Below are 55803 nucleotides of genomic sequence, written 5' to 3' on the forward strand. Positions count from 1 at the left end.
TGAAGTTGATCTGTGGAAGGACCACTTCGTATCGAGGTTCTGCGTCTTCTCTTCGTACCGGACCTGATCTGGCGCGTCTCACGCCTTCCCGGCATCCCAGGCGGCTACTGACTGCTACCACCCGCTTGCACGGAATGGCTCAGTGGCCCTGTCGACTCGTGCTGCCGAGGGCCTTGCGGACGCGGGACGTGAGGCGTTCGCGTCGCTGGTGCGTCTCGTTCGTCGCAAGGCGAAGGACCACCGTGGCCTGCAGACCTCGCTCGCCATCGAGCCCACTTCCACGACAGGTGACGACCGGGCCGTCGCGCTCCGACGCGCGCTGGTCGACGCGGTGGCCCGGGACCCGCACTTTGATCAAGAGTTACGCCGGCGCTGGGACATTTACCATCAGGCAACTTTGAGGGCTGACGCGGTGACCAACAAAGTGTCAGGCCGTGTCACCGGACCAGTGGTGCAGGCGCGCGACATCTCCGGCGGAGTGAACCTGGCCCCGCCTCCGCAACGACACCACGAATGATGACTCCGGCAATCCGGTAGTTGTCGTCTGGGCCCGGCTACTCGGGCTTGCCGACGGCTCGTCAGAGCTGCTCCGCTGCGATCGGCCGGCGGCCGTCCGCCCCGTCCTTGAGGAATCGGAACCGCTCTTGGAGGTGGTGGCACAGCTCGATCATGAACCTCAACGGAAAAGGACAGGGGCGCCCGAGCCCACCGGGGTGCCGCCGCGGGTTCAATGCGAAGGGCACCCGTCCGGAGATTGGGTGCCCTTACTCGGCGGGTTGATTAGCCTCGATCGAAGTCTCCATCTTTGGCTCCCTCGATGAAAGCTGCCCATTCCTCGGGCGCGAACATCAACGCTGGCCCCGCGGTGTCCTTGCTGTCACGCAGCGCAACGGCGTGGGTGAGCTGGGCGACTTCCACGCAGTTGCCATTTGCGCCGCTACGGGTGCTCTTGTGCCACGTCGCACCACTCAGGTCTGAAGCGTTCACCTTTCCACCTCCTCACACTCAGTCTATGTCGATCAAGCCAGCGACGAGCTTCCGCGAATCGGCTACATTCAAGGCGGCCGCTCGGAGCTGGTCGAACATCTCGGTGTGCCTCCGGACGTCGGCCTCCTTCTCCAGATACAGCGCGCCAGCCATGTTCTCGATGTAGACGAGCTCTGGGTCGGCAGTGTCGGGGAAGTCCATCACGGCGAACGCGCCGTGCATACCCGGATGTGCGCCGACCTTGTAGGGCAGCACCTGGAACGTGATATGCGGCTGCCGGGCCATGTCCAGCAGGTGCCGTAGCTGCTCCGCCATCACCTCAGCGCCGCCAACTTCACGGTGGAGCACCGCTTCGTCAACGATGGCCCACAGCTTGAGCGGGTCATCCTTGGTGATGGATGCCTGCCTCTGCGCGCGGGTCTCAACGCGCTGTTGGACCTCCTCGTTCCTGGCGTATGGCAGGCTGGCCGTGACTACGGCGCGGGTGTAGCCCTCCGTTTGGAGCAAGCCCGGCACGAACAACGACTCGTAGTTGCGGACGCTTCGCGCCTCGCTCTCGAAACTGATGTATGTCGTGTACTCCTCGGGTAGCTCGGACTCGTACGCCTGCAACCACCCCAGTTGCGTCGCCTGCTTGGACAGTTCGACGAGCGCAGCGCGACGTGCGGGGTCAGTTACGCCATATTTGTCTAGCAATGTCAGGAGAGTGCGCCGCTGCGGCCGAGCCTTGGCCGTCTCGATGCGGTACAGCGTGGCGCTGTTGATGTTCGTCTGCCCAGCCGCATCCTCCCGCGTCAGGCCGGCAGTTTGACGAAGGCTGCGCAGCTCACTGGCCAGTCGGCGAAGCCGAACGGTTGGCGGCTGGCGACGTGTCGACAAGTCCATCCCCCTTGCTCCGCTCCCTCAAAGTTTGCCGGTCTTGCGAACGCACCACCAAGCCGGGGCAGGCGAACTCTACTCAGGCGAACGCAAGTCTTGCGTTCTCAAGGCATGCGAGTGCAGGATAGGCGAGGGCATGGCGCTGTCGGTGACTCCCCGGTAGCACCGGCCACTCGAACCGGGGCTGGTGGCCCGGATTGGCCATGTGCCGCGCGCCGATGAGAAGGGAGAGGCTGTCATGTTCCTCGCCGCAGCAGGGGCCGCGCAGGTCAGAACTTCTTTGCCGTCCGTCCAGCTTCAAGATCAGCTGACGTCGGCCGCGTCGTGCCAAACCGGCCTTCCGTGGAAGGTGGTCACCGGTGTTGATTGGCGCTGTGCTCGCTGAGTTGATGCTGCAACGACCGGCACATATTCCAGGGACGGACATACACAATGGCGTATCAACCGGGTCCGAATGATCTGTTGCGCAACGCCCGACGGTTGCGGCGGTCCCCATCCGGGTCGGGCCGGCCGATGTCGCGGCAAGAGCTGGCCGAGGCAGTTGCCGCCTATCTGTTCGAGCACGTCGGGCGCGTATCCGACATCAATGCGGGCTACATCGGCAAACTCGAACGTGGGGAGCATCGATGGCCCGCAGCGCACACCCGCACCGCGTTCCGTGCGGTGCTCGGGCGGGACACGGATGCCGAACTTGGTTTCTACATCATCCAGGGGCATGCCAGCGACGCGCCGACGGTCGAATCCGGCTCGGCGATGGCGGGCGTGGGCATCGCGCCGCCCGCCGCGCCAACGGCCGAGGCGCTTGCCGGATCTGCCGGGGTGGAAGCCGGCGCCGGATCGGCGGTGCAGGTGAACGTGAACGCGGAGGCGGGAACGGCGGTCACGGTGGTGTGCCAGGACGGCCCGGCGGGCTGGGTGGCGGTGTTGCTGCCCGGCGGGGTGCGGGTACTGGTTGATGCGTCTGCCATCGGCCAGGCGAACCTTGCACCGGGCGTGGTCGACTTCCCGGCGGTGCCGGTCGGCGCGCGGGTGTACTCCCTGTTGAACGGCGGGCGTGATGACGGCGGGCAGGGTGCGAGCGCGTGATCGCTGCGGCCGGGGAAGTGCAGTAGTCGATGAAGGTGTCCTGCTGTCGTACTCCGAGGCTGCGGTGGCAGGTGCCGGGGTGGGTCCGCCGGTGCGCGACGGGCCGACGGGCCCTCCCCATCCACGGTTCGAACTCGACGGTGAGAGGCAGGTCCTGGCATGCACGTCTTCTTTCGGCGTACCCGGCGTCGGCAGCGGTCGGTCCACCCGCCGGCGTACTACCGTTCGGCGACCTACCGCCTGCTCCGGCCGTGGCAGGTGCGCGAGCGGCGGTTCCGGCCGACCCGGCTCGGTCGGCGCGGGCTCGACCCGCAGGAGGTGCGGGAGTTCCTGGACCGGGTCGCCGGTGACCTGGCCGCCGTCTACGACGCGCTCGCGCAGAGCCGCCAGGAGACCGATCGGATCAAGAACGCGCTGCGCCGCTGGCAGTCCGAGCAGACCCATGCCCGCATGGAGCGGGGCGCGGGCCGGTGAGTGAGCGATGGGTGATCCACCTGCCGGTGGTGGTCAGCGACCTGGTCTCCGCGCAGCGGCTCGCCCGGGTGGTGGCGCACTGGACGCACGTCCTGCCGCAGATCGAACCCGGTGGCACCACCGTCTCGCCGGAGAACGAGCAGAACGTACGCCACTGGGCCTTCTGCGATCGGCAACTGCCCGGCGGTCAGCGGTGCCTGCTCCGGCCGGAGCATGACGGCGAGTGCTCCCGGCGGTTTCGGCTGCGGTGAGCAGGTACTCACCCAGCGTTGACGCGCTGCGGGTGGGCTGGGACGGGAGAGTCGCGCAACTTGACCGTGCAGCCGCCGTGCTCGGTGCATCGCCCCGATTCCTGGACGAGCCCTCATGGGCGCCGGGCCGGGCTTGGCACGTTCGCGGCTACGCGCCGGCGACGAGGGCGTACTCGTAGTTGCCGGCACCCACCGAACGGTCGAGGGTCCGGATGATGCGGCCGGCGTTGTCGTGCGGACCCTGGATGAACAGTGGTCGGCCGTCCCGGCCGAACGTGATGCGGCCGGGTGGCTGCCACGTCCCGAGGTGACCGACCGCCGAGTAGTAGTCCTGGTGCGGCTCGAAGCCGAGCCGCCGGGCGAAGTCGACGGCGCCGAAGACGAGGTTCCGGGCCAGGTCGATGGGGGCGCGCATCGGCGGATCGGGGTACGCGCCGAAGAACTCCGCGACGAAGTAGGGCATGTCGTACTGGTCCAGGGTGGTCGGCGGCACCGCGTTCTTCGCCCCGAGGCAGTAGGTGTCGACCAGGAAACCGGCCATGCTGATTCCCCGGGCATCCTGTCGCGCGACCATGACGCCGGTCAGGCCGTCGAAGTCGTTCCGCCGGGCGTCGGTGTCGATCCAGTCGGCGGGCCGGTCCTCGATGATCAGGCCGGTGCTCCACCCGGGATTGACCCAGCAACCGATGAGCGGCAGCTCCCCGAACCCGACGTGGTTCGGCCCGTTGACGGCGACGCCGCGGACCAGCGGACCGACTTCGGCTCGGCTGACGCCCAACTCCCGGGCGATCTGCTCCGAGGTCCGTCCGGCCGCGTGGAGCGCCTGCGCCCGGGACCTCAACTCTTCGGGGAACATCGGCCAATCCTGTTGTCGCGGATGATCGCTGTCAAACACGCTACCCGCGAGTGTTGGACCGGCCGGTCGGGGCGGGGTCAGCGGCGGTTGGGCGCCTGGCTGACCACGGTCGGTGAGAACTCGTTGGCCGCCTCGACCGCCCACTCCAGCGCGAAGTCGGCCTCCTCCTCCCAACCCGGCTCGCCCAGCGCGAAGTGCGACCGGCCGGGGCTGCAGCGGTATCCGGTGATCGCGGTCGAGCTCCGGTAGAGGCTGGTGTTGGCGGAGACCACCGACGGCGGTACGACGTGGTCGGCCCCGCCGGCCGTCAGCAGCAGCGGTGCCCGTTCGTCCCGCTTCTTGTTGATCTCCGCGGCCGATTCCGGGTTCAGGTTCGCGAACGCCATCTCGAACAGGACGCGACCGGCCCCGGGTACGGCGTACCGCTCCCAGGCCGCGTCCGACTCCTGCTGGCTCATCGTGTTGCCGAACGCGTACCGGAAGTCCTCGGCGGTGAACGGCACCGCGCGGTGCCGGTTGGCCGGGCTGTGCAGGATCGAGAACCCGGAGCGCAGGGTGCTCAGCGGCAGCCGCAGCACCCCCCGTACCGGGGCGGTGTGCACGCCGACCCCGGCGGCGCCGAGCTTCCGGTCGATCAGCAGCTGCGTGATCAGGCCGCCGACCGAGTGGCCCATGATGATCGGTGGCCGGGGCAGGCTCCGGATGATCGCCGCGTGGTGGTCGACGATGTCGGCGATCCGTTGTCCGGCGATCGGCGTCGGGTCCGCCCGTAGCTCCTCGACCTCCCGGTCCATCCCGGGCCAGGCCGGGGTGAGCACCCGGAAGCCGCGCGCCGCGTACCGGTCGGCCCATTTCTCCCAGCTGCGCGAGGTCATCCAGAGTCCATGGATCAGCACGATCGTGTCGACCCGTCCCGTCGGTACGCTCATGCCTGACCTCCCCGGTGCCGCGACCTCTGACGCGGCGTTGGTTACCCCGCCGGGTCGGGGTCACTCCCGGCGGGCACGTGTGCGGCGACGCCCTGGATCATCAGGTCGAGCCCGAAGTCGAAGCGGGTGTCGCCGTCGCCGGCCATCAGCTCCTCCAGGTGCTCCCTCAGGTGCGGGTAGCGCTCCGGTGGCAGGCTCCGGTAGTACCCTGCGAGCTGCGTCCGCATCCATGCCCACCAGCTCGCCGGGTCCTGCCCCGAGGCGCGCACCTTCTCCGCGTAGAGGGCGCCCTCGTAGGCGTCCCCGGCGATGTAGAGGAAGAGGCGGTCCAGGAACCAGGCCGCCTGCTGCGGCGGCACGCTGCCGGCGCGGAGGATGGCGAGCAGCCCGTCGGTGACCCGGAGCGCGTTCGGACCGGTGGGGATGGTGGCGAGCGAGGCGAGCGCCAACTCGGTGTGCGTGGCGTAGACCCGGTACGCCTGCCGGGCCACGTCGCGGACCTGTTCGGTCCAGCGTTCCGCGTCGGGCACCGGGACGGTGATCCCCGCGCTGGCCCGGTCCACGAGCAGTTCGAGCAGTTCCTCCCGGCCGGAGACGTGGGCGTAGAGGGAGGCCGGCCCGGTGCCCAGTTCCTGGGCCACCCGTCGCATGCTCAGCCCGCCCAGCCCCTCCCGGCTGATCACGGCGAGGGCGGCGTCGACCACGGCCTGCTGGCTCAGCGCCTGTCGGGGCGTCCGGCTGCGCGGCCGGGTACGCCAGGGCGGGGCGGGCTGTTCGCTCACGGACGACCTCCGGATCCAGGGACTCGAACATCGTACTTGTCGCGAACGCCGTTCGTTGATAGAACGGTGTTCGCCAACGAACAGTGTTCGAAGCCTTGGAGGACGTGATGACGACCGAACTCACCTCGCCGGCCCCGCCGGGCACGGTCGGCGCGGGCGAGCCGGCCACCGGCCACCGCTGGCGCTGGATCGCCCTGGCGGTGATCCTGGCCGCGGAGGTGATGGACCTGCTCGACGTGCTGGTCACCAACCTCGCCGGCCCGGCGATCCGGGCCGACCTCGGCGGCTCGCCCACCGTCATCCAGTGGATCGGCGCCGGCTACACCCTCGCGATGGCCGTCGGCCTGGTCACCGGTGGGCGCCTCGGCGACCTGTACGGACGGCGCCGGATGTTCCTGGTCGGGGTGCTCGGCTTCACCGCCGCCTCCGCCCTCTGCGCGCTCGCCGGCAGCCCGGGCACCCTGATCGCCGCCCGGGTCGCGCAGGGCCTGTTCGGGGCGCTGCTGCTCCCGCAGGGCCTCGGACTGATCAAGGAGATGTTCCCGCCGCAGCAGCTCGCCGCCGCCTTCGGCGCGTTCGGCCCGGTCATGGGGATCTCCGCGGTCGGCGGCCCGATCCTGGCCGGCTGGCTGATCGACGCCGACCTCGCCGGCACCGGCTGGCGGGCCATCTTCCTGATCAACGTCCCCCTCGGACTGCTCGCCGCCCTCGGCGCGGCGCGTTTCCTGCCCGAATCCCGCGCCACCCGCGCCAGCCGCCTCGACCTGCCCGGCGTCGCGCTGGTCTCGTCGGGCGCGGTGCTGCTGGTCTATCCGCTCGTGCAGGGGCGGGAGCACGACTGGCCGTTCTGGGCGTTCGCCATGCTGGCCGCCGCGATCGTGGTCTTCGCGGTCTTCGCCGGGTACGAGGTGCGCCGGCAGCGCTCCGGGCGGGACCCGCTGGTCGTGCCGGCGCTGTTCCGCCGCCGCGCGTTCACCGGCGGGCTCGTCACCGGCCTGGCCTTCTTCACGGCGCTGGCCGGCTTCTCGCTGGTGTTCAGCCTCTACCTCCAGCTCGGCCTGGGCTGGTCGCCACTGCGTACCGGCCTGGCCGGGGTGCCGCAGGCGCTCGGCATGGTGGTCGCCTTCGTGCTCGCCGGGGCGGGCCTGGCCCAGCGCCTCGGCCGGCGGCTCATCCACCTGGGACTCGTGGTGGTGCTCGCCGGGGTCACCGGGATGCTGCTCACCCTCAGCCTGGCCGGCGACCACGTCACCCCGTGGCGGATGGCCCCCGCGCTGCTGGCGGTCGGCTTCGGGATGGGCCTGGTGATGGCGCCGTTCTTCGACATCGTGCTCTCCGGGGTGCAGGACGGGGAGACCGGCTCGGCCTCCGGCACCCTGACCGCCGTCCAGCAACTCGGCGGGGCGCTCGGCGTCGCCCTGCTCGGCACGGTCTTCTTCGACGGGATCGGTCACGGAGTGTCGCACGCGGTGCGGGTCACCCTCGTGGCGGAGCTGGGGCTGCTGCTGGTCACCCTGGTCGGCGCGTTCCTGCTGCCCCGCCGGGCCCGCGACGGGCACTGACCACCCCGCCCGGGCGGCCGGTCGGCCGGCCCGGGCGGGCCTGACAAATGTCATGGTCCGAAGGTGACGCGCGCTCCCGGCAACCGGCCCCCGCGCACCGGAGCATCATTGTCATGACCGACACCGCACCGGCCGTCGAGCTGGCCGGACTCACCAAGACCTTCGGCCCGGTGACCGCCGTCGACGGGCTCAACCTTCGCGTCCAGCCGGGCGAGGTGGTGGCCTTCCTCGGCCCCAACGGCGCCGGCAAGACCACCACCGTGGACATGCTGCTCGGCCTGGCCCGCCCGGACGCCGGCACCGTCCGGCTCTTCGGCGGCACGCCGGCCGACGCCGTCCGGCTCGGCCGGGTCGCCGCCGTGATGCAGACCGGTGGCCTGCTCAAGGACCTCACCGTCGCCGAGACGGCACGGATGACCGCGCACTTCCACGGGCACACCCGGCCGGTGGCCGAGGTGCTGGACCGGGCCGGGATCGCCGACCTCGCCGACCGGCCGGTGGGCAAGTGCTCCGGCGGCCAGCAGCAGCGGCTGCGCTTCGCCCTGGCGCTGCTGCCGGACCCGGACCTGATGGTCCTCGACGAGCCCACCACCGGCATGGACGTCGAGGGGCGGCGGGACTTCTGGCAGGCGATCCGGACCGACGCACGGGCCGGGCGGACCATCATCTTCGCCACCCACTACCTCGACGAGGCCGACGCGTACGCGGACCGGATCGTGCTGGTCCGGCAGGGTCGGATCATCGCCGACGGCACCACCGCAGAGATCAAGAACCTGGCCGCCGGCCGGATCGTCCGGGCCACCCTCCCGGGCGCCGACCAGGCCGTCCTCGCCGCGCTGCCCGGCGTCCAGACGGTCGAGGTACGCGGCGACGCGGTGCTGGTGCGCACCCACGACTCGGACACGGTCGCCCGGCACCTGCTCACCCGCACCGCCGCCCGGGACATCGAGATCACCTCGCGCAACCTCGAGGACGCCTTCCTCGCCCTCACCACCGACACCCTCACCACCGACACCCTCGCCACCGACGCCCTGACCGCCGATTCCGCGCAGCCCATCGGAGCCTGAGATGACCGTCGCCGCCCCGTCCACCACCACCTCGCCGGCCCGGCCCGTCGACCGCCGTCCGCCCGCCCTGGGCGGGTTCTCCACCGCCGTGCTCGCCATCGAGATCCGCCGCGTGCTGCGCAACCGCCGTACGTTGATGTTCACGCTGGTCATGCCGGCGGTCTTCTTCCTGCTGTTCGGGCTGCCCCAGCGCGGCGAGGAACTGCCCAACGGCCGCCCGGTCACCGGCTGGATCATGATCAGCCTTGCTGTGTACGCGGCCATGGTCGCCACCACCAGCGCCGGCGCGGCGGTCGCCACCGAGCGGGCACTGGGCTGGAGCCGGCAGCTCCGGCTCACCCCGCTGCGCCCGGCCGCGTACGTGGCGATCAAGGTGGCCACCGCGATGGTGCTCGGCCTGGCCGGAGTGCTGGTCGAGTTCGCGGTCGGTGCCGCCGCCGGGGTACGCCTGCCGGCCGACGTCTGGTTGATCTCCGGCCTGGCCGCCTGGGCGGGGTCGCTGGTCTTCGCCGCCTTCGGGCTCTTCGTCGGCTACCTCGCCCCGGCCGAGAACGTCATGCAGTTCATGGGCCCGGTCCTGGCCATCCTGGCCATGTTCGGCGGGCTCTTCGTCCCGCTCGAGATGCTGCCGCACGCCTTCCAGGAGATCGCCAAGTTCACCCCGGTGTACGGCGTCGGCCAGCTCGCCCGGGCCCCGCTGACCGGCGACGGCGTGGACTGGGCGGCGGTGGGCAACCTGGTCGCCTGGACGGCGGTGTTCGGCCTCGGCGCGGCCCGGCTGTTCCGCCGCGACACCAGCCGCGTCTGACCCCTCGGGGCGGAGGCTAGCGTGTTCGTCGTGATCCTGCCGTCGGAACGCAGCCAGCCGAGGACCCACTGGCGGGTCACCGGCTGGCTGCTCTCCGCGGTCTGGCTCTTCTTCCTCAACATCCCGCTGCTCACCGCCCTGCACCAGCCCGAGGTGTGGCGACGGGTGGTGGGCGCGTCCACCCTGGTCGCCTTCGGCGTGAGCTACGTCTGCGTCTTCCAGTGGGCGCGGGCCCGCCTCCAGACGCACCGGAGCATCCCGCGAGGCAGATCCTGGGCGGCCCTGGCGCTGCTGCTCCTGCTCGGGCTCGCCGGCATCCCCGGCACCTCCGGAGAGTGGCTCACCACGCTCGTCTTCGTCGGGGCGGCGGCGGTGTTCCTGCTGCCGACCCGCGAGGCGGCGGTGGTGGTCCTCCTCACCGCGCTGACCCCGCCGGTCACCGCGGCCCTGGTGCCGGGCTGGGAGGCGGAGGGCACCGTGGTGTTCGCGGTCCTGCTCGCCTCGTTCGCCATGTTCGGGGTGACCCGGTTGTCCCAGCGCAACGCCGAACTCCAGGCCGCCCAGCAGGAGATCCGCCGGCTCGCGGTGGCCGAGGAACGGGCCCGCACCGCCCGCGATCTGCACGACATCCTCGGCCACTCGCTGACCGTGGTGGCGGTCAAGGCCGAGCTGGCCGGCCGGCTGCTGGAGCTGGACCCGGACCGGGCGGCCACCGAGATCGCCGACGTGGAGCGGCTGGCCCGGCAGGCCCTGGCCGACGTGCGGGGCACCGTCGGCGCGTACCGGGGGGTGAGCCTCGCGGCGGAGCTGGCCGGGGCCCGCTCGGCGCTGGCCGCCGCGGGCATCGCCGCCCAGCTGCCGGAGACGGTGCCGCAGCTCCCGGCCGAGGCGGACGAGCTGTTCGGCTGGACGGTACGCGAGGGGGTGACCAACGTGGTCCGGCACAGTGGTGCGCGGCGGTGCGAGATCCGGGTGGACGGCTCGGCCGTGGAGGTACACGACGACGGCCGGGGGCCGGTCGGGGAGCCCGGCGCGGCCGGGCACGGCCTGGTCGGGCTGCACGAGCGGGCACGGCGGCTGGACGCCACCGTCACCGTCGGCCGTCGCCCCGACGGGCGCGGCTTCCTGCTGCGCGTCGCCCTGCCGGCGGAAGCCTGATGGGCGGCGGAGTTCTGCCGGCCGGCCCGGTTCCGGTGGGCGGCCGGGCTCTGCTGAACGGCCGGGTCGCGGTGGGCGGCCGGGTTGCGGCAGGCGGCCCGGCTCTGTTGGGCGACGGGGCCTCGACGGGCGGCCGGGTCCGGGCGGGTGGCGGGCGGCGGAGCGGCCGGCCCGGAGGGCGGAGGACGCGGGGATGACCGAGCCGATCAGGCTGCTGCTCGCCGACGACCAGGCGCTGGTCCGGGGCGCACTGGCCGCGTTGCTGTCGCTGGAGCCGGACCTGACGGTCGTCGCCGAGGTGGGCCGGGGCGACGAGGTGGTGCCGGAGGCCCGACGCACCCGGCCCGACGTGGCCCTGCTCGACGTGGAGATGCCCGGCCTTGACGGAATCGCGGCGAGCGCCGCGCTGCGGGCGGCGGTGCCCGGCTGCCGGGTGCTGGTGGTGACCACCTTCGGCCGCCCCGGCTACCTGCGCCGGGCGATGGAGGCGGGCGCGAACGGGTTCGTCGTCAAGGACACCCCGGCCCGGCAGCTCGCCGACGCGGTCCGCCGGGTGCACGCCGGGCTGCGAGTGGTCGACCCGACCCTGGCCGCGGAGACCCTGGCCACCGGGGCGAGCCCGCTCACCGAACGGGAGACCGAGGTGCTGCGGACCGCGCGATCCGGCGGCACGGTGGCGGAGCTGGCCGCGATCCTGCACCTCTCCGAGGGGACGGTCCGTAACCACCTGTCCTCGGCGATCGGCAAGACCGGGGCCCGCAACCGGGCCGACGCGGTCCGCGTCGCCGAGGAGAACGGCTGGCTGCTCGGCCAGTGAGCCGGGTCAGGCCGACGCCGACGCCGGTGGGGTGGGGAGCTGGTCGACCACCACCACGCTGGTGCCCGGCGGCACCTCGGCGAGCAACTGGCGCTGGCCGCTGCGGGTCAGCCGGATGCAGCCGTTGGTGACGTTCTTGCCGAGCGGGTCGTCGGTGTACCAGCTGTGCAGTCCGATGTGCGCGCCGCGCAGGCCGGTCGGCACCGCGCCCGGGTCGTCGGGGATCGCGCCCAGGGCGAAGACGTCGACGCCGCCGTAGACCGACTCGGGTGGGGGAGTGCGGCCGAGGATGAAGGTGCGGCCGAGCGGGGTGGACTGGCCGGGCATGCCGAGGCTGACCTTCCAGGACCGTATCGCGCGGCCGTCCCGGTGCCAGGTGAGGCGGTGGGTCCGGCGCTCCACCACGATCTGGTCGGGCAAGGCGACCGTGCTCCAGCCGCCGGGCGGGAGCCAGGCGATCCGGCGGTTCGCCGAGGGCAGCAGCACGGCGGTCCAGCCGACCCGCCGGTCGACGATCGGCATGGTCAACGTGACGCCCCTGATGGTGGGGGCGAGGAAGGCCAGCGGCCGCCCGCCCGGCGCGTCGTACGCCGCGACTTTGCGGGTCGGCCTGAGGCCCGTGGTGAGCGGACGGGTGTCGCCCACGCCCGGGTCGGCGGGGAAGCCGCGCGGCGCCGGTTCGTACCTGACCACCGGCAGGTCGTCCGGGGCGGGCGCCGCGGTCGGCACGGACTCCTCCGGAGTCGGGCTCGCCGTCGGCGAGGCCGTGGCGGTGACGACGGGCGCGGCAGCCGGTGCCGGGGTGCCGGTCAGCGCCCGCCCGACCAGCAGCGCGGCCACCAGCAGCAGCGGTACGCCGAGCGCGGCGCCCAGCCGGCCGAGGGGCCACCGCGAGGGCGATCGGTCGAACAGCACAAAGCACTTTAACCGCTGGGGATCCCCGGATCGGTCGAGGTAGTTGATCAACTCCAGATGAGGCAAATGGGGGTCACAACGCCTACGGACACCACCACATGCCGCACCTGGAGCTGATCAAGTCGGTCAGCGGACCGGGGTGAGCCGGTCGGTGCCGAGCTTGTCGCGGAGCACCTCCGGCACCAGCACCGACCCGTCGGCCTGCTGGAACTGCTCCAGGATGGCCGGGAAGAGCCGGCTGGTCGCCAGCGCCGAACCGTTGAGCGTGTGTACGAAGCGGGTCTGCTTGCCGCCCGGCTCCCGGTAGCGGATGGCCGCCCGGCGGGCCTGGTAGTCGCCGGCCCAGGAGACCGACGAGACCTCCTTGTACTTGCCGGTGCTCGGCATCCAGACCTCGATGTCGAGGGTCTTCTTCATCGAGGCGCTGGAGTCGCCGGCCGCGAGCAGGCTGGTCTGGTAGTGCAGGCCCAGCCCCTCGACCAGGCGCTCCACGTGGGCGACCATCTCCGTCAGCGCGGTGTCCGCCTGCTCGGGCAGGGTGAACTGGAAGATCTCCACCTTGTTGAACTGGTGGCCCCGGACCGTGCCGCGCTCGTCGGAGTGCGAGCCGGCGGCCTCCCGCCGGTAGCACGGCGTGTAGGCGAACGCCTTCAGCGGCAGCTTCGCGGTCTCCAGGATCTCGTCCTGGAACGCCCCGAGGATCGCCGTCTCCGCGGTGGGCAGCAGGAACTGGCCGCGTGGGGCGGACTGCCGGTCCAGGTGGTAGACGTCGTCGTAGAACTTGGGGAACTGGCCGGCGGCGAAGCCGGCGCTGTCCAGCAGCAGGTGCGGCGGGAGGAGGAATTCGTACCCGGCCTGGATGTCCTGCTCGATCAGCCAGTTGAGCAGCGCCCACTCCAGCCGGGCGCCCATGCCGGTGTACATCCAGAAGCCGGAGCCGCCCAGCTTCACGCCGCGCTCGTGGTCGACCAGGCCGAGCGCGCGGCTCAGCTCCACGTGGTCCCGGACCTTCTCGATGGCCGGCGGCTCGCCGAAGGTCTTGACGACCCGGTTCGCCTCCTTGCCACCGGCGACGATGTCGTCGGCGGGCAGGTTCGGCAGCTCGCTCATCGTGGTGCGCAGGCGGGACTGCACCTCGTCCAGCTGGGACTCCAGCTCGGCGAGCTGCTTGCGCTCGGCCTCCGGCGCGGCCGGCTCCGGCGCGGTGCCGGATCGCTTGGCCTGCGCGTACGCGCGCGCCTCGGCCTTGCGGCGCTGCCGCTCGGCGTCGATCTCCATGATCAGGGCGCGACGTTCCTGGTCGAGCCGCTGGATCTCGTCCAGCGCCCGGTTGACCTCGGCGGGATCCAGACGCTTCGCCAGCGCGGTCGCCACCGCCTCGCGATCCTTCCGGATCAACTCCATGTCGAGCATGCTGCTCCGTACGCTCCGTCCAGGCAGTCAGGTGGGACCCCCAGATGTTACCGTCGCGGCCCGATCGGCCCGGCCCGGCCTGATGGACGCCCGAGCGCGCCGCGGTGACCGCGGGTCAGAGCCGGATCGGCATGAGGATGGAGAACGCGTCCGCGTCGTCGGGGCGGCGCACGGCCAGCGGGGTGATCGGGCCGTCCAGCTCCAGCACGAGCTGGCCACGGTCCCCGGCGTCCAGGGCCTCGAGCAGGTACTCCCGGTTCACCCCGACCCGCACCCCGTCCGGGTCGGCCGCCTCCTCCGGCTCGACGACGCGCAGCCCGCCCCGGTCGTCGAGGCCGAGCACGGTCACCTCGACGGGTGCCCCGGCGTATTCGCGGAGCAGCACCGGGACGTCATCGGCGGTGAGCGCGCCGCGCAGCGCCGCCACGTCGACCTGGATCCGGTACGCGGGCGCGCCCTCGACGTGGACGTGCAGCAGCCGGCGGTAGTCCGGGAAGTCGTACGGCAGCGTCGCGGCGGCCACCGCGTGGCCGGCGACCGAGACCTCCACCCGGTCCGGCGCGACGGTCAGGTGCGCCTCCGGGCTGATCCCCTCGCCGGGCTCCAGCAGGGCGCGAAACTCGTCCACCGCGCCCGCCGGCAGCAGCGCGCGGACCTCCGGGCCGTCGGCCTTCCCGACCGCCCGGGCCACGGCCAGCCGGTGCCGGTCGGTGGCGACCAGCCGTACGCCCTCCGAACCCGCCTCCAGCAGCACGGCGGAGAGCGCCGGCAGTTCCGGGTCGGCGCCGACCGCGAAGCGGACGGCGTCCACGGCGGCGGCCAGGTCGGCGCGGTCCAGCACCAGACGGGTGGTCATGGGGATCTCCTCGGGATCGATCAGGGCACGGATCCGGGAGAGTTCACGGCGGGCGTCGGCGAGGCCGTCCTCCAGCCGGCGCAGGTGTGCGTCCAGCAGCCGGTGGACCACCGCCGGCTCGTGCCGGTGCGCCAGTGCCTCGGCGATCCCGGCCAGCGGCATCCCGACCCGGCGCAGCCCGGCCACCAGCCGGGCCGGGGCGACCTGGTCGTCGGTGTACCAGCGGTAACCCGTGCCGGGGTCGACCCGCGCCGGCGCCAGCACGCCGGAGCGGTCGTAGAACCGCAGTGCGCTCACGGTCAGCCCGCTGGCCCGGGCCAGCTCGCCAATGCTGCGCAGTTCGCTCTCCACGACGCCGAATCCTCTGCCCTCAACCCGCTCAAGGGTCAACTCTGGCGGTTAACCGGGGACCTGGGCACTACCGGAGGCGTTAACAAGGGGCCCTTCCTTCACGCTCCAGCAGGCGGAAGGTGATACCGGCGCGGGTGAGGCGGTTCAGCAGGGCGTCGGCCATGGCGGTCACCGTGGTCACCTGACCGGCGCTGGGCGGCAGGTCGTCGAGGGCCAGGCAGAGGGCGGCCTCGGCGAGCATCTTGGCGGTCTCGTCGTATCCGGGGTCACCGCCGGCCACCTCGGTGACCACGATCCGGCCGCCGCCGGTGCCGACGAACCGGACCCGGAACCAGGACCTGGCCCGCCGCTCGGCGCTCGGCCCCTGCCCGGAGGCGAGCCGGCCGAGCAGCCAACGCCGGGTCGGCGGCAGCTTCACCAGCCCGAGCAGGCCGGCGAGCCCCACCCCGGCGGCCAGCACGGTCGGCAGCCGCTTCACCGCGGCGAAGTGCCGGTAGCGGAAGTCCGGGCCGTACTCGGGGCGGGCCGCCGCCGAACGGCGGACGATCTGCGGGTCGATGGTGGGCAGCGGCACCGCCCACCCGCCGGCCGCCCGCGTCCGGCCCACGTGTCCGGGCACCGCGCGGGCCCGGCGGCCCTCCGGCCGCGGCTCGACGGCCCGGCGCGCCTGCGCCGCCCGCCTCGTCCGGCCGCTCCGGGAGAACGCGAGGAGCGCCGAGTGGTACGTGCCGGCGGAGATACGACCGCCGGCCCGGACGTAGCCGTCCACGGTGACCGGACCGTCGGCGGGCAGCTCCTTGACGGTGAACCAGACGCCCAGGTCGTGCGGGACCGAGTCGAAGCCGCAGGCGTGCACCAGCCGCGCGCCGGTACGCACCGCCTCGGCGTGGTGCCGCACGTACATCAGGTCGACGAACTCCGGTTCGCCGCTGATGTCGACATAGTCGGTGCCGGCGGCGGCGCACGCCGCGACCACCGGCTCCCCGTGCTGGATGTACGGCCCGACGGTGGTGGCGACCACCCGGGCGCGTTCCGCGACGGCCCGTAGCGATGCCGGGTCGGTGACGTCGGCGGTCAACAGCGGCAGCTCGGCCAGCGTCGGGTCGATCCGGGTGAGTTCGTCCCGTACCCCGGCCAGCTTGCCCGGGTTCCGCCCGGCCAGCGCCCAGCGCAGCCCGTCCGGGGCGTGCCGGGCCAGGTACTCGGCGGTGAGGCCGCCGGTGAACCCGGTGGCGCCGAGCAGGACGAGGTCGTACGGGCGGTCGTCGCGCACCAGCCGAGTGTGCCACCCGACGGCGGCCGGATTCACGGGGAGAAGACCGCCCGTACGCAACCGTCGGCCCGGTCGCGGAACAGCGCGTAACCCTCCGGGCCCCGCTCCAACGGCAGGTGGTGGGTGGCCAGGTGCTCGGTACGCAGCTCGTCGCGGGCCATCCGCTCCAGCAGCATCGGGATCCAGCGCTGCCCGTGCTGTCGGGCGCTGCGCACGGTCAGCCCCTTGTTCATCACCGCGCCCAGCGGGAAGGTGTCGACGAAACCGGTCCACGTGCCGAGCACCACCACCGTGCCGCCCTTGCGGCAGGCATGCACCGCCTCGCGCACCGCCAGCGGCCGGTCCGCGCCGCCGCCGAACCGGCCGGCCAGCAGTCCCGGCGGCTCGGCCGCCATGCCGACCGCCTCCACGCACACGTCCGGGCCCCGGCCGCCGCTGCGTTCCCGCAGTTCGGCGGGGACGTCCACGGACCGGTAGTCGAGCGGCTCCGCGCCGACGTGCTGCTCGACCATCCGCAGCCGGTCGTCGTGGCCGTCGACGACGATCACCCGGTCGGCCCCGCGCAGCAGGGCGGCCCCGGCGGTGAGCTGGCCGACCGCGCCCGCCCCCCAGACCGCCACCACGTCACCCGGCGTCACCTCGCCCAGCTCGGTGCCCAGCCAGCCGGTCGGCGCGGCGTCCGAGGCGAACACCGCCCGGTCGTCGCTGACCTCGTCCGGCACGGTGAACGCGCCGACATCGGCGTACGGTACCCGCACGTACTCGGCGTGGCTGCCGGCGAAGCCGCCCAGCGGACCGGGGTGGCCGTAGCAGCCGGCGGTGGGTTGGCCCCACGCCGATTCGGCCGCCGCCGCTGCGGGGGTGCCGTTGTCGCAGCAGGCGAAGAGGCCCTGCCGGCAGAACCAGCAGGCCCCGCAGGCGATCCCCGCGCAGACCACCACCCGGTCGGCGACGCGGTGCCGCCGTACCTCGGGCCCGAGCTCGACCACCTCGCCGACGAACTCGTGTCCGAGCACGTCTCCGGCGGCCAGGTACGGGATCCGCCCGGCCAGCAGTGGCAGGTCCGCCCCGCAGGTGGCGCTCCGCCGGACCCGGACGATCATGTCCTGGGCGTTACGCAGCTCCGGGTCGGGGACCTGGCGTACCGCCAGCGCGTCGGTGCCCTCCCAGCACAGCGCCCTCACCCGGCCACCCCCGGTCGGTCCAGCCGGGAGCGGTCCGCACGCAGCACCTCCCCGGTCTCCGCGAGCTGCTGGGCTGCCCGTAACGCCTGCCGGATGAACCGGCCGGGATCGTCCCCGACCAGGTGGGCGGCGAGGCCGGGCAGCCGCAGCTCGCCGCCGAGCGGTCGGGCGGCCAGCTCGGTGCCGCGCCCGCCGGGTGCCGGGCGGGCGTACACCTCGATCGCACCGTCGAGCAGGCGCAGCGGCTCGGGCCACCGCCCATGCGGCAGCACCTCCGCGGGCCGGCCCGACACGGTCACCACCTGCCAGCGTCCGGGCCGCGGATCGGCACCGTCCGCGTGCGGCCAGCGCTCCCGCCGGCGTACGAGGGCGCGTGCCGCGCCGGCCACCCGTGCCATCCCTGCCACCGGCCCCTCCCGTCGTCCCGCCCCTGCGTCCCCTCCCTCACCGCACCCACCCTCCCCCCACCCCGGGTGACCACAGTTCCCCCGCAAGGGGTGAACCCCGCCCTGCCGGGTACCCCCCATCCCCCGCGAGGCCCGCCCGCCGATCCGGTTGATCAAGGAGTTTGCGTCTGAGTCGATCTCCGTTCAGACGCAAACTCCTTGATCAACGCCAGTAAGGGGGGCGGGGTGGGAGGGACGGGAGGGGGAGGGGGAGGGTGGATGGCGCGGGAGGGTGAGTGGGGGCGGGGTGGGGTGGTGCCGTTGTTGGGGTCGCGGTTGGCGCCGGCCGCCCTGCCCGAGCCGCTGCTGGTCCGGCCGCGACTGCTGGACCGGCTGGAGCAGGGCGTGGTCGGGCCGATCACCCTGGTCTGCGCACCGGCCGGCTGGGGCAAGACCACCCTGCTCGCCTCGTGGGTGGGGGCCGGCCGGGCCGAGCCGCCGCCCGCCTGGGTGGGAGTGGAGGAGGGCGACACCGGGGAGCGGCTCTGGTCGTACCTGGCGGCGGCGTTGCGGGCCGCCGCGCAGGGCGTACCGGGCGAGGGGCCCGAGCCGCCGGTGCCGGACAGCCCGCCCCGGCCCGACCAGCTCGAACTGCTCGCTGCGGCGCTGGCCACCCGGGAACGACCGGTCCGGCTGGTCCTGGACGACCTGCACCGGATCACCGATCCGGGCGCGCTGGCCGGGCTGGAGTTCCTGCTCCGCCACACCGACGGGCGGCTGCGGCTGGTGGCCGGCGTCCGGACCGATCCGCCGCTGTCCCTGCACCGGTGGCGGCTGGCCGGGGAGCTGACCGAGGTCGGCCCGGACGACCTGGCGTTCACCGACGACGAGGTGGCGGACCTGCTGGTCGCGCACGGGGTGCCGTTGCCCGCCACGGCGGTTCCCCGGCTGCGGGAGCGGACCGGTGGCTGGCCGGCCGGGCTGCGCTTCGCCGCGCTGGCGCTGCGCGCCCAGGCCGATCCGGCCCGTGCCGTCGACCGGTTCGGCGGCGACCAGCCGGACGTCGCCGCGTACCTGCGGGACGAGGTGCTCGGCCCGCTGGACCCGGCCGCCCGGGACGTGCTGCGGCGCAGCGCGGTCGCCGCCGCCGTCTGCGCCGACCTCGCCGACGCGGTGGCCGGACGGGCCGACGCCGGGCAGGTGCTGGCCGAACTGGCCCGCGCCGGTGGCTTCGTCCAGCACGACGGCGGTACCCCACCGTGGTACCGCTGCCACCCGCTGCTGGCCGACCTGCTCCACGACGAGCTGGACCGGCTCGCCCCCGATGAGCTGCGCGACCTGCACCTGCGGGCCGCCGGCTGGTACGCGGGCAACGACCGGCCGGCCGAGGCGCTGCGGCACGCGCTGGCCGGGGGCGAGTGGAACCGGGCCACCGAACTGCTGATCGCCCGGTGGCCGGAGCTGGCCCCGTACGAGCGGGAGGCGCCGGCCGGTCCACCGCCGCCCGAGCCGCCCGCCGCCGCCGTCCGGCGGGACCCCGAGCTGGCGTTGGCCTGTGCCGCTGAACGGGCGTACGGCGGGGACGTGGCGGGGGCCGAGCACCACCTGCGGCGTGCCGTCGAGCAGGGCCGCGACCTGCCCGCCCCGCGGCGGGACCGGTTCCGCCGGCTGGCCACCGCGCTGGAGCTGACCCTGGCCCGGCTCACCGGGGACCGTGCCGAGGTACGCCGTGCCGCCGCCCGGCTGGTCGCCACCCGTACCGTCGCCGGGCTGGGGGACGACCCGCGGACCGGGGCGGGGGAGGACGCCGACATCCGGGCGGTCGCCGGCACCGCGCTCGGCCTGGTGGCGCTCGCTGAGGGCGAACTGCCCGCCGCCGGGGAGCGGTTCGCCCAGGCGCGTGCCGCGGCCCGGGCGGCGGGGCGGCCGCGTACGGAACTGGTCGGCGCGAGCCGGTCGGCGCTGCTGGAGGCGGCCCGGGGCCGGTTGCGGGCGGCCGAAGGCACCGCGCGGGAGGCGCTGGCCACGCCGACCTGCCAGGGCTGGTCCTCCCGGCTGGACTGCGGTCACGCGTACCTGGCGCTGGCCCTGGTGGCGTGGCACCGGGACGATTCGGCGGAGGCGGTGGCGCACCTGGCCCTCGCCGGCCCCGCCACCGCGGAGCCGGCCGCGGCGGCGTTGGCCGCGCTCTGCCGGGCCGATCTGCTGGCCGAGGAGGGCGGGTCGGCCGCCGCCCTGCGGGCCCTCGCCGAGGCCCGGGAGCGGGCGCCGGGCCGGGAACTGGCCGCCTGGTTGACCGCCGCCGAGGCGCGGCTACGGGCGGGTGTCGGTGACGTCGACACCGCCCGCACGCTGCTCACCGACGCGCTGCCCGGGTTCGACACCGGGGGCGCGGAGGCGGCGGCGTTGGGGGTGGCGCTGGCCCGGGTGGAGCTACGCGCCGGAAATCCGCGGGCCGCCGGGCCGGCGCTGCCCGACTGGGCCACGCCCGGTGCGGAGTCCTGGCCGCTTCCGGTCCGGCTCGCCGCCGGCCTGCTCGACGCGGTCCTGGCCGCCGGCGGCGGCGATGAGCGGCGGGCCGGACGGGTCCTGGAGCAGGTGCTCGACCTGGCCGAGCCGGACGGCTACCGGCGCGTCTTCACCCACGCCGAGCCGGGGGTACGGGACCTGCTCGCCGCGCACCTGGACTCCGGCACGGCGCACTGGGCGACGGTGAGCGACCTGCTACGCGGGGCGGACGAGCGGCGGTCCGACGAGCCGGCCTACCGGCCGGGCCGGCCGGAGCGGACGCTGGACGAGCCGCTCACCGAACGGGAGCTGACGATCCTGCGCTACCTCCAGAGCATCCTGTCCAACGTGGAGATCGCCGGCGAACTGTCGCTGTCGGTCAACACGGTGAAGACCCACGTGCGCAACATCTACCGCAAGCTCGACGCGACCCGCCGGCGCGAGGCCGTCCAGCGCGCCCGCGAACTCCGCCTGATCTGAGGCAAGGAAGGGCCCCTGGTTGACGCCTGGCGTTGTACCGGGGGCCCTTCTAACCGGTCAGGCGTTCGCGGCGGCGTCGACGGCGGCCAGCAGGTCCGCCAGGTCGTAGCCGGCGTCGTGGCGGACGTCGTTGACGAACAGGGTCGGGGTGCCGGCCACCCCGCTGCGGATGCCGCCGACGAAGTCTCGCCGGATCCGGTCGGCGTTCGCCATCCCCGCCACCTCCGCGTTGACCTCGTCGGCGGGCAGCCCGAGCTGCTCGATGCCGAGCGACAGGTGCACCGGGTCCAGTTGGTCCTGGTGGTCGTAGAGCCAGTCGTGCATCTCCCAGAACCGGCCCCGCCGGCCGGCTGCCTCGGCCGCCTCCGCCGCGCTCTCCGCGTACGGGTGCACGTTGGCGATGGGGAAGTGCCGGTAGACCAGCCGTACGGTGTCGGCCCGCTGACGCAGCACCTCGGCCAGGTTCAGGTGGGCGGCTCCGCAGAAGTGGCACTGGAAGTCGGCGTACTCGACGATGGTGACCGGCGCGTCGACGGGGCCGCGGGCGTGGTCGAGGTCGGTCACCGGTACGCCCAGCCGCGCGGTGGTGACCTGCAACGGGGTCGACATCAAGCCCCCACGGTGACGTGGTTGTGCACCTCGCGGATGCCGGGGGCGGACCACACCACCCGCTCGATCTCCTCGCGTTCCGGTACGGAGTGGACCAGCCCCGCCAGCACCACCGTGTCGCCGTGCACCCGGACGCTGATGGCCTCCGCCTCGGTGGCGCCGTTGCGGGCGAGCGCGTCCACGATCCGCTCGGCCAGCTGGTGCCCGTCGGTGCGGGTGCCCGGTCGGACGGTGATCCCGTTGCTCACGCCGCGTACGCCGGTGAGCCGGCCGACGGCCCGCTCGGCGGCCCGGCGCTGGTACTCCCACTCGACCTCGCCGTGCAGGGTGACCCAGCCGTCGGAGACGGTCACGTCCAGCGTCTCGATCGGCACGAAGGCGTCCCATTCCAGGGCGCGGCTGGCCGCGGTGGCGATCTCCGGGTCGCTCTTCTCGGCGGAGGTGGCGATCCGGACGGCGAGGTCGTTGGCGACCGCCCGGACCCGGGACACCCGGTGCGCCGCCCGCTCGGCGGCCCACTTCTTGGCGTAGCTGTCCACCCAGCCGGTCAACGTCACCACGCCCTCGGAGACGGTGACCCCGATCTCGTTGGGGCGTACCCGGGGTTCCCAGGTCAGCTCGTCGAGGACGTCGGTCTGGATGTCCTGGTCGGTACGCGTGATCGTCGCGGTGGCCATCAGTGGCCTCCCTCCCGGGTCGGTTCGGGGCGTGGGCGCTCCGCCACCGGCACGGGCGCCGCCATCGGTCATCCTGTCCCGACCCCGGGTGACCTGCCCTCATCCGATCGGGGTGACTCGAATTAGTTGGGAGCGCTTCCTAATTCGCCGATCCAACGGTTAAGGTGAATGTCCCTCGGCTGCGGGAGCCCACACGCCGACGGGGAGCCAAGGGCAGCTCCCCGGTTCCACCTCCCTCGACGTCGCCAGCACGGTCGTCCCGACCGGCGCGCGTCGCTCCGGCAGCTCCAGGTCGTGGCGTGTCCGCGCCTCGACCTGGAGCCGCCGCCCCACGGGTAACCGAGAGGAACCGCCCATGCGCAGAAGTATCGCCGGCGCGATCGCGGCGGCCCTGGCCGCCACCGCGGCAGCCGTCGTCGTGCAGTTCGCCGCCACCCCCGCCACCCCGGCCGCCGCCGCGGCGGCCGATCCGTACAGCTGGAAGAACGTCCGGGTCGACGGTGGCGGCTTCGTCCCGGGCATCGTCTTCAACCCGACCGAGAAGAACCTGATCTACGCGCGCACCGACATCGGCGGGGCGTACCGCTGGGAGCAGCCGACCCAGTCGTGGACGCCGCTGCTGGACTGGGTCGGCGCCGACAAGTGGGGCTGGAACGGCGTGGTCAGCCTCGCCACCGACCCGGTGCAGACCAACCGGGTGTACGCCGCTGTCGGCATGTACACCAACAGTTGGGATCCGAACAACGGCGCGATCCTGCGCTCGACCGACAAGGGCGCCACCTGGCAGGCCACCGCGCTGCCGTTCAAGAACGGTGGCAACATGCCCGGCCGGGGCATGGGGGAGCGGCTCGCCGTCGACCCGAACAAGAACAGCGTCGTCTACTACGGCGCCGAGGGCGGCAACGGCCTGTGGCGCAGCACCGACTACGGGGTGACCTGGGCGAAGGTCGCCAACTTCCCGAACGTCGGCAACTACCGGGCCGACCCCAACGACAGCAGCGGCTACAACTCGCAGAACCAGGGCCTGACCTGGGTCAGCTTCGACAAGAGCACCGGTACGGCCGGCAACGCCACCCAGACCATCTACGTCGGCGTGGCGGACAAGCAGAACCCGGTCTACCGCACCACCAACGGCGGCACCACCTGGGAGCGGATCGCCGGCCAGCCCACCGGCTACCTCGCCCACAAGGGCGTGGTCGACCCGGTCGGCGGCTACCTCTACATCGCCACCAGCGACACCGGCGGCCCGTACGACGGCGGCAAGGGTGACGTGTGGAAGTTCAACCGGGCCACCGGCGCCTGGACGCAGATCAGCCCGATCCCGTCGTCCAGCAGCGACGACTACTTCGGCTACTCCGGCCTGACCATCGACCGGCAGAAGCCGAACACCCTCATGGTGGCCACCCAGGTCTCCTGGTGGCCGGACGCGATCTTCTGGCGCAGCACCGACGGCGGCGCGACCTGGTCGCGGATCTGGGACTGGGCCGGCTACCCGAGCCGTACCAAGAAGTACTCGATGGACATCAGCTCGGTGCCGTGGCTGAACTTCGGAGCCAACCCGCAACCGCCGGAGGAGACCCCGAAGCTGGGCTGGATGAACGAGTCGCTGGAGATCGACCCGTTCGACAGCAACCGGATGATGTACGGCACCGGGGCGACCATCTACGGCAGCACCGACCTGACCAAGTGGGACAGCGGTGGGCAGCTCACCATCAAGCCGATGGTCAAGGGCCTGGAGGAGACCGCCGTACTCGACCTGATCAGCCCGCCCTCCGGCGCCCCACTGATCAGCGGGCTGGGCGACATCGGCGGCTTCCGGCACACCGACCTGAACGCGGTGCCGGCCTCGATGTTCACCCAGCCGGTCTTCACCAGCACCACCAGCCTGGACTACGCCGAGACCAAGCCGGCGGTGATGGTCCGGGCGGGCAACTTCACCGCCTCGGACCGGCCCAACGACCGGCACGTCGCGTTCTCCACCGACGGCGGCGCGAACTGGTTCCAGGGCAGCGAGCCGGGCGGGATCAACAACGGCGGCACGGTGGCCGCCTCCGCCGACGGCAGCCAGTTCGTCTGGGCGCCGGGTGACTCCGGCCAGCAGGTGGTCCGCTCGGTCGGTTTCGGCAACTCGTGGACCGCGGCGACCGGCATCCCGGCCAACGCCACCGTCGAGTCCGACCGGGTCAACCCGAACAAGTTCTACGGAGTCAGCAACGGGAAGTTCTACGTCAGCACCAACGGCGGGGCCGGCTTCACCGCCAGCGCCGCCACCGGTCTGCCGACCACCGGCGTCAAGTTCAAGGCGCTGACCGGCACGGAGGGCGACATCTGGCTGGCCGGCGAGGGTGGGCTCTGGCACTCCACCAACTCGGGGACCAGCTTCACCAAGGTCACCGGCGTGAGCACCTCGATAAACGTCGGCTTCGGCAAGGCGGCACCCGGCCAGACGTACCCGGCGCTCTTCGTCATCGGCACTGTCGACGGCCAGCACGGCGTCTACCGCTCCGACAACTCCGGCGGAAGCTGGGTGCGGATCAACGACGACCAGCACCAGTACGGCAACGCCGGCGAGGCGCTGACCGGGGACCCACGCGTCTACGGCCGGGTCTACCTCGGCACCAACGGCCGGGGCATCCTGGTGGCGGACCGGCTCGGCGGCACCCCGCCGCCGACCACCGCTCCGCCGACGACCGCGCCGCCGACGACCGCGCCCCCGACCACCGCGCCTCCGACGACCGCGCCGCCGACCACCCGTCCGCCGACGAGCGCGCCGCCGAGCACCCCGCCACCGAGCACGCCGAATCCGGCCGGCGGCTGCGGAGCGACCTACCAGGTGACCAATTCGTGGGAGGGCGGCTTCCAGGCCGAGGTGACGGTCCGTAACAACATGGGCTCGGCGATCAACGGCTGGTCGGTGAGCTGGAACTTCGCCAACGGGCAGCAGCTCAGCCAGCTCTGGAGCGGCACGTACACCCAGAACGGCAGCCTCGTGGTGGTCCGGGACGCGGGCTACAACGGCCCGCTCGGCGTCGGCGGCACCACCACCTTCGGCTTCCTCGCCAGTTGGAGCGGGACGAACTCGGTGCCCGCGCTCACCTGCACCACCCGCTGACCTGTCCACGCGGTGGCCGTCCCGTCCTGGCGGGGCGGCCAGCCGCCGCGTTCAAGCCGGAAGCCGGGGCGCCGGGCGGTGGCATACCGGTGAGCAGCGTGGTCCTGCTGCTCACCGCCGGCAGCGGTGGTCCGGCTCTCCGGGTGGTGGTCGTCTCCGGGCCCAACCTGGCGCCTGAGAGCGCCGCCGAGCAGCGGTTGCGGGTCAGCCGTCCCGGTCAGTCCTCCGGGTCGGCCGGGGGTCCAGCGGGTCCGCGTCCAGGAACTCGATCTCCTCGACGCCGGGCACGCTGCTCCCGGCGGCCCGGGCGGCCGTACCGGCGGCCCAGCCCATCGCGGCGCCGACCAGTGCGGCGCTGACCAGCATCGCCCACGGCAGGCCCGGCCGGCGGCCGGCGAGCGCGTCGAAGGCGAGGATGGCTCGGCGGCGGGCCTCGCCGGCGGCGGAGCCGACCAGGTCGGTGGCGTCGTCGGCCAGACCCGACCCGTTGCGACGGGCGGAGCGGGCAACGCCGCGGACACCGTCCCCGGCGGAGCCGGCGGCGTCGCGCATGTGCCGCCACGCCTGGTCCGCGATCCGCTCGGGCCTGCCGCGGCGGTCCAGCAGGGTCGTTCCGAACATGGTGTTACCTCCTCGGGGCGGAGTCCGGCGGCCACTTCGGACTCCGGCGGGTCATCCGGCGGGTGACGTTTCACTCATCCGGGCAGTGCCCCGCCCGCGGTCGCCCCAAACCATCCCAGGTCAGGCGCGGTCGATGGGGCGGGACGGGACGAACGCGGGCGAACGCGCCGGGCCCGGGTGCGAGGCGGACGGGGCCCCGGGCGGCTACCCTGGGCGGCGAATCGGCCGGCCCTGGTCGGTCGTTGGACGAAGTGAACCCGTCGTCCGGAAGAAACAGGAACCGAAGGATCCGGATTGGGATGCCCAGGTGTGCCCAGTCCGCGAATTGCCCATCCCGAGGGGTGGCGACCGAGGCCATCGGAGGAATACTCTCGGTCGCGGCCCGCGTACTGATGAGGCGCCCGTACGGGCGAGTGGAGGTGCTCGCGTGAGCCTGTCGATCGTGCAGTCGATGTTGCCGGGTGGTGTTATCCAGATCGCGCCGCGAGGCGAGATCGACGTCGACACCGCGTACGAGGTGCGGGAAGCGATCGCCGAGGTGCTCGCGAAGGGCCGTCCGTCCCGGATCGAGCTGAACATGCGGCTGGTCACCTTCATCGACTCTGTCGGCATCAGCGCCATGGTGGCCGGTTTCCAGACCGCCGAGGTCAGCGGCGTGAAGCTGGTGGTCACCGAGCCGAGCCGGTTCGTGCACCGGCAACTCTGGGTCACCGGCCTGCTGGGTCTCTTCGGCGCACCCGAGCCGTACTTCGCCGGCAGCACCCCTCAGGTGCTGCCCGGCGCCTGAGCTGGCCGGGCTCCGTACCGCCCCGTTGCCAGCCGGCCCCGGTTACGGGACGATCATGCGGACGCCGACGGCAAGGGGGTACGGCGTGCTCAGCAGCGACACTTTCAGCTACACCGTGCAGGCCCGCTGTGCCCGGGCGGATGCGGTCGCCCTGCTCAGCGACCTGAGCCGTCAGGGTGAACTGCATCCGCTGATCGTCCGGGTCCGCCAACTGCCGCCCCGGCCCGGCGCGCTGGCCAGCTACGCGATCACCGACCGGCTGGAACTGGGGCCGCTGCACTTCCCGGTCACCTACCAGGCGGACGTGCTGGTCGCCACCGAGGACGAGGTGGTGACGGTGGCTCGCCAGCAGCCCGCCACTACGGTCCGTAACCACACCCGGCTCCGGGACGAGCCAGGTGGCGTGGTGCGCATCGACGTCGAGATCACCCTCTCCGCCCCGGCACCGCTGTTCGGGTACGCCTTCCGGCAGGCCCGGGCGGCCCATCTCGGCCTCGCCAGCCGGCTCGGCGCCACCCTGGAGGGGCAGGCGGGCTGACTCAGGGCCGGGCTGCCTGGGCGGGTGGGCGCAGCCGGCCCCACGGCTTGTAGGTGGACAGCACGGTCATGATGATCAACAGGGTGCTGGACACCGTCGGAGGGATGATCAGGTCCAGCCGGTCCCGGGTGGCGAGGTCCGCCCCCAGTTCGCCGAGCCGGCGCACCGTCGGGGCGAGCAGCAGGAACACCAACCCCAGCATCGCCGTGGTGATCGCGAACTTCACCAGCACCCAGCGCCAACGCAGCAGGCCCCATGGGGTGAGCAGCGCGCTGGCCAGCCCGATCAGCCAGACCAGCACGCTCAGCGGGGCGAAGAGCCAGGTGACCAGCAGGCCCGCGGCCGGGTAGACCACCTCGGGGTCGGCCCCGCGTAGTCCGGCCACGCCCAGGGCGAGCAGCACCAGGTCGGCGCCGAGCCAGCCGAGCGAGGTGACCAGGTGCAGGGTGAGCAGGGCCTTGCGTCCGGGGGGAGAGAGTCGGCTCATGCCCCCGATGCTCGGCCGTCGCCGGCCCGGTGTCGTGGGGCGCGCAGCGACATCCGGCGTACGTCGGTGGGCGTAGGTGGCCCGCCCGGCGGCGGGCCACCTAGCGGCTCAGTAGACCGAGAGGTGTACGTGGTTTGTGTGGTCGCTGGACGGATCGCCGTTGCCGCCGCTGTACGCCTTCCACCCGCTGCTGGGCAGCCAGATCTGCTTGAACCAGATCACGTAGAGCACGGCGAGCGGGTCGGCGTTGCGGATGAAGTACGCCGCCAGGTTGTTGCCGTACGTCTTGTCGCCGCCGCTGGCCACCCCGCCGAAGCCGTCTTTCTGTGCGGCGAAGTCGCAGGCCCGGCCCTTGGGGTGCTCGCCGGAGCCACTGGGCCGGTAGCAGGAGACGTACCGGGTGAACCCGGCCGCCTTGGCCTGCTGTAGCGCGTGCAGCATGCGCGGCGTGATGCAGCCGTCGGCCGGGGTCGGGTCGTTGACGCTGCACGACTCCGCGGGCCAGGAGCCGTCGGCGTTGCGCGGGGCCGGCGTGGCGTTGGCGCGGGACGTGCCCTGCACGCTGCCGCCGCTGGCGGTGGTGGTCGCGGCGGCCTTCTTGTTGGCCACCTCCAGCGCGTGTTCCGCCTGTTCCTTGCGCTTGGCCATCACCGTGACCTGCCGGCGCTGCTCCAGGATCTCACCGTTCAGCGCCGTCTGGGTACGGGTGGCCTGGTCCCGGGTGTCGATCAGGTCGCGCAGCACCCGGTCCTCGTGCGCGGCGACCTGTTGCAGTGTGGCGGCGCGGTCCATGAAGCCCTGTGGGCTGCTGCTGTCGAGCAGCGCCGCGGCGGTGCCGAGCCGCCCGGCCCGGTACGCGAACCCGGCGATCTCGCCGACCTTGGCGTCGCGTACGGCCAGCTCCGCGTTGATCGTCTTCAGTTCGGCGGTGAGCTGCTGCTGCCGTTTCACCGACTGGTTCAGCGCCGCCCGAGCGTCCAGCCAGCCCTTGCCGGCCGCGTCGAGTTGGGCGCGTAGCTCCGCGGTGCCGCCCTCGTCGTCGCCGGGCGCGGCGGCGAGCAGGCCGGTCGGGGCGGCCGAGGCGGGGTGGACCGGTGCGGTCGCGAGGCCGAGGGCGAGAGCCCCGACGAGCAGGGCCGCCAACCGGGTGACCGTCCGTCGTGCAGGTGGCATTCCAGGTGTCCTTCCGTCAACGCCGACCGGGTTAGCTGACGGGTTCGGGACGGAAGATCCCTACCGCTGACGCGGATGCACCCCAGGAAGATGGTTCCCCGGCTCGCCGAGCTGCGGCGATTAGGCGACAGCCGCCGTCGGCGACGCGCTGCGCCGCCGGTGGGGGCCGCGACCGAGCCTACCGGCCGGGCCCCTCCAGTCGAGGGTTAGGAATCGGATGAAAGCCGGCATGAATGCACAATAGCCACTTGGATTTAAGTTTGCCCTAATTACCACTCGACTGGTCCACACTCTCCGGCCGACGCCCCGGGCTCGATCTGCAACGTGGCGTGATCGATCCGGAAGTCGCCGTGCAGGGCGGCCCGGGCGGCGGCCAGCACCTCGCCGACCTCGGCGTCCGGGGCCGTGGTCAGGTGCGCCGACGCCACGTCCATCCCGGAGGTGAGGGTCCAGACGTGCAGGTCGTGGACCTCGGCGACGCCGGGCACCGCGGCCAGCCGGTCGCGCACGGCGGTCACCTGGAGGTGCTCCGGGGCGGCCTGCACCAGGATGCGGACCGCGGCCCGGCCGAGCCGCCAGGTCCGCGGCAGGATGAACAGCCCGATCGCGACGGCGACCAGCGGGTCGGCCCACCACCAGTCGGTGAACGTGATGACCAGCGCGGCGGCGATCACCCCGAGCGAGCCCAGCAGGTCGCCGAGCACCTCCAGGTAGGCCCCGCGCAGGTTGATGCTCTCCTGCGCGCCGGCCCGCAGCAGCGCGAACGCGGCGATGTTGGCGAGCAGGCCGAGCGACGCCACGGCCAGCATCGGCCCGGCGAGCACCTCCGGCGGCTCGCCGAACCGGCGTACCGCCTCGACGAGCACGTAGGCGGCGACCGCGCCGAGCAGGACCGCGTTGGCGAGCGCGGCCAGGACCTCCAGCCGGTAGAGCCCGAAGGTGCGCTGCGGATCGGTGTTGGCTCGCCGGGTGGCGGTGATCGCGGCGAGCGCCATGCCGATGCCGAGCACGTCGGTGAACATGTGCCCGGCGTCCGAGAGCAGGGCCAGCGAGCCGGTGGCGAACGCGGCCACCGCCTCGACCAGCATAAGGGCGGTGAGCAGCCCGAACGCGGCCCAGAGTCGACCCTGGTGGCGGTGTGCGGCGTTGGTGACCGCGCCGCTGTGGTCATGACCTGCGCCCACGCCCACACCCTTTCGTCCCGCGCCCCGCCCGGGCCCAATCTATGCTCACATCGCTATGTATGCAAGTGAAGGCTGAGGGGGGTGGGCCAGCTCAGGCGCCCGCCGCGAACGCGGGCTGTGGTCAGTCCACCGGGTCGAGGGTGGTGAGGCGCTGGGTGGCCCGGGACAGCGCCACGTAGAGCGTCCGCACGCCCGACCCGGGATCGGCCCGGATCTCGCTCGGCGCCACCAGCACCACCCCGTCGTACTCCATGCCCTTGGCCTGGAGGCTGGTCACCACCTGGAGCCGGCCGCCGCCCAGGTCGCCCAGCCAGCCGGCGACCTCGTCCCGGCGCGGCACCGGCGTGATCACGCCGACCGTGCCCTCGACCTCGGCCAGCAGCGCGTCGGCCGCCGCGACGGTCGCGGCGGGCAGTTCCGCGGCGGGCACGGTCCGCTCGATCGGGGGTACCCCGGTGGAGCGCACCGCAGTCGGCAGCGCCAGGTCCGGGTAGCGCCGGCGGATCTCCGTCGCCGCCACCGCGAAGATCTCGGCCGAGTTGCGGTAGTTGGTGGTCAGCTCGTACCGCTGCCGGCGCCGCCGACCCAGTGCCTGATCCCGGGCCCGGGTCAGCTCCTCCGGGTCGCCGGTCCAGGCGGTCTGCGCCGGGTCGCCCACCACCGTCCAGGAGGCCAGCCGGCCGCGCCGGCCGATCATCCGCCACTGCATGGGCGAGACGTCCTGTGCCTCGTCGACCACCACGTGGGCGTAGTCGCGGTAGTCCTCCGGCCGTTCCCGGGCGGCGGCCCGGGCCGCCCGCTGCCGGTCGGCGAACGTGCTCAGCTCGCGGACGCCCCCGGCGAGCTGGAACGGGTCGCGCTTCGGCCGCGCCCGCTGCACCGGCTTGCCGAGCAGCGCGTCCAGCTCGTCCAGCAGCGCGATGTCGGCGATGGTCAGCCCCTCCGCGTCCAGCGTCCGGTACGCCTCGGTCAGCAGCCGGATCTCGCCGGCCGCGAGCACGCCGCCCGCGTACCGGCGCAGCCGTTCGGGGCGGGCCAGCCAGCCGAGCACGTGCCGCGGGTGCAACCGGGGCCACCAGGCCTTGAGGAACTCCCGGAACTCCGGCCGGTCGATGATCTCGTCCTCGAACGCGGGCTGCTCCGGCAACCCGCCGATCCGCAGCCTGCGGGCCTGCGCGTACAGGGCGGCGAGGACGGCGTCGAAGCCGACCCGGCGTACCTCGTTGCGGCGCGCGCCGCGGGACAGCGCGCGGTCCCGGACCGCGTCCAGCTCGGCCCGGTCCAGCCGGAGCAGCTCGCCCCGGTAGAGCAGGCGTAGCTCGGTGGGGGAGTCCGGCACCGCGTCCCGGACGGCGCGCTCCAGCACCCGGCGCATCCGCAGCGACCCCTTCACCGCCGCCACCTCCGGCGGGTCGGTACGGGTAGCCGACATGCCCGGAAAGAGCGAGCCGAGCGAGTGCAGGGTGGCGGTCTCCTCGCCGAGCGAGGGCAGCACCGAGGCGATGTACTCGACGAACACGCCGGACGGGCCGACCACCAGGATGCCGCCGCCGGCGTACCGGGCCCGGTCGGAGTAGAGCAGGTACGCGGCCCGGTGCAGCGCCACCGCGGTCTTGCCGGTGCCCGGGCCGCCGGAGACGATCGTGACCCCCGAGCCGGGGGAGCGGATCGCCTCGTCCTGCTCCCGCTGGATGGTGGCGACGATGTCCCGCATGCCCCGTCCGGTCGCGCGGGACAGCGTGGCCAGCAGTGCGCCGTCGCCGACCACCGCGAGCTCCGGCGGCGCAGCCTCCGGGTCCAGCAGGTCGTCCTCGATCCGGGTGACCCGCTCCGCCGACGACTGGATGGTGCGCCGGCGTACCACACCCATCGGGTCGGCCGGGGTGGCCCGGTAGAACGCCGCGGCGGCGGGCGCCCGCCAGTCGACCACCAGCGTCTCGGCGTTCTCCCCGCGTACGCCGAGCCGGCCCACGTGCAGCACCTGGCCGGTACACAGGTCCAGCCGGCCGAAGACCAGCCCCTCGTGTTCGGCGTCCAGCACGTGCCGCCGCTGCGCGGCGTGGAACACCATCGCGTCCCGCTCCACCAGCGCGCCGAAGTTGCCGACCCGGGCCAGCCGGTAGCCCTCCCGCTCGGCCTCGGCGGCCGACCGGCGCAGCTCCGCCAGCCGGGCGTACACCCGGTCGAGATGTCGCTGTTCGACGGCGATCTCCCGTTCCAGGGTGGTTTTGTCGCTCAAGTCGGGGGCTCCTGTGATCATGCGGCGGGCACGGCGGGCTGAATGAGGGTACGGGCCGCCGTCGAGGCCGTGGCCTGCGGCCATGAGGGTGCACTCACACCGCCGGTGCCGGTTGCCCGTTATCCGGGTGTTTCCACCCCTCTGCCGGCTGTTTCGTTCAGCGTTACCGGAGGGGCCGGCCCGACCAGCCCGCCCGGGTCGGTGGGTCCGCTCACCGCCCGGACCAGCGGGTGGTCCGGCCCGACCAGCCGGTCGGTGGGCTCGGTGAGAACCCGGTGGAGCACCGCGGCGAGGGCCTGGTCCACCTCGTCCGGGCGCTCCATCATCAGCATGTGGCCGGCACCCGGGCAGACGGTCAGCTCGGTGGTGGGCAGCGCTGCCGCGATCGACCTCGCGCACGGCGGTGGGGTGAGCCGGTCCCGGTCGCCGACCAGCGCGGCGGAAGGCAGGTGACCGAGCGCGGCCAGGGTGTCCAGCCGGTGCTGGGCACCGATCGATGCGCGGAATCCGCCGATCGAACGGAGTGAGGCGTGCGCCACCGCCGAGGTGACCAGCCGGAGGTCGGCCGGGTCGCAACGGTCGCCGAAGAGCAGCCAGCGGATGCTCGGGCGTAGGGCGCGGAGCAGCGGGTGCGGCGGACACCACGATCCGCAGCGGGCCAGCACCCCGGCGCCGGTGGTCTCGGCGAGCCGGATCAACCGGGCGATCCGGGGCGAGAGCCCGTAGCTGGTGTGGGTGTGCCCCTCGGCGGTGGTCGACACGAATACCAGCCCGGCGATCCGGGCGGCGAAGTGCGCGGGGTGGCGGTGGGCATACTCCATCACGGTCATCCCGCCCATCGAGTGCCCGACCAGCACGACCCTGCCGCGCGGGACGAGCTCGTCCAGCATCGCGGCGAGGTCGTCGCCGAGCTGGGTCAGGGTGGCCGTACGCAGGTCCATGCAGCTGGACCGGCCGTGCCCGCGGGCGTCGTACGTCACCACCCGCACCCGGTCGGCGAACCGGGCCCGCAGCCCGGCGAGCTGGCGGTGCCAGCTACGCCCGTCCAGCGTCCAGCCGTGCAGCAGGACCGCCGTGACGTCGGCGTCGACCGGCCCGGACGCCACCACGTGCAGGCGTACGCCGTCGGGAAGCCGTACCTCCAGCTCCGTCGGCATCGGTCCACCTCCCCCGCGGCCTCTGTCCGTGCGCCGGGTAACCCGGCGGTGACGATCCGGCTATCCGTCAATCACAGCACGCCGACGGCCGAGGTGAAAGATTCCCGCATATGACGCCGCTGTCGAACGCCGTCCGGCCCGCCCCGCCCCGACCGGGCCTTGATCAACTCCATGAGCGGGATGTGGTGGTCACGTCGGCGGGCGGATATCGCCGCTTACGCGACACGGAGTGGATCAGCTGAGTCTTGGAGACGACGAACCGCCCGCCGGTGATCCGGCGGGCGGTTCGGGGTGACGCGGTGCGGGACTCAGCCCTCGAAGACACCGGCCTCGACGAGACGCTTCTCGGTGGCGTCCCAGCCGTGCTCCGGGTAGGCGGCCGCGAGGCCGTTGATCTCGGCGCGGACCTTGGCGGCGTGGCCGGCGGCGGCCAGCGTCCGGATCTCCTCGACGAAGGCCTCGGAGTCGGTGCGCAGGCGCTCGGTCTTGCCGTTGGTCAGGTTGCGCACGTAGGCGTGCTTGCCGCCGTTGAGCGGGATCAGGTACTTGAACTCGCCCAGCACGCTGAGGGCGCCACCCTGGCCAGCCTGGCCGGCCCGGACTGACGCGCGCGCGGTCTTAGAGGTGTTGCTCGCCACGGAAGTACTCCTTGCAGACGTACGGGAGGACTGAAACGTCCGGGGGCTGGTGCGGGTGACACCCGGCGTGGGTGTCGGCCCGCGAAGATTGTGCGGCGGCACAGAACCGCCCAGAGAACTGTACACGACCTCGACGCCTGGCTGGTCGTCGCGCCGTCACGGGGGTCAACGGGGTCAGCCACCCGGGTATTTCCCGACGGCCGGTAGCGGCGAATTTTCCGATTCGCTGGCGTACCATCCGTCACACCGGTCATCATGTGTTGCAGGTGCCACCGAAGGTGGACGAGGTCGTAGGGGAAGACGCACCTCGCTCTCCGGGAGGTCACCGTGCCAACGCGTGGCGTCGTATACGTCCACTCGACCCCGCTCGCCGTGTGCTCGCACGTCGAGTGGGCGATCGCGCGCGTCCTTGCCGCGCCGGTCAACCTGCACTGGACGGCCCAGCCCGTCGAGCCCACCGCACGGCGGTCCGAGTGCGGGTGGACCGGTCGCCCTGGGACGGGTGCCGAGCTGGCTGCTGCCCTCCGGCAGTGGCCCATGATCCGTTTCGAGGTCACCGAGGAGCCGAGTCCGGGCGTCGACGGCGAGCGGTTCATGTACGTCCCGGGGCGGGGCCTGTTCCAGGCCACCGTCGGCGCGGCCGGCGACATCCAGCTCGGCGAGGACCGGCTGCGCGACATCCTCGCGTCCGCCCGCGCCCCGGAAGCGCTCGCCCATGCCCTCGACAAGGCGCTCGGCACCGCCTGGGACGCCGAGTTGGAGCCCTACCGGTACGCCGGAGACGGCGCGCCCGTGACGCTGCTCACCCGAGTGGGCTGAACAAAGCTCACCTTGCCCCGACACGCGGAAAACTGGTGGGATGTTCCGCGTGTCGACCAACCCTCGGCGTACCTTCGTCGCGCTCTCCGCACTGACCGCGCTGCTCGTCTCCGGGTGTGCGAGCGAAGCCAGCCCGCCCCCGAGCCCCGCGAGCACCCCGAGTCCTGCGAGTCCCGCCACCGACCCGCCCGGCCGGGCCACGGCGCTGGTGCGGACGCTGGCCGACGAGGACCTCGTCGGCCAGGTGTTGATGCCGTACGCGTACGGCAGCTCGGCCACCAAGGTCTCGCCCGGGTCGGCCGCCGGCAACCAGAAGCTCGCCGGGGTCGACACGCCCGCCGAGATGGTGGCGAAGTACCGCCTCGGCGGGGTGATCCTGGTCGGGTTCAGCGCCGACGACCCCACCTCCAAGAACCAGGCCACCACCAACGTCGACAACCCAAAGCAGGTCCGCGAGCTGACCACCGGGCTGCGCGAGGCGGCCGGCCAGCTCGCCGCCGGCCCGGCGCCCTTCCTGATCGGTACCGACCAGGAGTACGGCGTGGTCACCCGGATCACCGACGGGGTGACCCTGCTGCCCAGCCCGCTCGCCGCCGGTGCGGCCGGTGACGCGGCGCTGACCGAGGCCGCCTGGCGGGCCGCCGGCGCCGAGCTGGCCGCGATGGGAATCAACATGGACTTCGCCCCGGTCGCCGACGTGCTGGCCACCCGCAGCACGGTGATCGGTTCCCGCTCCTTCGGCGCCGACCCGGAGCGGGCCTCGGCGCAGGTGGCCGGCGCGGTCCGGGGGTTGCAGGCCGAGGGGGTGGCGGCCAGTGTCAAGCACTTCCCCGGGCACGGCCTGAGTGCCGCCGACTCGCACAAGGATCTGCCGGTCGTCAGCCAGTCCCGCGCCGTGCTGGACAGCACCGCGTTCCCGCCGTTCAGCGCCGGGATCGACGCGGGCGCCATGGCGGTGATGTCCGCCCACCTCGACGTCACGGCGATCGACCCGGGCGTCCCGGCGACCTTCTCCCACAAGGTTCTCACCGACGTGCTCCGGGGCCAGCTCGGCTTCCAGGGCGTGGTGATCACCGACGGGATGAACATGGAGCCGGCCAAGCGCTGGTCGCCGGGGGAGGCAGCGGTCCGGGCGCTGAACGCCGGCAACGACCTCATCCTGATGACCCCGAACGTGAGCCAGGCGTACGACGGGCTGCTCGCCGCGCTCCGGGACGGGTCGCTGCCCCGGGCCCGCCTGGTCGAGGCGGCCACCCGGGTGCTGACCATGAAGTTCAAGCTGGCCGACCGCCCCACCCCCGACCTGTCGACGCTGGGCAGCGCCGAACACCGCACGGCGGCCGCCGACCTGGCCGCCGCCGCCGTCACCATGCTGCGGGGCAAGTGCGACGCCCCGGTGGCCGGGCCGGTCACGGTGACCTCCGCCGCCGGGCGCGCCACCGCCCGCGCCGCGCTGACCGAGGCGCTCACCGCCGCCGGGGTCGACGTGGTGCCGAGCGGTGGCCGGATCGTGCATCTCGTCGGGTACGGCGACGGCGCCGGCGACCTGCGGGACGACGCGGCCGTGACGGTGGCGATGGACACCCCGTACGTGCTGGCCGACGCGAAGTCGCCGACCCTGCTGGCCACCTACTCGTCCAGCCGGGCGTCGATGACCGCGCTGGCCGGCGTGCTCGCCGGAAAGGCCCTCCCGACCGGCCGTTCCCCGGTTCCGGTGACCGGCCTGCCGGCCACCGCCTGTGGCAGCTGACCCCCGACACGGCACCTGGAGGCGGCGACTTCCGGGAAGTTGCCGCCTCCAACCGCACTGAGGCAGCAACTTCCCCGAAGTCGCGCGGATCGGTCAGGCCAGCGGGAGCTGGCGGGCCAGGGCCGAGCCGCCGGCCTCGAACGCCACCAGCAGGGCGGTCGGCTTGCCGCCGGCGCCCGGCGGTCCGGGTGGGCGAGGGTCGGGCGAACAATTCCCGGACTCCACCCCGGTTGCGGCACATTGCGCTATCGGCCTGCGCGCTGCCCGACCTGATCCACTCCATGTGCGGCATGTGGTGGTCTCCGACTGCCGGGAGACCACCACATGCCGCATCTTGCGACCGGCAGCCGCGAAAATGGGCTGCGGGCGCCAGGCTGCCGCTGGCAGGGTGGCCGCACATGGGACAGCAGGCGCAGGGTTTCCGCTATGACGAGCGGGCCGACGGCTCCGTCGTGATCACGCACCACGGCCGGGTTGCCGGCACGCTGCGCGGCGGCCGCGCGGCGGAGTTCCTGGCCGAGGTCGAGGACGACCCGCAGCTGGTGATGGCCCGGTGGACCGGCAACTACCGGCGGGGCAACGAGCGCACCGCCCGCCAACACCCCCGCAACCGGGCCTGAGCCGCCGAGATCTTGGTAGGAAACGGCCCCTCAGGGAGCCAGTTCCTACCAAGATCCGTGGCGTCAGGGGCGCGTGAAGACGAGCGCCACGTTGTGGCCGCCGAAACCGAACGCGTTGTTCAGCGCGGCGGGGATCTCCATGTGACGTGCCTTGTGCGCGGCGACCTCCAGGGTGAGGCCGTCATCCGGGTCGTCGAGGTTGATCGTCGGTGGGACGACACCGTTGCGGATGGCCAGGATGGTGGCGATCGACTCCAGCGCCCCGGCCGCGCCGAGCAGGTGCCCGGTCATCGACTTGGTCGCCGACAGCACCGGGTGGTCGCCCAGCGCCGTCCGCAGGGACTCGATCTCCATCATGTCGCCGGTCGGCGTCGACGTCGCGTGCGTGTTGACGTGCACGATGTCGCGCTTCGCCAGGTCGGCGTCGACGATCGCCCTCGAGATCGCCCGGATCTGGCCCTCGCTGTGCGGCTGCACCATGTCGTACGCGTCGGAGGTGATGCCGGCGCCGGCCAGGCGCGCGTACACCCGGGCCCCGCGGGCGGCGGCGTGGTCGGCGCGCTCCAGGATCAGCACGCCCGCGCCCTCACCGAGCACGAAGCCGTCGCGGCCCTTGTCCCACGGGCGGGAGGCCTTCTCCGGCTCGTCGTTGCGGGTCGACATGGCCCGCATCGAGGCGAAGCCGGCGATCGGCAGCGGGTGGATGACCGCCTCGGTGCCGCCGGCCACCACCATGTCGGCCCGGCCGGAGCGGATGATGTCCAGCCCGAGCGCGATCGCCTCCGCGCCGGTCGCGCAGGCACTGGCCACCGAGTGCACCCCGGCCTTGGCACCCAGCTCCAGCCCGACCCACGCGGCCGGGCCGTTCGGCATCAGCATCGGCACGGTGTGCGGGGAGACCCGCCGCGGGCCGGACGCCTCCAGGATGTCGTCCTGGGCGAGCAGGGTGGTGGCCCCGCCGATGCCGGAGCCGATGCTGACCGCCAGCCGCTCCGGGTCCGGCCCGGCGTCGGCCAGCCCGGCGTCGGCCCAGGCCTGCTGGGCCGCGACGATGGCGATCGCCTGAGAACGGTCCAGCCGGCGCAGCTTGACCCGGTCCAGCACCGTGGCGGGCTCGACGGCGAGCTGGGCCGCGATCCGCACCGGCAGTTGCGCCGCCCACTCCTGGGTGAGCGGACCCACCCCGGAGCGGCCGGCGAGCATGGCGTCCCAGGTCGACGCGACGTCCCCGCCGAGCGGGGTCGTCGCGCCGAGCCCGGTGACGACGACGTCGGGGCGACTCATGATCAGGACTGCGCCTCGATGTAGCTGACGGCGTCCCCGACGGTCTTCAGGTTCTGCACCTCGTTGTCCGGGATCTTGACGCCGAACTTCTCCTCGGCCGCCACCACGACCTCCACCATGGAGAGCGAGTCGACGTCGAGGTCGTCGGTGAAGGACTTCCCCTCGGCCACGTCGTCCGGGTTCACCCCGGCAACCTCTTCGAGGATCTCGGCGAGGCCGGCGGTGATCTCGTCACGGGTCATTACGGTTGGTTCCTCTCATCGGGGGTTCACGACGGCCGGCGACGCCGGCCGTCACTCCTCGGCGCACTCGCGCCCGAGGGGGTCTTCAGGGGCAGCGGACGACCTGACCGGCGTAGGTCAGGCCACCGCCGAAGCCGAACAGCAGCACCGGAGCCCCGGTCGGGATCTCCCGCCGCTCGACCAGCTTGGACAGGGCGAGCGGGATGCTCGCCGCCGACGTGTTGCCGGACTCCACGATGTCCTTCGCGATGATCGCGTCGGGGATGCCCAGCCGCTTGACGATGCCGTCGATGATCCGCGCGTTGGCCTGGTGCGGCACGAACGCGGCCAGCTCGGCGGGGGTCACCCCGGCCTTCTCGCAGGCCTGCAGCGCGAGCGGCGCCAGCGCGGTGGTGGCCCAGCGGAAGACCGTCTGGCCCTCCTGCGCGACGTACGGGCGCCAGCCCTCGATGCGGACCGCGTCGCTCTTCTCCGGCACCGAGCCCCAGACCACCGGCCCGACCCCGGCCGGCTCGTCCGCGGCGGCGGCGGTGACCACCGCGGCTCCGGCTCCGTCGCCGAAGATGATGCAGGTCGAGCGGTCGGTCCAGTCGGTGAAGTCGGAGAGCTTCTCCGCGCCGATCACGATCGCGTTGCGGGACGCCCCGGCCCGGATCGCGTGGTCGACCGTGCCGAGGGCGTATGCGAAGCCCGAGCAGGCGGTGTTGACGTCGAACGCGCCCGGGGCGTTGATGCCCAGCTTGGCGGCGACCCGGCAGGCCACGTTCGGGCTGCGGTCGATCGACGTGCAGGTGGCGACCACCACGAGGTCGATGTCGGCGGCGGTGAGACCGGAGTTGGCCAGCGCCTTGCCGGCGGCGGCCGCGGCCATGTCGGCCACCGTCTCGTCGCCGGCGATCCGCCGGGTGGCGATGCCGACCCGGTCCCGGATCCACTCGTCGTTGGTGTCGACCAGCTGCGCGAGGTCGTCGTTGGTCACCACCCGGGAGGGCTGGTAGTGCCCCATCGCGATGATCCTGCTGCCGGTCATGCGTGCTCACCTTCCGTTCGCGACTGCTGGATGACCGGCTCGCGGCCGCTCGGGCCGCTGTGCCGGGCGATCAGGTCTCGCGCGGCGGGCAGGTCGTCGGGGGTCTTCAGGGTGACGATCTCGGGCATCCCCTCGCCCTTGAGCTCCCGTTTCACCAGCCCGGCCAGGGTGCCGGCCGGCGGCAGCTCGATCACGCCGGTCACGCCGAGGTCCGCCAGGGTACGCATGCACAGGTCCCAGCGGACCGGCGCGGTCACCTGGCGGACCAGCCGCTGGACCATCTCCCGCCCGTGGCTGACCGCCGAGCCGTCCCGGTTGGACAGGAGGATCCGGGCCGGGTCGGCCGGGATGATGCCGGCGGCGACGGCGGCGAGGGCATCCTCGGCCGGGGCCATGTACGGGGTGTGGAATGCGCCGGCCACCTGGAGCTGGGTGACCCGGGCCCGCGCCGGCGGCTCGGCCGCGAGCTTCTCCAGGCCGGCCACCGGACCGGCGGCGACGATCTGGCCGGCGCCGTTGCGGTTGGCCGGGTAAAGCCCGTGGGCCTCGATGGCGGCGAGCACCTCGTCCGGGTCGCCGCCGAGCACGGCGGCCATCCCGGTCGCCTCGAGCGCGCAGGCGGCGGCCATCTCCCGGCCGCGTACGCCGGCGAGGGTGACGGCCGCCTCGGCGGGGAACACCCCGGCCAGGGCGGCGGCGCCCAGCTCGCCCACGCTGTGGCCGGCGACCAGCGCGACGTCGTGCATCGGCAGGTGCTCGGCGGCGAGCAGCGCGGCCGCGACGAGCAGTGGCTGCGTGCGGGCGGTGTCCTTGATCTCGTCGGCGTCCGCCTCGGTGCCGAGGTGGACCAGGTCGACTCCGGCGAGCGCCGACCACCAGCGCAGGCGGGCCTCGGCATCCGGCAGGGCGAGCCAGGGGATCAGGAAGCCGGGTTTCTGGGAACCCTGTCCAGGTGAGAGTACGGCGAGCACGTCTACGACTCTGACGGATACTCGCGGGTCGCGCTGTAACGCATGGCACCAAGCCGTACTAGGAGCTTTGGAGGAACCCTACAAAAATCGGCGACGATCATCACCTGTCTGTGAGGTTTTTCGGACCCCTGTTGGCCATTGTCTGACTCGGGACGGGTGCGACGCCCGGGGCCACCGGGTCGAGCCGCCCCACGGTCAACGCCACCTGCAGCGCGAACGCGTCCCGGGGCACCAGCGGCGAGAAGCCGGTCACCTCGGCGACCCGCTTGAGCCGGTAGCGCACGGTGTTCGGGTGCACGTAGAGCGCTCGGGCGGCGCTCTCCAGCGTCCCACCGGCGGCGAAGAAGGCGTCCAGCGTCTCCAGCAGCTCGCCACCGGCGCGGGCCAGCAGCGCGTACACGTCGTGGCGCAGCCGGCGGCGGGCCTCGGCGTCGCCGGCCAGGGCCCGCTCCGGCAGCAGGTCGGCGGCGGGCACCGGGCGGGGCGCGGTCGGCCAGGCCGGCGCCGCGCGGAATCCGGCCAGCGCGGCCCGCGCCGAGTCCGTCGCCTCGTCCAGACTGGGTACGGCCGGACCGACCACCACCGGCCCGTCCCCGAACGCGGGAAGCAGCTTGTCGGTGGCCGTCAAGGGGTCGGCCGCCCCGCCCAGCACGATGACCAGCCGGTCGCCGTGCACGCCGCCGATCACCTCGACCCCGATCCGGCGGGCCTGCCGGTAGACGGTGTGCAGCACGGCGGCCACCTCACCGCCGGGAGAGCGGCCCACCGCCACCGCCACCGGCGGCGCGTCGGTCCAGCCCAGCGCCGCCGCCCGGCTGGCCAGCACGTCCGGCGAGTCGCCGCGCAGCAACGCGTCCACCAGCAACGCCTGGAGCCGGGCGTCCCACGAGCCGCGCGACTCGGCGGCGCGGGCGTACACCCGGGCGGCGGCGAAGGCGATCTCCCGGGAGAACCGCAGCACGGCCTCCCGCAACGGCTGCTCCTCGCCCTCGGCGGCCAGGTGCGCCACCTGCCCCTCGACCACCTCGATGGTCACCTTGATCAGCGCCACGGTCTGCTGGAGGCTGATCGAGCGGGCCAGGGCCTGCGGCGCGGCGGCGAAGACCTCGTCGGAGACCTCCTGGGTGCCGTCGGTCGCGCCGCCACCCTGGCGCAGCCACTGCACCAGCGACCGGACGCCGGCCTGGGCGACCAGCATGACCCAGGACCGTTGGTCCGCCGGCAGTTCCCGGAACCAGGGGAGGGACTCGTCCATCCGGGCCACGCTGGCGGTGGCCAGCGCGCCGGCCGCCCGTTCGATCCGGCGCAGCGTGGCCGACAGGTCGGTCCTGCCCGGTTCGCTCACCGCTTCAGCCTGACACGCCGTGACCAGGTACTCCACACCGAGGGGGTCGGGTGTGACGCGGAGCGGCGCAGCGGGGTGCGGCGCGCCGGGCACGATCGGTGAGAATGACGTCTCGTGACCGACACCCGCGACGCCCGTGCCGACCTCGCCCGCGACCTCGCCGCCACCTGCCGGCTCACCGGCCGGTTCGTGCTCCGCTCCGGCCGGATCGCCGACGAGTACTTCGACAAGTACCGGTTCGAGGCCGATCCGGTGCTGCTGGATCGGGTCGCGGCCGGCCTGGCCGAGCTGGTCCCGTCCGACACCCAGGTGCTGGCCGGCCTGGAACTGGGCGGCATCCCGGTGGTCACCGCGCTGGCCCGGCACGTCGGGCTGCCCTGCGCCTTCGTCCGCAAGACCGCCAAGGCGTACGGGACGGCCCGGCTGGCGGAGGGTGCGGACGTCGCCGGCCGGCGGGTGCTGGTGGTCGAGGACGTGGTGACCTCGGGCGGTCAGGTGGTGCTCTCCACCGGCCAGCTCCGCGAGCTGGGCGCGCGGGTCGATCACGCGCTCTGCGTGATCGACCGGGCGGAGGGCGGCGCGGCGGCGCTGGCGGCGCACGGGGTCACGTTGCGTGCCCTGGTCACCCGCGCCGACCTGGACGCCGCCCGCTAGCCGGGCCGCTCCGCGGGTCCGTTTCGTGGCCGGCCGACCGGTACGCGCTGGACACCCTGTCGGGCCCGGCCAGTACGGTGTCAGGTGGCACCGCCGGGACGACCGTCCGACGGGCCATGGCGAACGTGAGGAGACCGGGATGGCGCACGGCGAGGCCGAGCACGGCTGCGCCCAGGGCGAGCCCTGCCGGCCGGGCTACCACGAACAGTCGGCGTCCGCCAAGCATCCCCGCCGGACGGGGGTGACCCATCCGGTCGAGCCGACGGCCGGGCGGGCGCCCGAATTCGGCGACGACGACCCGCCCGCGCCCCGGCAGCGGGCCACCGAGCCGATGGTGCCGGCAGTGCCCGAGCCGGTCACCGACCAGGGCTGCCGCAGCGACCTGCCCGGCTGGGCGGGCGCGCACCGGCACGGCCCCGTCCGCCCCCGCAGCCGCACGGTCCGCCAGGAACGACCGCCACGCCGCTGGTGCTGACGCAGGGGCGTGGCCGGGGCAGGGTGGTGCCGCAGGCCCGTGGCCCGTCGCCGGCGCCCGGCCTCAGCGGGTACGCCGGCGGATCAGCAGCGCGATGCCGGCGAGCCCGGCGGTGATGACCACCATCACCCCGACGTTGAGCAGCAGCAGCCGCTGGAGTTCGTTCATCGTCGCGTCGAGGTCCTTGCCCGGGACCAGCGAGTCGTCCGGGATGACCCGTTTTCCGCCGCCGCCGACGCCGCCGCTGATCGTGTCGAACTGCCGCTCCAGCGGCGCGCCGACCGAGCGCAGCGCCTCGGACATGTTCAGTCGGCCGAAGAACCAGCCGGCCAGCACCTTGCTCCGGTCGGGCTGCTTCGCCGGCCGGTAGATCCGCGGCCCGCCCTTGGCGAGCGGGAAGAGGTCGTAGGTGTTCTTCGGGGCGTCTCCGGCCAGCACTACGACCGTGTACTTGGGACCGAGGTCCGCCGCCTGCGGGCCGCGCTGCTGGCCGGTGCGCCCCAGCCAGTCGACCTGGTCGAGGATCGCGTTCACCTCGCCCGGGTGGGTGTCGGCGCGCAGCCGCAGGGGTTCGTCCAGCTGGTCGCCGGTGATGTCCACTCCGGCCACCGGGGGCTTCGGCTTGGGCGCCGCGTGGGCCGCGGTCGGACCCGCCAGGGCCAGCGCGCAGACGGTCGCGATCGCTGTCCCGGCCGCGGCCACCAGCAGCCGCCTCACCTTCCGGACCATAGCCGCCTCCTCGCCCCGTTCGATGGCTGGCTCCCGCTGCAGTTCACGCTTGATCGGCCGATGGTGGTGGCCGCCCGGCGAAGACCGGTGCCCACTGAAAAGACTCCGTGGAATGTCGCTTGGTTGCAGCTGCTGGAAGAGTATTTGGAACTATTTGCGATCTGGGACCGACCAATGAAACGGCCGATGATCAGCGGCCGGATCGTACCTGGACGGAGGGGTTCATGGGGGGCAGGCTCGCTCGTGTGGCGCGTACCTGGTTGGTGGTCCTCGGCGTGGCGTTGGGTGGGGCGGTGTTGCCGGCCGGTCCGGCCGCCGCGCACAACTCGCTGACCGGCAGCGACCCGAAGGACGGGGCGCGCGTGGCGACGGCTCCGAAGCGGATCGAACTCCGCTTTCTCGCCACGCCGGCCCCCGGTGCGACCAAGATCACAGTCACCGGGCCGGATGACGCGACCGCCTCCGGCGGCGAGCCGACCTTCTCCGGCAAGCGGGTGAGCGTGGCGTTCACCCCCGGGCCGGCCGGCGAGTACACCGTCGCGTACCGGGTCGGCTCGACCGACGGCCACCAGGTCAGCGGGAAGATCACCTTCACCCTGACCACCGGCGCGGCCACCGCCACTCCCTCGGCCGACGCGTCGCCGACCATCGCGCCGCCCACCACCGGCGCGGCCGAGCCGACCACGGTGCCGGCCGACGCGACTTCGGCGGCGAGCCTCGAACCGGCCGCGTCGCGTTCCACGGACGGCGGCGGCGCCGGGCTGTGGTGGGCGTCCGGAGCGGTGGTCGTGCTCGGCGCGCTGGGCGGCGGGTGGCTGCTGCTCCGGCGCCGCTCCGCGCGCCGCGGCTGACCGGCGCGGCCCACCATGACACCCCGGACGCGAAGGGGCCCGCCGTCAGGCGGGCCCCTTTCGTCTGGCGTCCGGGATCAGACGAGGCGTACCCGGGCGGCGCGCAGCCGGGTCAGGGTGCGCTCGCGGCCGAGCACCTCGAGGGACTCGAAGAGCGGCAGGCCGACGGTCCGACCGGTCACCGCTACCCGGACCGGGGCCTGCGCCTTGCCCAGCTTCAGGCCGCGCTCTGCGCCGACCGCCTCCAGCGTGGACTTCAGCGACTCGGCGTCCCAGGACTCCAGCCCCTCGAACGCGGCGATCGCCGCGTCCAGCAGCTCGGCCGCGCCCTCCTTCATCGCCTTCGCCCAGGCCGCCTCGTCGATCAGCGGGTCGGCCAGGAAGAGGAAGTCGACGTTCGGCACGATCTCGCTGAGCACCGCGATCCGGGTCTGCGCCAGGGGTGCCACCGCGGCGAAGGCGGCGGGGTCGAACTCCTCCGGCTGCCACGGCGGCGGGGCGATGGTGCCGGTGCCGGTCAGCCACGGCTGGCACTCCGTGACGAAGTCCTCGACGGGCAGCGCCCGGATGTACTCGCCGTTGAACGCGCGCAGCTTCTTCTCGTCGAAGAACGCGGGGGAGGGGTTCACCTCCTCCAGCCGGAACTCGTCCTCGACCACCGACCAGGGCACGATCTCGCGGTCGCCGGACGGCGCCCAGCCGAGCAGCATCAGGTAGTTGCGCATCGCGTCGGCGAGGTAGCCCTCGTCGCGGTACGCCTCCAGGGCGACCTTGTCCCGCCGCTTGGACAGCTTCTGCCGCTTCTCGTTCACCACCACGGGCACGTGCGCCCAGACCGGCGGCTTGACCCCGAGCGCGTCCCAGAGCAGCTGCTGCTTCGGGGTGTTGGGCAGGTGCTCCTCGGCCCGGATCACGTGGGTGATCCCCATGGTCATGTCGTCGACCACGTTGGCGAGCAGGAACACCGGCGAACCGTCACCCCGGGCGATGACGAAGTCCTCGATCAGCTTGTTCTCGAAGGTCGGCTCGCCGCGGATCAGGTCGACCACCACGGTCTCGCCCTCGTCCGGGGTGCGGAAGCGCAGCGCCCGACCCTCACCCGGGGTCAGCCCCCGGTCCCGGCAGAAGCCGTCGTAGCCGGCGTACTGGGAGCCGGTCCGGGCCTGCACGGCCTCCCGGGTGCAGTCGCAGTAGTACGCCCGGCCGCCCTCGTGGAGCCGCTGGGCGGCGGCGCGGTGCTCGCCCGCGTACGACGACTGGAAGTGCGGGCCCTCGTAGCTGCCGCGGGCGATGCCGATCCAGTCCAGCGCCGACAGGATGCCCTCGGTCCACTCCGGCTTGTTGCGGGCCGCGTCGGTGTCCTCGATGCGGAGCACGAACACCCCGCCCTGCTGCTTGGCGTAGATCCAGTTCTGCAGGGCCGAGCGGGCACCGCCGACGTGGAACATACCGGTCGGGGAAGGGGCGAAGCGTACACGTACCGTCACGCCCCCAGCCTACGGCCGCCGGCAAGCCGGTAAGGAAGGGCCCCGTCTTGACGCCTGGTGGGGGTGAACGGCCCTGTCCTGACAGCTCAGGGTACCGATCTGATCTTCAGGACCAGGGCGCTGCCCAGGAGGGTGACGATCGCGGTGGCCGCGTACAGGGTGGGGTAGCCGCCCAGGTGGACCACGATCGGGGCGGAGAGCGCCGGGCCGAGCACCTGCGGCGCGGAGTTCGCGATGTTGATCACCCCTAGGTCCTTGGCCCGGTCGGTGGCGGCCGGCAGCACCTGGGTGATCAACGCGGCGTCCACCGCCAGGTAGACGCCGTAGCCGGCACCGAGCAGCAGCGCGGCGGCGACCGCCATCGGCCAGACCGGCGCCACCGCGAGCAGCAGCGCCGCCACCGCCATGATCAGCCCGGAGGCGATCACGAAGACCTTGCGCCGGCCGGACCGGTCCGACAGCCGCCCGGCCACCACCGCGGTGAGCATCATGCCCAGCGTGTAGAGCAGGATCAGCACCAGCAGCGCGCCCTCCGGGTCGGGCACCCGCACCCCGTCGGCGAGGAAGTACAGCAGGTAGAGCGTGCCGAGCGCGTTGCCGGTCTGCACCAGGAACCGGGTGAACCAGGCCCAGGCGAAGTCGGGGTGCCGGCACGGGCTGATCCACAGCGAGGCGAGCAGCCCGCCCAGCCGCAGCGCCGGCCGGTGCTCCCGGGGCAGCGGGTCGTCCCCGGTGAGGAGCGTGAACGGCAGCGACAGCAGCAGCACCGCGAGCGCGACCGCGGCGTATCCGGCGGCGTTGCCGCTGACCACGGCGGTGACCAGCACCGCCCCGACCACCAGGCCGAGCGCCTGCGGGATGCCCACCCAGCCGGAGACGCCGCCGCGCTGGGCGACCGGCACCCGGTCCGGGAGGGCGGCGGTGAGGCTGGCCAGCATCGCGTTGAAGCACATCTGGGCGGCGACCCAGCCGAGCGCCACCCCGGCGATGCTGTCCTGCCGGGCCAGCAGCACCAGGGCGAGCGCGCCGAGCACCGCGCCGGACGCGGTCCACACGTGCCGCCGGCCGAACTGCCGGCCGGCCAGCCGGAGCACGGTCCGGTCGGACAACGCCCCGGCGAGCGGGTTGGCCAGCACCGCGGCGAGCGCGCCGAGGCCGGTGACGACGGCGAGCATCGCCTCCTTGTGGCCGGGCGCGATCCGCGCCACCTGCTGGGGCAGCAGCACCTGGATCGGGGTGAAGAAGGCCATCCAGACGCCGAGGTTGGCCGCGAAGATCAGCGCGATCCAGCTCCGCCGCACCGGCACGGTCGGTTCGGCCAGCGCCGCCGGCAGGGCGGCCGCCGCCGGATCGAGCGCGGTCATCGCCGGATGACCCGGTCCCGGAACCAGGCGTACGACGACTTCGGGGTACGCCGCTGGGTGGCGTAGTCGACGTGTACCAGGCCGAACCGCTTGGTGAAGCCCTCCGCCCACTCCCAGTTGTCCAGCAGCGACCAGACGAAGTACCCGGTCACCTCGACCCCTTCGGCCATCGCCGCGCGGACCGCCCGGATGTGCCCGTCCAGGTACGCGATCCGCTCCGGGTCGTGCACCCGGCCGTCCGTGTCCGGCTCGTCGTCGTACGCGCAGCCGCTCTCGGTGACCTGGATCGGCGGCAGCGCGTCGCCGTACCTGTCGTGCAGCTGGAGCAGCAGGTCGCGCAGCCCGTCCGGGACCACCGGCCAGTCGAACGCGGTGCGCGGGTAGCCCGCCAGCGGCACCATCTCGAACGGCAGCGGGGACCCCTCCTCGGCGGCCCGGACGCCGGTCGGGTTGTAGTAGTTCACCCCGAGCACGTCGAGCGGGGCGGCGATCACGTCGAGGTCCCCGTCGCGGACCGCGGCCGTGTCGAGGCCGGGCAGCTCCGGGTAGCCGCGGCCGAGCAGCGGATCGGTGAAGAGCCGGTTGTGCAGCGCGTCGTACGCCGCCCCGGCGGCCCGGTCGGCGTCGCTGTCCCCGGCCAGCCGCACCGGGGAGTAGTTGTTCGCGATGGCCACCGGGCCGCTGCCACGGGCGCGCAGCGCGGCGACCGCGAGGCCGTGCCCGAGGAGTTGGTGGTGGGCCACCGGGAAGGCGTCGAAGAGCAGCATCCGGCCCGGGGCGTGCATGCCCATGCCGTGCCCGAGGCTCATGTGGATGAACGGCTCGTTGAGGGTGATCCAGAGCTTCACCCGGTCGCCGAGGCGCGCGGCGACCAGGTCGGCGTACTCGGCGAAGCGGTGCGCGGTGTCCCGGTCGAGCCAGCCGCCGGCGTCCTCGAGGGCCTGCGGCAGGTCCCAGTGGAAGAGCGTGGCGACCGGGTCGACGCCGTGCCCGAGCAGGTCGTCCACCAGCCGCTCGTAAAAGTCGAGTCCGGCGGGATTGGCCGGGCCGGCACCGGTGGGCTGGATCCGGGGCCAGGCGATCGAGAACCGGTACGCGGACACCTCGAGCCCGGCCAACAGCGCGACGTCCTCGGCGTACCGGTGGTAGTGGTCACAGGCCTCGTCGCCGGTGCTGCCGTCGGCGATCCGGCCGGGGGTGTGGGCGAAGGTGTCCCAGATGGACGGACCCCGGCCGTCGGCGGTGGTCGCTCCCTCGATCTGGTACGCGGAGGTGGACGCCCCCCACCGGAAGCCGGCGGGGAACTCGGGCATCGGCGCGGTCGTCATTCCGCCCTCCCAGAAGCGCGACGCGTGTTCGCGACTCTAGGGGTCCGTCGGGTGATGCGCCATAGGCCCGCCGCGGGCGGTGGCACAAGGGTTTTCGGCGTGTCTTTTCCGAACCCGTCCGAGTAAGTCCGAATTTGCGCATACAGTGCCGAATATCGCGGATGTGGTTTAAGTGGGAGAAAGACAGAATGATCCTCGTGGAACGCAGTGCGCACGTGATGGCGCCGGTGGAAGCGGTCTGGGACGTCGTACAGCGGGCCGAGCAGTTGCCGGCCTGGCTGGCGGGGGTCCGTGCGGCCGAGGTCCTCTCTGGAGAGGGGTTCGGCCGGCGACAACTGGTCCAGGCCGGGCGCGGCGCGGCGCACGAGGCCGAGGTGATCGCCTACCAGGAGCCGACCCTGATCGGGTGGCGTGAGCGGGCCAAGGGCGCCGGTGCCCGGGCCGAGGCGCGCACCGAGATCTACGTACAGCTGACTCCGGACGAGGAGGAAGGCGGGACGGTCGTGCGGCTCATCGTCGTACGGTGGCCCGCCGGGCCGGTCAAGGCCGCTCTGCTCCGGCTCGGCCTGCGGCGGGTCGGCGCCGATCTGGAGGACTCGCTGGCCCGGCTGACCGACCTGGCCGCCGTCGGCTGACCGAGCCGGTCCCGGGCGTCGCCCGCGATGGTGATGGTCCGGCGTTCCCGCCAGGAACGCCGGACCATCGTTCACTGAGCCGTCGGTCAGTCGGCCCGCGCCGGCCCGCGCAGCTCGGCGATCGTCTCTCGCAGCCACTCCTGCTCGGCCCGGCTGATCGCTCGGGCCATCACCAGCATGCCGCGCCGGAACCGATCCTCCTGCTCGGCCGCGCGTTGCGGCCGGTCGCCGGCGTAGAAGAAGCTGGCCGGCTGGTCGAGGAAGGCCAACCGCCGCTCCAGCACCGCCGCCTGCGCCGCCGGATCGGCCACCTGCTCAAGGAACGCCAGCAGGGTGAAGAACCGGTTCTGGTCGGTGATGTCGAGTTCGGCCGGCTCACGCAGCCGCCGTCGCAGCTCCGCCCGACCCGCCCCGGTGAGCGTGAGGGTGTGCCGGGGTGCGGCCGCCGCCCCCGGCTCCCGCTGCCGGCTCACCAGGCCGGCCCGCTCCAACCGGTTGATCGCCGGGTAGAGGCTGCCGTCGCTCACCGGCCGGGCGTACCCGGCGAGCTGCGAGATGCGGGTCTTCAACTCGTACCCGTGCAGCGGTCCCTCGCCAAGGAACCCCAGAATGGCCAACTCCAGCACCCCCACATTCTGCCTTGCCCTCCGTCCCAGTACCTCGATACGGTGTACCTCGATTCGAGGCATTGGGGGGCGCGTGCGCGTTGAGGGATCCGGTGGGACCGGGCTGAACGTGGTTGACTTCGGGGGCGAGGGACCCGGCGTGCTGCTGCTGCACGGGCTCACCGGGCGGGCAGCGAACTGGACCGAGACCGCCCGCTGGCTGACCCGCCACGGCCACGTGATCGGCTACGACGCCCGCGGACACGGCCACAGTGACAAGCCCGACGGCCCGTACGACCGGGCGGCGTACGTGGGCGACGCGGCCGCGGTGATCGAGGCGCTCGACCTGGCGCCGGCACTGGTGATCGGGCACTCGATGGGCGGGCTCACCGCCTGGCAGCTCGCCGGGCCCGGCCGGACCTGGTCCGAGGCGTGGTGATCGGCGACATGAACCCGGTGACCCCGCCCGACATGCTCGCCCGCTGGCGGCGTTGGTTGGCCGACTGGCCGGTGCCGTTCCCGACCCTGGCCGACGTACGCGACTACTTCGGCGCCGAGCGTCGCACCGAGGGGTAGTCCTTCGTGGAGGTGATGGCCGAGGGCCCGGACGGATGGCGCCCGCTCGCCCGCCCCCAGCACCTGCTCGCCGCCCTGGCGCACTGGGCGGACCGCGACCACCGGCCGCAGCTCGCCGGCGTGCGGTGCCCGGCGTTGGTGGTCGCCGGGGCGGAGAGCGACCAGTCCGTCGACCGGCAGCGGGAGATGGCCGACCTGTTGCCCGACGGCCGTTTCGCGCTGGTCCCCGACGCGGGGCACGTCCTGTACTACGACAACCCGGCCGGTTGGCGGGCCGCCGTCGAGCCCTTCGTCGCCGCCCTGACCCCGACCCCCGCAACCCCGTAGCAAACACCCCTGCCCCCGCCCCCGCCCCCGCCCCCGCCCCTGCCCTCGTCCCGCTCCGGCCCGGCCGATCATGGACTTGTGGTGCCTGTCTCGTCACTTTTATGCTTTTTGTCTACCGCCACGACTCCATGATCGGCCCCGGGTTGGGCGGAAGACGGCGAAGGGCCCGGCGCGGGTGCGCCGGGCCCTTCGTGCCGGGTGGGTCAGCTGTCGCCGCCGGTCTCGCCGACCGGGGCGGCGTTGACGTCCTCCAGCGCGTACTTCTTGGCGGCCTCGGCCGGCACGTGGGCCGGCACCGCGCCGCGGAGGGCGAGCTGGCGCAGCGTCGCGACGGTCACCGACTCGGCGTCCACGTGGAAGTGCCGGCGCAGCGCGTGCCGGGTGTCCGACATGCCGAACCCGTCGGTGCCGAGCGAGGTGTAGTCGCCGGGTACCCAGCGGGCGATCAGGTCCGGCACCGCGCGCATCCAGTCGCTGACCGCGACCTTCGGCCCGTCGGCGTCGGCCAGCTTCCGCTGCACGTACGGCACCCGCTGCTCGGCGCCCGGGTTGAGCAGGTTGTGCTCCTCGCACTCCACCGCGTCCCGGCGGAGCTCGGTCCAGGAGGTCACCGACCAGACGTCGGCGGACACGCCCCAGTCCTCGGCGAGCAACTGCTGCGCCTTGAGCGCCCACTGCATGCCCGTGCCGGAAGCCAGCACGTTCGCCTTCGGCGCGTCGCCGCCGACCTGCGGGGCGGGGGAGTAGCGGTAGATGCCCTTGAGGATGCCCTCGACGTCCACACCCTGCGGCTCGGCCGGCTGGAAGATCGGCTCGTTGTAGACGGTGAGGTAGTAGAAGACGTTCTCCTGCGCCTCGCCGTACATCCGGTGCAGGCCGTTCTCCATGATGTGCGCGATCTCGAACGCGAACGCCGGATCGTACGCGACCACCGCCGGGTTGGTGGCGGCGATCAGCATCGAGTGGCCGTCCTCGTGCTGGAGGCCCTCACCGTTGAGCGTGGTCCGGCCGGCGGTCGCGCCGAGCAGGAAGCCCCGCGCCATCTGGTCGGCGGCGGCCCACAGCCCGTCGGCGGTCCGCTGGAACCCGAACATCGAGTAGAAGATGTACATCGGGATCATCGGCTCGCCGTGGATGGCGTACGAGGTGCCGGCGGCGGTGAACGAGGCGACCGAGCCGGCCTCGTTGATCCCCTCGTGCAGGATCTGGCCGCCGGTGGCCTCCTTGTAGGACAGGAACAGGTCCCGGTCCACCGAGGTGTAGCGCTGGCCGTGCGGCGAGTAGATCTTCGCGGTCGGGAAGAGCGAGTCCATGCCGAAGGTACGGGCCTCGTCCGGGATGATCGGCACCCAGCGCTTGCCGAACTCCTTGTCCTTCATCACGTCCTTGAGCAGGCGGACGAAGGCCATGGTGGTGGCCACCTTCTGCTTGCCCGAGCCGCGCTTGACGTCGGAGAACCGCTCGGTGCCCGGGATCTGCAGCTTCTTGTGTTGCGTGCGCCGGGTCGGCAGGTAGCCGCCGAGCTGCCGGCGTCGCTCGTGCAGGTATTCGATCTCCTCGGACTTCTCCCCGGGGTGGAAGTACGGCGGGAGGTAAGGGTTGTCCTCCAGCTGCTTGTCCGGGATGTCCAGGTAGAGCCGGTCGCGGAAGAGCTTCAGGTCCTCCAGCGTCAGCTTCTTCATCTGGTGGGTGGCGTTGCGGGCCTCGAAGTGCGAGCCCAGCGTCCAGCCCTTGATGGTCTTGGCCAGGATCACCGTCGGCTGTCCGGTGTGCTCCATCGCCGCCTTGTAGGCCCCGTAGAGCTTGCGGTAGTCGTGGCCACCCCGCTTGAGGTTCCAGATCTCGTCGTCGCTGAGGTGCTCGACCATCTTGCGGGTGCGCGGGTCGCGGCCGAAGAAGTGCTCCCGGACGTACGCCCCGGACTCCGCCTTGTAGGTCTGGTAGTCGCCGTCGGGCGTGGTGTTCATCAGGTTCACCAGGGCGCCGTCGGTGTCGGCCGCGAGCAGCGGGTCCCACTCCCGGCCCCAGACCACCTTGATGACGTTCCAGCCGGCGCCCCGGAAGAACGCCTCCAGCTCCTGCATGACCTTGCCGTTGCCCCGGACCGGGCCGTCCAGCCGCTGCAGGTTGCAGTTGATCACGAAGGTGAGGTTGTCCAGCTCCTCGCGGGCGGCCACGCCGATCGCGCCGAGCGACTCGACCTCGTCCATCTCACCGTCGCCGAGGAACGCCCAGACGTGCTGCTGGGAGGTGTCCTTGATGCCCCGGTGGTGCAGGTAGCGGTTGAACCGGGCCTGGTAGACCGCGTTGATCGGCCCGAGGCCCATCGAGACGGTGGGGAACTCCCAGAAGTCCGGCATCAGCCGCGGGTGCGGGTAGGAGGGCAGCCCGCCGCCCGGGTGGGACAGCTCCTGCCGGAAGCCGTCGAGCTGGTCGGCGCTGAGCCGGCCCTCGACGAAGGCCCGCGCGTACATGCCGGGGGAGGCGTGACCCTGGTAGAAGATGTGGTCGCCGCCACCCGGGTGCTCCTTGCCCCGGAAGAAGTGGTTGAAGCCCACCTCGTAGAGGGACGCGGAGCTGGCGAAGGTGGAGATGTGACCGCCCACGCCGATCTCGGGGCGCTGCGCCCGGTGCACCAGCATCGCGGCGTTCCACCGGATGTACGCCCGGATCCGCCGCTCGATGTGCTCGTCACCCGGGAACCACGGCTCGCGCTCCGGCGGGATGGTGTTGATGTAGTCGGTGGTGGTCAGTGACGGCACCCCGACCTGGCGCTCGCGGGCCCGCTCCAGCAGGCGCAGCATGACGTAGCGGGCGCGCTTTGTCCCGCGTTCGTCGATGACACCGTCGAGCGACTCGACCCATTCGCTGGTCTCTTCAGGGTCGATGTCCGGAAGCTGGCTCGGCAGACCAGCGGTGATCACCGGGCGCTTGCGTTCCGTAGCCACAGGCGTTCCCTCGGTTCTGTGTGGGATAGGTCTCTAGCGCCATCCTGCCCCCTGATGAGGCTTTCCGTCACGCCTCCCTCCCCCAGACGCGACGCTGAACACATGTACCGGCCAGTAACATTGTGTTATCCCGCTGGACGCGTTAACGGCGGGGCGCCGGGCGGGCCAGAATGCCGTTGTGCGTACCGATGTGATCACCGTCCAAACCGGGTCCCGGCCGGCCGTCCGGGACATCACCGCCGAGGCCGAGGCGTTCGTCTCCGGGCAGGGCGACGGCCTGCTGCACGTCTTCGTGCCGCACGCCACCGCCGGCCTGGCGATCATCGAGACCGGCTCGGGCTCCGACACCGACCTGCTGCGCGCCCTCGACGATCTGCTCCCCGCCGACGACCGCTGGCGGCACCGGCACGGCTCGCCCGGGCACGGCCGGGACCACGTGCTGCCCGCCTTCGTCCCCCCGTACGCGACCGTGCCGGTGCTCGACGGGCGGCTGGGGCTGGGCACCTGGCAGTCGATCTGCCTGGTCGACACCAACGGCGACAATCCCACCCGTACGGTCCGCTTCTCGTTCCTCCCGGGCTGACCCGCCGGCGGGGTCTCCCGGTGGCCGGGGATCACGCCGCGGCGGCCGCCAGCTGGGTGACCCGGATCTTCGTGGCCAGGGCGTCGAGGAGCGTGCGGAGCAGGGTCTCCGTGGTCTGGTCCCGGACGGTGCCGTCCTGGCCGAGCTTCTCGTGGGCGTTGGTCACGATGATCTCCGGCTTGGTGACCACGGCGGAGTCGGTCCAGAGGAAGAGCTGGCGGAGCTGGAGCTGGGCCCGGACGGTGCCCATCCCGGTCGGCGCGGCGCCGACGATGGCGATCGGCTTGTGGGCGAGGGGGGAGACCCACGAGGTGATCGGGAAGCTCGGCCGGGAGGCCCAGTCCAGGGCGTTCTTGAGTACGCCGGGAACCCCGTAGTTGTACTCCGGAGTGGCGATGAGCAGGGCGTCCGCGGCGGCGATCCGCTCCCGCAGGTCCACCACGGCGGCCGGTGGTACCTGCTCGACGTCCTCGTTGAACGGCGGGACGGCGCCGAGGCCGGCGTACGGCTCGATGGCCACGCCCGCCGGGGCGAGCCGCTGTGCCGCGCGGATGAGGGCGGTGTTGAACGACGCCTCGCGCAGGCTGCCGGAGAGGGCCAGGACGGAGTATTCGGACATGGTGCGCCTCCAGGTGACGGCGCTCGACGCGATTTGCGTGAGCTGCTAAACAGTGGAGCACCTCCATCATTGAACCGCAAGTACGATGTGAGACATGGCGCATTCCACCGTTCCCACCGCCGGCCCCGACGCGGGCGACCGCACCGGCCTGGCCGGGGACACCGTGCGCCGGATCCTGCACATCTCCGCCGCGATTCGGCACCACCAGGACGAGGAGATCGCCGGCCTGGGGCTCACCCCGGCCGCGGCCCGGGCCCTGCACGCGCTCGACCCCGACCACCCGCTGCCCGCCCGGGATCTCGCCGAGGAACTCGGCT

General features: G+C 72.9%; 57 protein-coding genes, 1 pseudogene and 1 riboswitch (1 of these 59 only partly in view). Of the genes and pseudogenes, 25 read left to right on the forward strand and 33 right to left on the reverse strand.

Annotation, left to right across the window (positions count from 1 at the left end; genetic code table 11):
- The first annotated feature begins 142 nt into the window (after positions 1-142).
- Entirely contained in the window at positions 143-517 is a 375-nt protein-coding gene (locus ACIRG9_RS07955) for a hypothetical protein (protein WP_402851939.1), read from the forward strand.
- A 263-nt stretch (positions 518-780) separates the two neighbouring features.
- Here ACIRG9_RS07955 and ACIRG9_RS07960 read toward each other — a convergent pair whose 3' ends face one another.
- Both ACIRG9_RS07960 and ACIRG9_RS07965 read right to left on the reverse strand, forming a co-directional pair.
- Positions 781-987: a DUF397 domain-containing protein gene (locus ACIRG9_RS07960; RefSeq protein WP_402851942.1), complete on the reverse strand. Its 207-nt coding sequence runs from the start codon at positions 985-987 to the stop codon at positions 781-783.
- An 18-nt stretch (positions 988-1005) separates the two neighbouring features.
- The gene (locus ACIRG9_RS07965; RefSeq protein WP_402851945.1) at positions 1006-1872 is read right to left on the reverse strand and encodes a helix-turn-helix domain-containing protein; all 867 of its coding nucleotides are present in this window, start codon (positions 1870-1872) and stop codon (positions 1006-1008) included.
- A gap of 426 nt (positions 1873-2298) precedes the next feature.
- Here ACIRG9_RS07965 and ACIRG9_RS07970 point away from each other — a divergent pair, with 426 nt between their 5' ends.
- From ACIRG9_RS07970 to ACIRG9_RS07980, 3 genes are all read left to right on the forward strand, one after another.
- The gene (locus tag ACIRG9_RS07970) at positions 2299-2952 is read left to right on the forward strand and encodes a hypothetical protein (protein ID WP_402851948.1); all 654 of its coding nucleotides are present in this window, start codon (positions 2299-2301) and stop codon (positions 2950-2952) included.
- A gap of 159 nt (positions 2953-3111) precedes the next feature.
- Positions 3112-3426: a DivIVA domain-containing protein gene (locus tag ACIRG9_RS07975; RefSeq protein ID WP_402851950.1), complete on the forward strand. Its 315-nt coding sequence runs from the start codon at positions 3112-3114 to the stop codon at positions 3424-3426.
- Positions 3423-3677 carry a hypothetical protein gene (locus ACIRG9_RS07980; protein WP_402851953.1) on the forward strand — a complete coding sequence of 85 codons (255 nt, stop codon included), beginning with the start codon at positions 3423-3425 and terminating at the stop codon, positions 3675-3677. Before ACIRG9_RS07975 ends, ACIRG9_RS07980 begins: the two co-directional genes overlap by 4 nt.
- A gap of 148 nt (positions 3678-3825) precedes the next feature.
- On the opposite strand, the gene ACIRG9_RS07985 is transcribed toward ACIRG9_RS07980, so the two are convergent.
- From ACIRG9_RS07985 to ACIRG9_RS07995, 3 genes are all read right to left on the reverse strand, one after another.
- Positions 3826-4533, reverse strand: a complete 708-nt coding sequence (locus tag ACIRG9_RS07985) for a hypothetical protein (RefSeq protein WP_402851956.1) — start codon at positions 4531-4533, stop codon at positions 3826-3828.
- A 77-nt stretch (positions 4534-4610) separates the two neighbouring features.
- Positions 4611-5462: an alpha/beta hydrolase gene (locus tag ACIRG9_RS07990; protein ID WP_402851959.1), complete on the reverse strand. Its 852-nt coding sequence runs from the start codon at positions 5460-5462 to the stop codon at positions 4611-4613.
- Positions 5463-5503: 41 nt separating this feature from the next.
- Positions 5504-6244, reverse strand: a complete 741-nt coding sequence (locus ACIRG9_RS07995; RefSeq protein ID WP_402851961.1) for a TetR/AcrR family transcriptional regulator C-terminal domain-containing protein — start codon at positions 6242-6244, stop codon at positions 5504-5506.
- A gap of 107 nt (positions 6245-6351) precedes the next feature.
- Here ACIRG9_RS07995 and ACIRG9_RS08000 point away from each other — a divergent pair, with 107 nt between their 5' ends.
- The 5 genes from ACIRG9_RS08000 to ACIRG9_RS08020 all read left to right on the forward strand — a co-directional run bounded on the left by ACIRG9_RS08000 (position 6352) and on the right by ACIRG9_RS08020 (position 11656).
- Positions 6352-7806: an MFS transporter gene (locus ACIRG9_RS08000; RefSeq protein ID WP_402851964.1), complete on the forward strand. Its 1455-nt coding sequence runs from the start codon at positions 6352-6354 to the stop codon at positions 7804-7806.
- Positions 7807-7919: 113 nt separating this feature from the next.
- On the forward strand, positions 7920-8873 hold the full coding sequence (locus ACIRG9_RS08005; RefSeq protein ID WP_402851966.1) for an ABC transporter ATP-binding protein: 954 nt from the start codon (positions 7920-7922) through the stop codon (positions 8871-8873).
- Position 8874: 1 nt separating this feature from the next.
- On the forward strand, positions 8875-9681 hold the full coding sequence (locus tag ACIRG9_RS08010) for an ABC transporter permease (RefSeq protein ID WP_402851969.1): 807 nt from the start codon (positions 8875-8877) through the stop codon (positions 9679-9681).
- A gap of 21 nt (positions 9682-9702) precedes the next feature.
- Positions 9703-10839, forward strand: coding sequence for a sensor histidine kinase (locus ACIRG9_RS08015; protein WP_402851972.1), 1137 nt, complete (start codon positions 9703-9705; stop codon positions 10837-10839).
- A 193-nt stretch (positions 10840-11032) separates the two neighbouring features.
- On the forward strand, positions 11033-11656 hold the full coding sequence (locus ACIRG9_RS08020; RefSeq protein ID WP_402851974.1) for a response regulator: 624 nt from the start codon (positions 11033-11035) through the stop codon (positions 11654-11656).
- A 6-nt stretch (positions 11657-11662) separates the two neighbouring features.
- Here the strand turns inward: ACIRG9_RS08020 and ACIRG9_RS08025 are convergent, their stop codons facing one another.
- The 6 genes from ACIRG9_RS08025 to ACIRG9_RS08050 form a co-directional block, all read right to left on the reverse strand.
- A complete protein-coding gene (locus tag ACIRG9_RS08025; protein WP_402851977.1) occupies positions 11663-12571 on the reverse strand; it encodes a L,D-transpeptidase in 909 nt (302 codons plus the stop codon).
- A 126-nt stretch (positions 12572-12697) separates the two neighbouring features.
- Positions 12698-13984 carry a serine--tRNA ligase gene (serS, locus tag ACIRG9_RS08030; protein ID WP_402851979.1) on the reverse strand — a complete coding sequence of 429 codons (1287 nt, stop codon included), beginning with the start codon at positions 13982-13984 and terminating at the stop codon, positions 12698-12700.
- A gap of 115 nt (positions 13985-14099) precedes the next feature.
- The gene (locus ACIRG9_RS08035) at positions 14100-15179 is read right to left on the reverse strand and encodes a MerR family transcriptional regulator (RefSeq protein ID WP_402853013.1); all 1080 of its coding nucleotides are present in this window, start codon (positions 15177-15179) and stop codon (positions 14100-14102) included.
- Positions 15180-15270: 91 nt separating this feature from the next.
- On the reverse strand, positions 15271-16464 hold the full coding sequence (locus tag ACIRG9_RS08040; RefSeq protein WP_402851982.1) for a saccharopine dehydrogenase family protein: 1194 nt from the start codon (positions 16462-16464) through the stop codon (positions 15271-15273).
- Between the two features lie 32 nt (positions 16465-16496).
- Complete coding sequence (locus tag ACIRG9_RS08045; protein ID WP_402851985.1) at positions 16497-17648, reverse strand: zinc-dependent alcohol dehydrogenase; 1152 nt, start codon at positions 17646-17648, stop codon at positions 16497-16499.
- Positions 17645-18046, reverse strand: a complete 402-nt coding sequence (locus ACIRG9_RS08050) for a hypothetical protein (protein WP_402853016.1) — start codon at positions 18044-18046, stop codon at positions 17645-17647. Before ACIRG9_RS08050 ends, ACIRG9_RS08045 begins: the two co-directional genes overlap by 4 nt.
- A 267-nt stretch (positions 18047-18313) precedes the next feature.
- Between ACIRG9_RS08050 and ACIRG9_RS08055 the strand changes: the two genes are divergently transcribed.
- Positions 18314-21022: a LuxR C-terminal-related transcriptional regulator gene (locus ACIRG9_RS08055; RefSeq protein WP_402851988.1), complete on the forward strand. Its 2709-nt coding sequence runs from the start codon at positions 18314-18316 to the stop codon at positions 21020-21022.
- A 57-nt stretch (positions 21023-21079) separates the two neighbouring features.
- Here ACIRG9_RS08055 and ACIRG9_RS08060 read toward each other — a convergent pair whose 3' ends face one another.
- Together ACIRG9_RS08060 and ACIRG9_RS08065 are read right to left on the reverse strand one after the other, a co-directional pair.
- On the reverse strand, positions 21080-21631 hold the full coding sequence (locus ACIRG9_RS08060; RefSeq protein ID WP_402851991.1) for a DsbA family protein: 552 nt from the start codon (positions 21629-21631) through the stop codon (positions 21080-21082).
- On the reverse strand, positions 21631-22308 hold the full coding sequence (locus ACIRG9_RS08065) for a BON domain-containing protein (protein WP_402851993.1): 678 nt from the start codon (positions 22306-22308) through the stop codon (positions 21631-21633). Before ACIRG9_RS08065 ends, ACIRG9_RS08060 begins: the two co-directional genes overlap by 1 nt.
- Positions 22309-22663: 355 nt before the next feature.
- On the opposite strand from ACIRG9_RS08065, the gene ACIRG9_RS08070 reads away from it, so the two are divergent.
- Positions 22664-25420: a cellulose binding domain-containing protein gene (locus ACIRG9_RS08070; protein ID WP_402851996.1), complete on the forward strand. Its 2757-nt coding sequence runs from the start codon at positions 22664-22666 to the stop codon at positions 25418-25420.
- Positions 25421-25624: 204 nt separating this feature from the next.
- On the opposite strand, the gene ACIRG9_RS08075 is transcribed toward ACIRG9_RS08070, so the two are convergent.
- Entirely contained in the window at positions 25625-26041 is a 417-nt protein-coding gene (locus ACIRG9_RS08075; protein ID WP_402851999.1) for a hypothetical protein, read from the reverse strand.
- Positions 26042-26468: 427 nt separating this feature from the next.
- Between ACIRG9_RS08075 and ACIRG9_RS08080 the strand changes: the two genes are divergently transcribed.
- The gene (locus ACIRG9_RS08080; RefSeq protein ID WP_091123004.1) at positions 26469-26828 is read left to right on the forward strand and encodes an STAS domain-containing protein; all 360 of its coding nucleotides are present in this window, start codon (positions 26469-26471) and stop codon (positions 26826-26828) included.
- Positions 26829-26883: 55 nt separating this feature from the next.
- Positions 26884-27366, forward strand: a complete 483-nt coding sequence (locus ACIRG9_RS08085) for an SRPBCC family protein (RefSeq protein ID WP_402852002.1) — start codon at positions 26884-26886, stop codon at positions 27364-27366.
- A gap of 1 nt (position 27367) precedes the next feature.
- Here ACIRG9_RS08085 and ACIRG9_RS08090 read toward each other — a convergent pair whose 3' ends face one another.
- The 6 genes and pseudogenes from ACIRG9_RS08090 to ACIRG9_RS08115 all read right to left on the reverse strand — a co-directional run bounded on the left by ACIRG9_RS08090 (position 27368) and on the right by ACIRG9_RS08115 (position 34244).
- Positions 27368-27853, reverse strand: a complete 486-nt coding sequence (locus ACIRG9_RS08090; protein WP_402852004.1) for a hypothetical protein — start codon at positions 27851-27853, stop codon at positions 27368-27370.
- 108 nt (positions 27854-27961) lie between these two features.
- The gene (locus ACIRG9_RS08095; protein ID WP_402852006.1) at positions 27962-29026 is read right to left on the reverse strand and encodes a coiled-coil domain-containing protein; all 1065 of its coding nucleotides are present in this window, start codon (positions 29024-29026) and stop codon (positions 27962-27964) included.
- Between the two features lie 5 nt (positions 29027-29031).
- Positions 29032-29163, reverse strand: a riboswitch (cyclic di-AMP (ydaO/yuaA leader).
- Between the two features lie 132 nt (positions 29164-29295).
- Positions 29296-30210 (reverse strand): cation diffusion facilitator family transporter, encoded by a 915-nt coding sequence (locus tag ACIRG9_RS08100; RefSeq protein ID WP_402852009.1) that lies wholly within the window; start codon positions 30208-30210, stop codon positions 29296-29298.
- Positions 30211-30331: 121 nt separating this feature from the next.
- Positions 30332-32449 (reverse strand): HelD family protein, encoded by a 2118-nt coding sequence (locus tag ACIRG9_RS08105; RefSeq protein WP_402852012.1) that lies wholly within the window; start codon positions 32447-32449, stop codon positions 30332-30334.
- 245 nt (positions 32450-32694) lie between these two features.
- Positions 32695-33606: pseudogene (locus ACIRG9_RS08110) on the reverse strand (alpha/beta fold hydrolase); the annotation flags it as partial.
- 308 nt (positions 33607-33914) lie between these two features.
- Positions 33915-34244, reverse strand: a complete 330-nt coding sequence (locus ACIRG9_RS08115; protein ID WP_402852015.1) for a hypothetical protein — start codon at positions 34242-34244, stop codon at positions 33915-33917.
- Between the two features lie 327 nt (positions 34245-34571).
- On the opposite strand from ACIRG9_RS08115, the gene ACIRG9_RS08120 reads away from it, so the two are divergent.
- Together ACIRG9_RS08120 and ACIRG9_RS08125 are read left to right on the forward strand one after the other, a co-directional pair.
- Positions 34572-35063, forward strand: coding sequence for a DUF3145 domain-containing protein (locus ACIRG9_RS08120; RefSeq protein WP_402852018.1), 492 nt, complete (start codon positions 34572-34574; stop codon positions 35061-35063).
- A 40-nt stretch (positions 35064-35103) separates the two neighbouring features.
- On the forward strand, positions 35104-36813 hold the full coding sequence (locus ACIRG9_RS08125; protein ID WP_402852021.1) for a glycoside hydrolase family 3 protein: 1710 nt from the start codon (positions 35104-35106) through the stop codon (positions 36811-36813).
- Positions 36814-36906: 93 nt separating this feature from the next.
- Here the strand turns inward: ACIRG9_RS08125 and ACIRG9_RS08130 are convergent, their stop codons facing one another.
- Positions 36907-37038 (reverse strand): hypothetical protein, encoded by a 132-nt coding sequence (locus ACIRG9_RS08130; protein ID WP_402852024.1) that lies wholly within the window; start codon positions 37036-37038, stop codon positions 36907-36909.
- Positions 37039-37211: 173 nt separating this feature from the next.
- Here ACIRG9_RS08130 and ACIRG9_RS08135 point away from each other — a divergent pair, with 173 nt between their 5' ends.
- Positions 37212-37433 (forward strand): hypothetical protein, encoded by a 222-nt coding sequence (locus tag ACIRG9_RS08135; protein WP_402852027.1) that lies wholly within the window; start codon positions 37212-37214, stop codon positions 37431-37433.
- A 63-nt stretch (positions 37434-37496) separates the two neighbouring features.
- On the opposite strand, the gene fabF is transcribed toward ACIRG9_RS08135, so the two are convergent.
- From fabF to ACIRG9_RS08160, 5 genes are all read right to left on the reverse strand, one after another.
- Positions 37497-38717 (reverse strand): beta-ketoacyl-ACP synthase II, encoded by a 1221-nt coding sequence (fabF, locus tag ACIRG9_RS08140; protein ID WP_402852029.1) that lies wholly within the window; start codon positions 38715-38717, stop codon positions 37497-37499.
- Between the two features lie 2 nt (positions 38718-38719).
- The gene (locus tag ACIRG9_RS08145) at positions 38720-38959 is read right to left on the reverse strand and encodes an acyl carrier protein (RefSeq protein WP_007072348.1); all 240 of its coding nucleotides are present in this window, start codon (positions 38957-38959) and stop codon (positions 38720-38722) included.
- Positions 38960-39044: 85 nt separating this feature from the next.
- Positions 39045-39989: a beta-ketoacyl-ACP synthase III gene (locus ACIRG9_RS08150; protein ID WP_402852032.1), complete on the reverse strand. Its 945-nt coding sequence runs from the start codon at positions 39987-39989 to the stop codon at positions 39045-39047.
- Positions 39986-40960, reverse strand: a complete 975-nt coding sequence (locus tag ACIRG9_RS08155; RefSeq protein ID WP_402852034.1) for an ACP S-malonyltransferase — start codon at positions 40958-40960, stop codon at positions 39986-39988. The genes ACIRG9_RS08150 and ACIRG9_RS08155 overlap by 4 nt, the downstream gene beginning before the upstream one ends.
- Before the next feature lie 100 nt (positions 40961-41060).
- Positions 41061-42341, reverse strand: coding sequence for a PucR family transcriptional regulator (locus tag ACIRG9_RS08160; protein ID WP_402852037.1), 1281 nt, complete (start codon positions 42339-42341; stop codon positions 41061-41063).
- Between the two features lie 78 nt (positions 42342-42419).
- Between ACIRG9_RS08160 and pyrE the strand changes: the two genes are divergently transcribed.
- Positions 42420-42959: an orotate phosphoribosyltransferase gene (gene pyrE, locus ACIRG9_RS08165; protein ID WP_402852038.1), complete on the forward strand. Its 540-nt coding sequence runs from the start codon at positions 42420-42422 to the stop codon at positions 42957-42959.
- Between the two features lie 139 nt (positions 42960-43098).
- Positions 43099-43434, forward strand: a complete 336-nt coding sequence (locus tag ACIRG9_RS08170; protein ID WP_402852041.1) for a hypothetical protein — start codon at positions 43099-43101, stop codon at positions 43432-43434.
- 63 nt (positions 43435-43497) lie between these two features.
- Here the strand turns inward: ACIRG9_RS08170 and ACIRG9_RS08175 are convergent, their stop codons facing one another.
- Complete coding sequence (locus ACIRG9_RS08175) at positions 43498-44163, reverse strand: hypothetical protein (protein WP_402852044.1); 666 nt, start codon at positions 44161-44163, stop codon at positions 43498-43500.
- Between the two features lie 224 nt (positions 44164-44387).
- On the opposite strand from ACIRG9_RS08175, the gene ACIRG9_RS08180 reads away from it, so the two are divergent.
- Positions 44388-45014, forward strand: coding sequence for a copper resistance protein CopC (locus ACIRG9_RS08180; protein ID WP_402852047.1), 627 nt, complete (start codon positions 44388-44390; stop codon positions 45012-45014).
- 77 nt (positions 45015-45091) lie between these two features.
- Here the strand turns inward: ACIRG9_RS08180 and gltX are convergent, their stop codons facing one another.
- From gltX to ACIRG9_RS08195, 3 genes are all read right to left on the reverse strand, one after another.
- The gene (gene gltX / locus ACIRG9_RS08185) at positions 45092-46501 is read right to left on the reverse strand and encodes a glutamate--tRNA ligase (RefSeq protein ID WP_402852049.1); all 1410 of its coding nucleotides are present in this window, start codon (positions 46499-46501) and stop codon (positions 45092-45094) included.
- A gap of 86 nt (positions 46502-46587) precedes the next feature.
- Entirely contained in the window at positions 46588-47865 is a 1278-nt protein-coding gene (locus ACIRG9_RS08190) for an MFS transporter (protein ID WP_402852052.1), read from the reverse strand.
- Positions 47862-49193: a GH1 family beta-glucosidase gene (locus tag ACIRG9_RS08195; protein ID WP_402852054.1), complete on the reverse strand. Its 1332-nt coding sequence runs from the start codon at positions 49191-49193 to the stop codon at positions 47862-47864. Before ACIRG9_RS08195 ends, ACIRG9_RS08190 begins: the two co-directional genes overlap by 4 nt.
- 188 nt (positions 49194-49381) lie before the next feature.
- Here ACIRG9_RS08195 and ACIRG9_RS08200 point away from each other — a divergent pair, with 188 nt between their 5' ends.
- Positions 49382-49828, forward strand: coding sequence for an SRPBCC family protein (locus ACIRG9_RS08200; protein ID WP_046570642.1), 447 nt, complete (start codon positions 49382-49384; stop codon positions 49826-49828).
- A gap of 86 nt (positions 49829-49914) precedes the next feature.
- Here ACIRG9_RS08200 and ACIRG9_RS08205 read toward each other — a convergent pair whose 3' ends face one another.
- Positions 49915-50454, reverse strand: a complete 540-nt coding sequence (locus tag ACIRG9_RS08205; RefSeq protein ID WP_402852059.1) for a PadR family transcriptional regulator — start codon at positions 50452-50454, stop codon at positions 49915-49917.
- Between the two features lie 139 nt (positions 50455-50593).
- Between ACIRG9_RS08205 and ACIRG9_RS08210 the strand changes: the two genes are divergently transcribed.
- Genes ACIRG9_RS08210 through ACIRG9_RS08220 form a run of 3 tightly spaced genes read left to right on the forward strand, consistent with a single transcriptional unit; the run spans position 50594 to position 51336 of the window.
- A complete protein-coding gene (locus tag ACIRG9_RS08210; RefSeq protein WP_402852062.1) occupies positions 50594-50872 on the forward strand; it encodes an alpha/beta fold hydrolase in 279 nt (92 codons plus the stop codon).
- On the forward strand, positions 50866-51009 hold the full coding sequence (locus tag ACIRG9_RS08215; protein WP_402852065.1) for a hypothetical protein: 144 nt from the start codon (positions 50866-50868) through the stop codon (positions 51007-51009). The genes ACIRG9_RS08210 and ACIRG9_RS08215 overlap by 7 nt, the downstream gene beginning before the upstream one ends.
- A 6-nt stretch (positions 51010-51015) precedes the next feature.
- Positions 51016-51336 (forward strand): alpha/beta fold hydrolase, encoded by a 321-nt coding sequence (locus ACIRG9_RS08220; protein ID WP_402852068.1) that lies wholly within the window; start codon positions 51016-51018, stop codon positions 51334-51336.
- A gap of 203 nt (positions 51337-51539) precedes the next feature.
- Here the strand turns inward: ACIRG9_RS08220 and aceE are convergent, their stop codons facing one another.
- Positions 51540-54284, reverse strand: coding sequence for a pyruvate dehydrogenase (acetyl-transferring), homodimeric type (gene aceE, locus ACIRG9_RS08225; protein ID WP_402852071.1), 2745 nt, complete (start codon positions 54282-54284; stop codon positions 51540-51542).
- Positions 54285-54462: 178 nt separating this feature from the next.
- Between aceE and ACIRG9_RS08230 the strand changes: the two genes are divergently transcribed.
- A complete protein-coding gene (locus ACIRG9_RS08230) occupies positions 54463-54867 on the forward strand; it encodes a secondary thiamine-phosphate synthase enzyme YjbQ (RefSeq protein WP_402852073.1) in 405 nt (134 codons plus the stop codon).
- Positions 54868-54898: 31 nt separating this feature from the next.
- On the opposite strand, the gene ACIRG9_RS08235 is transcribed toward ACIRG9_RS08230, so the two are convergent.
- Positions 54899-55486, reverse strand: a complete 588-nt coding sequence (locus tag ACIRG9_RS08235) for an NADPH-dependent FMN reductase (RefSeq protein ID WP_402852075.1) — start codon at positions 55484-55486, stop codon at positions 54899-54901.
- A gap of 94 nt (positions 55487-55580) precedes the next feature.
- Between ACIRG9_RS08235 and ACIRG9_RS08240 the strand changes: the two genes are divergently transcribed.
- Positions 55581-55803, forward strand: partial view of a MarR family winged helix-turn-helix transcriptional regulator gene (locus ACIRG9_RS08240; RefSeq protein ID WP_402852078.1) — the start only. It continues 260 nt past the right edge of the window; 223 of the gene's 483 nt are visible here — the first part of the coding sequence; it begins with the start codon at positions 55581-55583; its stop codon lies beyond the right edge, outside the window.

The sequence above is a fragment of the Micromonospora sp. NPDC093277 genome (genome assembly GCF_044765245.1).
Lineage (GTDB): Bacteria > Actinomycetota > Actinomycetes > Mycobacteriales > Micromonosporaceae > Micromonospora.

Bases quoted from the DNA above. Each gene is read 5' to 3' on its own strand.
- ACIRG9_RS07965 (WP_402851945.1), bottom strand. From the start codon at position 1,872: ATGGACTTGTCGACACGTCGCCAGCCGCCAACCGTTCGGCTTCGCCGA.
- ACIRG9_RS07970 (WP_402851948.1), top strand. From the start codon at position 2,299: ATGGCGTATCAACCGGGTCCGAATGATCTGTTGCGCAACGCCCGACGG.
- ACIRG9_RS07975 (WP_402851950.1), top strand. From the start codon at position 3,112: ATGCACGTCTTCTTTCGGCGTACCCGGCGTCGGCAGCGGTCGGTCCAC.
- ACIRG9_RS07985 (WP_402851956.1), bottom strand. From the start codon at position 4,533: ATGTTCCCCGAAGAGTTGAGGTCCCGGGCGCAGGCGCTCCACGCGGCC.
- ACIRG9_RS07990 (WP_402851959.1), bottom strand. From the start codon at position 5,462: ATGAGCGTACCGACGGGACGGGTCGACACGATCGTGCTGATCCATGGA.
- ACIRG9_RS08000 (WP_402851964.1), top strand. From the start codon at position 6,352: ATGACGACCGAACTCACCTCGCCGGCCCCGCCGGGCACGGTCGGCGCG.
- ACIRG9_RS08005 (WP_402851966.1), top strand. From the start codon at position 7,920: ATGACCGACACCGCACCGGCCGTCGAGCTGGCCGGACTCACCAAGACC.
- ACIRG9_RS08010 (WP_402851969.1), top strand. From the start codon at position 8,875: ATGACCGTCGCCGCCCCGTCCACCACCACCTCGCCGGCCCGGCCCGTC.
- ACIRG9_RS08020 (WP_402851974.1), top strand. From the start codon at position 11,033: ATGACCGAGCCGATCAGGCTGCTGCTCGCCGACGACCAGGCGCTGGTC.
- serS (WP_402851979.1), bottom strand. From the start codon at position 13,984: ATGCTCGACATGGAGTTGATCCGGAAGGATCGCGAGGCGGTGGCGACC.
- ACIRG9_RS08050 (WP_402853016.1), bottom strand. From the start codon at position 18,046: ATGGCACGGGTGGCCGGCGCGGCACGCGCCCTCGTACGCCGGCGGGAG.
- ACIRG9_RS08055 (WP_402851988.1), top strand. From the start codon at position 18,314: ATGGCGCGGGAGGGTGAGTGGGGGCGGGGTGGGGTGGTGCCGTTGTTG.
- ACIRG9_RS08060 (WP_402851991.1), bottom strand. From the start codon at position 21,631: ATGTCGACCCCGTTGCAGGTCACCACCGCGCGGCTGGGCGTACCGGTG.
- ACIRG9_RS08065 (WP_402851993.1), bottom strand. From the start codon at position 22,308: ATGGCCACCGCGACGATCACGCGTACCGACCAGGACATCCAGACCGAC.
- ACIRG9_RS08070 (WP_402851996.1), top strand. From the start codon at position 22,664: ATGCGCAGAAGTATCGCCGGCGCGATCGCGGCGGCCCTGGCCGCCACC.
- ACIRG9_RS08075 (WP_402851999.1), bottom strand. From the start codon at position 26,041: ATGTTCGGAACGACCCTGCTGGACCGCCGCGGCAGGCCCGAGCGGATC.
- ACIRG9_RS08085 (WP_402852002.1), top strand. From the start codon at position 26,884: ATGCGGACGCCGACGGCAAGGGGGTACGGCGTGCTCAGCAGCGACACT.
- ACIRG9_RS08090 (WP_402852004.1), bottom strand. From the start codon at position 27,853: ATGAGCCGACTCTCTCCCCCCGGACGCAAGGCCCTGCTCACCCTGCAC.
- ACIRG9_RS08095 (WP_402852006.1), bottom strand. From the start codon at position 29,026: ATGCCACCTGCACGACGGACGGTCACCCGGTTGGCGGCCCTGCTCGTC.
- ACIRG9_RS08125 (WP_402852021.1), top strand. From the start codon at position 35,104: ATGTTCCGCGTGTCGACCAACCCTCGGCGTACCTTCGTCGCGCTCTCC.
- ACIRG9_RS08135 (WP_402852027.1), top strand. From the start codon at position 37,212: ATGGGACAGCAGGCGCAGGGTTTCCGCTATGACGAGCGGGCCGACGGC.
- fabF (WP_402852029.1), bottom strand. From the start codon at position 38,717: ATGAGTCGCCCCGACGTCGTCGTCACCGGGCTCGGCGCGACGACCCCG.
- ACIRG9_RS08145 (WP_007072348.1), bottom strand. From the start codon at position 38,959: ATGACCCGTGACGAGATCACCGCCGGCCTCGCCGAGATCCTCGAAGAG.
- ACIRG9_RS08150 (WP_402852032.1), bottom strand. From the start codon at position 39,989: ATGACCGGCAGCAGGATCATCGCGATGGGGCACTACCAGCCCTCCCGG.
- ACIRG9_RS08170 (WP_402852041.1), top strand. From the start codon at position 43,099: ATGGCGCACGGCGAGGCCGAGCACGGCTGCGCCCAGGGCGAGCCCTGC.
- ACIRG9_RS08175 (WP_402852044.1), bottom strand. From the start codon at position 44,163: ATGGTCCGGAAGGTGAGGCGGCTGCTGGTGGCCGCGGCCGGGACAGCG.
- ACIRG9_RS08180 (WP_402852047.1), top strand. From the start codon at position 44,388: ATGGGGGGCAGGCTCGCTCGTGTGGCGCGTACCTGGTTGGTGGTCCTC.
- ACIRG9_RS08190 (WP_402852052.1), bottom strand. From the start codon at position 47,865: ATGACCGCGCTCGATCCGGCGGCGGCCGCCCTGCCGGCGGCGCTGGCC.
- ACIRG9_RS08195 (WP_402852054.1), bottom strand. From the start codon at position 49,193: ATGACGACCGCGCCGATGCCCGAGTTCCCCGCCGGCTTCCGGTGGGGG.
- ACIRG9_RS08200 (WP_046570642.1), top strand. From the start codon at position 49,382: ATGATCCTCGTGGAACGCAGTGCGCACGTGATGGCGCCGGTGGAAGCG.
- ACIRG9_RS08235 (WP_402852075.1), bottom strand. From the start codon at position 55,486: ATGTCCGAATACTCCGTCCTGGCCCTCTCCGGCAGCCTGCGCGAGGCG.